General features: G+C 45.5%; 41 protein-coding genes and 3 pseudogenes (1 of these 44 running past the window's edge). 27 read left to right on the plus strand and 17 right to left on the minus strand.

Going from position 1 to position 40,738, the window contains the following annotated elements; all coding sequences use genetic code 11:
- A protein-coding gene (locus VTH8203_RS16200) for a polyprenyl-phosphate transporter (protein WP_096994602.1) crosses the window boundary here: on the minus strand, window positions 1–231 show its 5' end (the start). 690 nt of this gene lie to the left of the window's left edge; only the first 231 of its 921 coding nucleotides appear in the window; its start codon is at window positions 229–231; the stop codon falls past the left edge of the window.
- A gap of 389 nt (window positions 232–620) precedes the next feature.
- Between VTH8203_RS16200 and phnF the strand changes: the two genes are divergently transcribed.
- From phnF to VTH8203_RS16265, 13 genes are all read left to right on the plus strand, one after another.
- Entirely contained in the window at window positions 621–1,316 is a 696-nt protein-coding gene (gene phnF, locus VTH8203_RS16205) for a phosphonate metabolism transcriptional regulator PhnF (protein WP_096994603.1), read from the plus strand.
- Window positions 1,317–1,763 carry a phosphonate C-P lyase system protein PhnG gene (gene phnG, locus VTH8203_RS16210; protein WP_096994604.1) on the plus strand — a complete coding sequence of 149 codons (447 nt, stop codon included), beginning with the start codon at window positions 1,317–1,319 and terminating at the stop codon, window positions 1,761–1,763.
- A 55-nt stretch (window positions 1,764–1,818) separates the two neighbouring features.
- A complete protein-coding gene (gene phnH / locus VTH8203_RS16215; protein WP_096994605.1) occupies window positions 1,819–2,460 on the plus strand; it encodes a phosphonate C-P lyase system protein PhnH in 642 nt (213 codons plus the stop codon).
- Window positions 2,451–3,557, plus strand: a complete 1,107-nt coding sequence (locus tag VTH8203_RS16220) for a carbon-phosphorus lyase complex subunit (protein ID WP_096994606.1) — start codon at window positions 2,451–2,453, stop codon at window positions 3,555–3,557. Before phnH ends, VTH8203_RS16220 begins: the two co-directional genes overlap by 10 nt.
- A complete protein-coding gene (locus tag VTH8203_RS16225) occupies window positions 3,557–4,456 on the plus strand; it encodes an alpha-D-ribose 1-methylphosphonate 5-phosphate C-P-lyase PhnJ (protein WP_096994607.1) in 900 nt (299 codons plus the stop codon). The genes VTH8203_RS16220 and VTH8203_RS16225 overlap by 1 nt, the downstream gene beginning before the upstream one ends.
- Entirely contained in the window at window positions 4,453–5,295 is an 843-nt protein-coding gene (phnK, locus tag VTH8203_RS16230) for a phosphonate C-P lyase system protein PhnK (RefSeq protein WP_096994608.1), read from the plus strand. Before VTH8203_RS16225 ends, phnK begins: the two co-directional genes overlap by 4 nt.
- A gap of 24 nt (window positions 5,296–5,319) precedes the next feature.
- A complete protein-coding gene (phnL, locus tag VTH8203_RS16235) occupies window positions 5,320–6,075 on the plus strand; it encodes a phosphonate C-P lyase system protein PhnL (RefSeq protein ID WP_096994609.1) in 756 nt (251 codons plus the stop codon).
- Between the two features lie 14 nt (window positions 6,076–6,089).
- Entirely contained in the window at window positions 6,090–7,223 is a 1,134-nt protein-coding gene (gene phnM / locus VTH8203_RS16240) for an alpha-D-ribose 1-methylphosphonate 5-triphosphate diphosphatase (protein WP_096994610.1), read from the plus strand.
- A 3-nt stretch (window positions 7,224–7,226) separates the two neighbouring features.
- Window positions 7,227–7,865 carry a ribose 1,5-bisphosphokinase gene (phnN, locus tag VTH8203_RS16245; protein WP_096994611.1) on the plus strand — a complete coding sequence of 213 codons (639 nt, stop codon included), beginning with the start codon at window positions 7,227–7,229 and terminating at the stop codon, window positions 7,863–7,865.
- The gene (gene phnP, locus VTH8203_RS16250) at window positions 7,865–8,632 is read left to right on the plus strand and encodes a phosphonate metabolism protein PhnP (protein ID WP_096994612.1); all 768 of its coding nucleotides are present in this window, start codon (window positions 7,865–7,867) and stop codon (window positions 8,630–8,632) included. The genes phnN and phnP overlap by 1 nt, the downstream gene beginning before the upstream one ends.
- Window positions 8,629–9,273: a DapH/DapD/GlmU-related protein gene (locus tag VTH8203_RS16255; protein WP_096994613.1), complete on the plus strand. Its 645-nt coding sequence runs from the start codon at window positions 8,629–8,631 to the stop codon at window positions 9,271–9,273. The genes phnP and VTH8203_RS16255 overlap by 4 nt, the downstream gene beginning before the upstream one ends.
- A 307-nt stretch (window positions 9,274–9,580) precedes the next feature.
- Window positions 9,581–10,348, plus strand: coding sequence for a hypothetical protein (locus tag VTH8203_RS16260; RefSeq protein ID WP_096994614.1), 768 nt, complete (start codon window positions 9,581–9,583; stop codon window positions 10,346–10,348).
- A gap of 271 nt (window positions 10,349–10,619) precedes the next feature.
- Window positions 10,620–11,321 carry a DUF1214 domain-containing protein gene (locus VTH8203_RS16265; RefSeq protein WP_096994615.1) on the plus strand — a complete coding sequence of 234 codons (702 nt, stop codon included), beginning with the start codon at window positions 10,620–10,622 and terminating at the stop codon, window positions 11,319–11,321.
- Window positions 11,322–11,405: 84 nt separating this feature from the next.
- Here VTH8203_RS16265 and VTH8203_RS16270 read toward each other — a convergent pair whose 3' ends face one another.
- The 4 genes from VTH8203_RS16270 to msrP all read right to left on the minus strand — a co-directional run bounded on the left by VTH8203_RS16270 (window position 11,406) and on the right by msrP (window position 14,416).
- Window positions 11,406–11,993, minus strand: coding sequence for a LysR substrate-binding domain-containing protein (locus tag VTH8203_RS16270; RefSeq protein ID WP_158296165.1), 588 nt, complete (start codon window positions 11,991–11,993; stop codon window positions 11,406–11,408).
- Window positions 11,994–12,164: 171 nt separating this feature from the next.
- Window positions 12,165–12,734, minus strand: a complete 570-nt coding sequence (locus VTH8203_RS16275; RefSeq protein WP_096994617.1) for an HdeD family acid-resistance protein — start codon at window positions 12,732–12,734, stop codon at window positions 12,165–12,167.
- A gap of 63 nt (window positions 12,735–12,797) precedes the next feature.
- Window positions 12,798–13,415 carry a protein-methionine-sulfoxide reductase heme-binding subunit MsrQ gene (gene msrQ / locus VTH8203_RS16280; protein ID WP_096994618.1) on the minus strand — a complete coding sequence of 206 codons (618 nt, stop codon included), beginning with the start codon at window positions 13,413–13,415 and terminating at the stop codon, window positions 12,798–12,800.
- Window positions 13,412–14,416 carry a protein-methionine-sulfoxide reductase catalytic subunit MsrP gene (msrP, locus tag VTH8203_RS16285; RefSeq protein WP_096994663.1) on the minus strand — a complete coding sequence of 335 codons (1,005 nt, stop codon included), beginning with the start codon at window positions 14,414–14,416 and terminating at the stop codon, window positions 13,412–13,414. The genes msrQ and msrP overlap by 4 nt, the downstream gene beginning before the upstream one ends.
- A 183-nt stretch (window positions 14,417–14,599) precedes the next feature.
- Between msrP and VTH8203_RS16290 the strand changes: the two are divergent.
- Together VTH8203_RS16290 and VTH8203_RS25130 are read left to right on the plus strand one after the other, a co-directional pair.
- Window positions 14,600–15,582: pseudogene (locus tag VTH8203_RS16290) on the plus strand (permease).
- A 230-nt stretch (window positions 15,583–15,812) separates the two neighbouring features.
- Window positions 15,813–16,010: a hypothetical protein gene (locus tag VTH8203_RS25130; protein ID WP_167385833.1), complete on the plus strand. Its 198-nt coding sequence runs from the start codon at window positions 15,813–15,815 to the stop codon at window positions 16,008–16,010.
- A gap of 95 nt (window positions 16,011–16,105) precedes the next feature.
- Here the strand turns inward: VTH8203_RS25130 and VTH8203_RS16300 are convergent, their stop codons facing one another.
- Complete coding sequence (locus VTH8203_RS16300) at window positions 16,106–17,425, minus strand: glutathione synthase (protein ID WP_096994619.1); 1,320 nt, start codon at window positions 17,423–17,425, stop codon at window positions 16,106–16,108.
- A 399-nt stretch (window positions 17,426–17,824) separates the two neighbouring features.
- Here VTH8203_RS16300 and ahpC (VTH8203_RS16305) point away from each other — a divergent pair, with 399 nt between their 5' ends.
- Window positions 17,825–18,382, plus strand: coding sequence for an alkyl hydroperoxide reductase subunit C (gene ahpC / locus VTH8203_RS16305; protein ID WP_096994620.1), 558 nt, complete (start codon window positions 17,825–17,827; stop codon window positions 18,380–18,382).
- A gap of 234 nt (window positions 18,383–18,616) precedes the next feature.
- Here the strand turns inward: ahpC (VTH8203_RS16305) and VTH8203_RS16310 are convergent.
- Window positions 18,617–18,820: pseudogene (locus tag VTH8203_RS16310) on the minus strand (transposase); the annotation flags it as partial.
- A 177-nt stretch (window positions 18,821–18,997) separates the two neighbouring features.
- Between VTH8203_RS16310 and VTH8203_RS16315 the strand changes: the two are divergent.
- Window positions 18,998–19,561 carry a prephenate dehydratase domain-containing protein gene (locus VTH8203_RS16315; protein ID WP_244181240.1) on the plus strand — a complete coding sequence of 188 codons (564 nt, stop codon included), beginning with the start codon at window positions 18,998–19,000 and terminating at the stop codon, window positions 19,559–19,561.
- Window positions 19,562–19,602: 41 nt separating this feature from the next.
- Here the strand turns inward: VTH8203_RS16315 and VTH8203_RS16320 are convergent, their stop codons facing one another.
- From VTH8203_RS16320 to VTH8203_RS16335, 4 genes are all read right to left on the minus strand, one after another.
- A complete protein-coding gene (locus tag VTH8203_RS16320; protein WP_096994621.1) occupies window positions 19,603–21,189 on the minus strand; it encodes an acyl CoA:acetate/3-ketoacid CoA transferase in 1,587 nt (528 codons plus the stop codon).
- 100 nt (window positions 21,190–21,289) lie between these two features.
- Entirely contained in the window at window positions 21,290–22,225 is a 936-nt protein-coding gene (locus tag VTH8203_RS16325) for a LysR family transcriptional regulator (RefSeq protein ID WP_096994622.1), read from the minus strand.
- On the minus strand, window positions 22,222–22,854 hold the full coding sequence (locus VTH8203_RS16330) for a response regulator (RefSeq protein WP_096994623.1): 633 nt from the start codon (window positions 22,852–22,854) through the stop codon (window positions 22,222–22,224). Before VTH8203_RS16330 ends, VTH8203_RS16325 begins: the two co-directional genes overlap by 4 nt.
- A complete protein-coding gene (locus tag VTH8203_RS16335) occupies window positions 22,851–24,236 on the minus strand; it encodes a cache domain-containing protein (protein ID WP_096994624.1) in 1,386 nt (461 codons plus the stop codon). The genes VTH8203_RS16330 and VTH8203_RS16335 overlap by 4 nt, the downstream gene beginning before the upstream one ends.
- 213 nt (window positions 24,237–24,449) lie before the next feature.
- Here VTH8203_RS16335 and VTH8203_RS16340 point away from each other — a divergent pair, with 213 nt between their 5' ends.
- From VTH8203_RS16340 to ahpF, 5 genes are all read left to right on the plus strand, one after another.
- A complete protein-coding gene (locus VTH8203_RS16340) occupies window positions 24,450–25,523 on the plus strand; it encodes a TRAP transporter substrate-binding protein (protein WP_096994625.1) in 1,074 nt (357 codons plus the stop codon).
- A 94-nt stretch (window positions 25,524–25,617) separates the two neighbouring features.
- On the plus strand, window positions 25,618–26,175 hold the full coding sequence (locus VTH8203_RS16345) for a TRAP transporter small permease subunit (RefSeq protein WP_096994626.1): 558 nt from the start codon (window positions 25,618–25,620) through the stop codon (window positions 26,173–26,175).
- Window positions 26,162–27,547, plus strand: coding sequence for a TRAP transporter large permease (locus VTH8203_RS16350; protein ID WP_096994627.1), 1,386 nt, complete (start codon window positions 26,162–26,164; stop codon window positions 27,545–27,547). Before VTH8203_RS16345 ends, VTH8203_RS16350 begins: the two co-directional genes overlap by 14 nt.
- A 201-nt stretch (window positions 27,548–27,748) precedes the next feature.
- The gene (gene ahpC / locus VTH8203_RS16355; RefSeq protein ID WP_096994620.1) at window positions 27,749–28,306 is read left to right on the plus strand and encodes an alkyl hydroperoxide reductase subunit C; all 558 of its coding nucleotides are present in this window, start codon (window positions 27,749–27,751) and stop codon (window positions 28,304–28,306) included.
- A 222-nt stretch (window positions 28,307–28,528) separates the two neighbouring features.
- A complete protein-coding gene (gene ahpF, locus VTH8203_RS16360; RefSeq protein ID WP_096994628.1) occupies window positions 28,529–30,121 on the plus strand; it encodes an alkyl hydroperoxide reductase subunit F in 1,593 nt (530 codons plus the stop codon).
- 114 nt (window positions 30,122–30,235) lie between these two features.
- Here the strand turns inward: ahpF and VTH8203_RS16365 are convergent, their stop codons facing one another.
- Window positions 30,236–30,694, minus strand: coding sequence for a bactofilin family protein (locus tag VTH8203_RS16365; RefSeq protein WP_096994629.1), 459 nt, complete (start codon window positions 30,692–30,694; stop codon window positions 30,236–30,238).
- A complete protein-coding gene (locus VTH8203_RS16370; RefSeq protein ID WP_096994630.1) occupies window positions 30,598–31,698 on the minus strand; it encodes a M23 family metallopeptidase in 1,101 nt (366 codons plus the stop codon). Before VTH8203_RS16370 ends, VTH8203_RS16365 begins: the two co-directional genes overlap by 97 nt.
- An 817-nt stretch (window positions 31,699–32,515) precedes the next feature.
- Here VTH8203_RS16370 and VTH8203_RS16375 point away from each other — a divergent pair.
- Window positions 32,516–32,989 (plus strand): peptide-methionine (S)-S-oxide reductase, encoded by a 474-nt coding sequence (locus tag VTH8203_RS16375; RefSeq protein WP_096994665.1) that lies wholly within the window; start codon window positions 32,516–32,518, stop codon window positions 32,987–32,989.
- A gap of 13 nt (window positions 32,990–33,002) precedes the next feature.
- On the opposite strand, the gene VTH8203_RS16380 is transcribed toward VTH8203_RS16375, so the two are convergent.
- Both VTH8203_RS16380 and VTH8203_RS16385 read right to left on the minus strand, forming a co-directional pair.
- The gene (locus VTH8203_RS16380; protein ID WP_096994631.1) at window positions 33,003–33,665 is read right to left on the minus strand and encodes an NADPH-dependent FMN reductase; all 663 of its coding nucleotides are present in this window, start codon (window positions 33,663–33,665) and stop codon (window positions 33,003–33,005) included.
- A 118-nt stretch (window positions 33,666–33,783) separates the two neighbouring features.
- Window positions 33,784–34,989 carry a multidrug effflux MFS transporter gene (locus VTH8203_RS16385; protein ID WP_096994632.1) on the minus strand — a complete coding sequence of 402 codons (1,206 nt, stop codon included), beginning with the start codon at window positions 34,987–34,989 and terminating at the stop codon, window positions 33,784–33,786.
- Window positions 34,990–35,216: 227 nt separating this feature from the next.
- Here VTH8203_RS16385 and phnC point away from each other — a divergent pair, with 227 nt between their 5' ends.
- From phnC to phnE (VTH8203_RS16405), 4 genes are read left to right on the plus strand one after another with little or no spacing between them, the layout of a single operon-like run.
- Window positions 35,217–36,056 (plus strand): phosphonate ABC transporter ATP-binding protein, encoded by an 840-nt coding sequence (gene phnC / locus VTH8203_RS16390; RefSeq protein WP_096994633.1) that lies wholly within the window; start codon window positions 35,217–35,219, stop codon window positions 36,054–36,056.
- Between the two features lie 42 nt (window positions 36,057–36,098).
- Window positions 36,099–37,022, plus strand: coding sequence for a phosphonate ABC transporter substrate-binding protein (gene phnD / locus VTH8203_RS16395; RefSeq protein ID WP_096994634.1), 924 nt, complete (start codon window positions 36,099–36,101; stop codon window positions 37,020–37,022).
- A gap of 60 nt (window positions 37,023–37,082) precedes the next feature.
- Window positions 37,083–37,958, plus strand: a complete 876-nt coding sequence (gene phnE, locus VTH8203_RS16400; protein ID WP_096994635.1) for a phosphonate ABC transporter, permease protein PhnE — start codon at window positions 37,083–37,085, stop codon at window positions 37,956–37,958.
- On the plus strand, window positions 37,955–38,821 hold the full coding sequence (gene phnE / locus VTH8203_RS16405) for a phosphonate ABC transporter, permease protein PhnE (protein WP_096994636.1): 867 nt from the start codon (window positions 37,955–37,957) through the stop codon (window positions 38,819–38,821). Before phnE (VTH8203_RS16400) ends, phnE (VTH8203_RS16405) begins: the two co-directional genes overlap by 4 nt.
- A 62-nt stretch (window positions 38,822–38,883) precedes the next feature.
- On the opposite strand, the gene VTH8203_RS16410 is transcribed toward phnE (VTH8203_RS16405), so the two are convergent.
- Window positions 38,884–39,894: an arginine deiminase-related protein gene (locus tag VTH8203_RS16410; protein WP_096994637.1), complete on the minus strand. Its 1,011-nt coding sequence runs from the start codon at window positions 39,892–39,894 to the stop codon at window positions 38,884–38,886.
- A 488-nt stretch (window positions 39,895–40,382) separates the two neighbouring features.
- Window positions 40,383–40,738: pseudogene (locus VTH8203_RS25135) on the minus strand (IS3 family transposase); the annotation flags it as partial.

Below are 40,738 nucleotides of genomic sequence, written 5' to 3' on the forward strand. Positions count from 1 at the left end.
AATGCCACCAAACAAAGCAATCAAGAAAAAGCCGTTAATATAGTTGAATGCCGCTTTGAAGCCTTTACGTTTCCATATACCAAGCAGACTTGGGTTAACACGGCGAATGCTCTCCAACAGTGTGTCGTAAATACCAGTGATAAAGGCGATAGTTCCGCCTGAAACGCCAGGCACGACGTCTGCCGCACCCATCGCCATTCCTTTTAAGAATGTAGTCAGATAGTTCTTCATGATTTCTTCTTGGTTTAAAAAGTTGATGCAGAGTATACCCAAGTTGTTTCAAGATGCACTAATCAATTCGCGCAACAATGAACCAACCTATCAGGTCAAATTAATATGAATTTGGGGTTTATATATGTCAGCGGAACATAGGCAAAAGTTCCGCTGGAAATTAAATAAAATCAACGCTTCAAGCTTGTCTAGACAACTCTTCCATACCGTAAATCTGTTGCGATTTTGCAACCAAACCGACACGTAAGCGTCATATTCCACCCGCAAAGTACTTCTACCGACTGGATGTTCTCAGAAAAGCTAGACAGGGAAAGTGAGCCCAATACCTACATTTCCCTTTGCTGCAACTGAGAACTTATCTAGACAAATCATCAGGTACAGGAGCCACCATGCCCGTTTACTTAGACATTGCCATCGAACTGGAGCAGGAAGTTCGCGAGCGATATGCGCCGGGGGACTATCTGCCTTCAGAAGGGCAACTTGCTCAGCGCTTTGATGTCAACCGACATACCTTGCGTCGTGCGATCGATGAATTGGTGAGTACTGGCATGGTTCAACGCCATCAAGGTAAAGGCAATATGGTGATAAGGCAGCCCAGTGAGTATCACGTGCATTCGGGCGCGCACTTTACTAAGAATCTGATTGAACAAGGGGCAAGGCCACGCTGCGAAGTGATTCAACATCGAGTGTTTGTCGCTCCTATGGACATAGCCGCAAATCTTGGCGTCTCAGAAGGCAGCAAGATTATCCATATCCGCACACTGCGAAAAACCGAGGAGTGTCCTCGCACCATCATTGATCACTACCTAGCCAATATAGAGTGGTGGAGCATTTTGAAGAATTACCAAAGTGGTTCATTACACGAATTCATTAAACGTGGGCTTGATATAGAGCTTGAGCGCAAAGAAACCCGTGTAGGCGCAAAAACACCAACGGGTGAAGAATGCCGACTGCTGCAAATTACACCAAGCACACCAATTCTAAGAGTCAAAACCAAAAACGTTATCAAGGGGACCGACGTGGTGGCCGAGTTTTCGACCTCCAATAGCCGTTCCGACGCAACTGAAATAGTAATGGAGCATTAAATGATTGCTGTGAGCGAAAGAGCAAGCTGGATGTCAACATTGGCGCAAAGTCAGCAGAGCGAGTTAGAGCAACTGTGGCACTCAACCAAGATTGAAGCGAGTTATCAGATGGTACGTCAAACAGAGATCGGGTTGGCACAGGTTCGCGCTCGAATGGGGGGGAGCGGTCGTGAGTTCAATATGGGCGATGCCACGATCACTCGAGCTGTCGTCAAATTGGACAGTGGGGAGATGGGGTATAGCTACTTGCGCGGTCGCAATAAAGCGCAAGCAGAGCTGGCTGCCGTCATTGATGGCCTGCTACAGACCCAATCACACCATGAACAGTTGATGCGCATGGTCATTGAACCCTTAGCGGCGATGAAAAAAGAGCAGCAGCAACTCAGAGCAAAAGAAGTGGCGACCAGTAAGGTGGACTTTTTCACCATGGTACGCGGTGAAGATTGATTCAAGGAACATGAACAAAGTTGGTTTAACGAATTAACCAAGTAAGGCAGAGATAATGACCACAATTACTACTGCATTTGAAGATGCAGTCCATGACAGCCAGCAGTGCTTTAGATTACTGCTTAAGGCGATGTCTGAACCAGGTGAGGCCGTCACTCTAGATTTGAGCAAAGGCTTTGGCTCGATGCATAAAGCAGCAACACAAACCTTGTTGAGCCTAAGCGACAATGCCACGCCGATATGGCTGTCAGAGTCTCACCTAAAAGACGCCGCCATTCGTGAAAATATCCGCTTTCACTGTGGCAGCCCCGTCACCGAGCAACAAAACAGTGCCAGCTTTGCTGTGATTGCTGAGCAAGATTTGGCTGATTTTGATTGGAATAACGCAACATTTAGCCTTGGCTGTGAAGAGTACCCAGATCAGTCTACGACGGTCATTGTTGAGCTAGGCAGCTTAGCCAATGGCTCTGTGGCGAATCTATCTAAAGGTGGCATCACGCTAACGCTAACTGGACCGGGAATCGAATCACAATCGGTGTTGAATATTGGTGTGGCCTCTAAGGCATTTCAGCACTTCTTACAAGGACGCCAAGAGCATTTCGCTTTTCCGCTTGGTATTGATTTGATCTTGGTAAACGATGAGAGCATTGCCTGCTTACCACGTACCACACTTGTTGAGGTGAACTCATGTATGTAGCAGTAAAAGGTGGCGAAAAAGCCATTAACAATGCGCATCAGCTACAGGCTAAAAAGCGTCGCGGTAATCCTGAATTGGCTGAATTGACGGTGGCTCAAATCAGCGAGCAGCTCTCTGGTAGCGTTGATCGCGTGATGACGGAAGGTGGCATTTATGACCGTGAATTAGCAGCACTGGCTGTAAAGCAAGCGAACGGCGATTTAGTCGAAGCGATCTTCTTACTGCGTGCTTATCGCACCACGTTGCCGCGCCTTTCGGTTTCACAGGCTGTAAACACCAGTGACATGCGTATTGAGCGCCGCATCTCCGCCACCTATAAAGATCTGCCTGGTGGACAAGTATTGGGGCCGACATATGACTATACCCATCGTCTACTGGACTTTAGTTTGATTGCTGAAGGTGAAGCACCGCGAGTCGACACCTCAGATGTTCAAGCGATGGAAGTGTGCCCTCAAGTGATGAGCATTCTTGAAAATCTCGACTTGATGACGACCGAAGAAGATAACCAACAAACCCCAGAAGATATCACTATGCATCCGGTGAACTATCCGTGTGATCGCAGTGCGCGATTACAGAACTTGGTTCGTGGCGATGAAGGATTCTTGCTGGCACTCGGCTATTCGACGCAACGCGGCTATGGACGAAATCACCCATTTGCAGGCGAAATTCGTATCGGTTTCTGCGATTTAAGTTTGGTGCCAGAGGAGCTGGGCTTTGCTATTGATATCGGTGAAGTTGAGTTAACCGAGTGCCAAATGGTGAATGGTTTTGTTGGTAGCAAAACAGAAAAAGCCAAACTGACTCGCGGTTATGGTTTGACGTTTGGCTCCACCGAGCGCAAAGCGATGTCAATGGCGCTGGTGGATCGCTCACTGCAAGCGGCAGATTACGATGAAGCCATTGATGGGCCCGCTCAAGACGAAGAATTCGTGTTATCGCATTCAGATAATGTGGAAGCGGCAGGCTTCGTTTCTCACCTGAAACTGCCTCACTACGTGGATTTCCAAGCAGAGTTAGAACTGCTTCGTAAGATGCACAAAGAGCATGATGAATTCATTCAGTCTCAGGGTGAACAGAACCAACAGGAGAGCCAGTAATGAGCCAAGTACAAACTAACACTCATGGGCAAGGTGTGACCGGCTACAACTACGGTTACCTTGATGAACAAACCAAACGTATGATTCGTCGCGCTCTGCTCAAAGCGGTGGCGATTCCGGGTTATCAAGTGCCATTTGGTGGTCGTGAAATGCCGATGCCGTACGGTTGGGGAACCGGCGGTGTTCAGATTACCGCAGCGATCATTGGCCAAGCCGACACGCTGAAAGTGATTGACCAAGGTGCCGACGATACGACGAATGCGGTTTCCATTCGAGAGTTTTTCAAGTCAGTAGTAAGCGCAAAAACCACCGAGAAAACGGTAGACGCTTCAATCATTCAAACGCGTCACCGCATTCCGGAAATCACTCTCGATAAAGACCAGATCTTGGTGTACCAAGTTCCGATTCCAGAGCCGTTGCGCTTTATTGAACCGCGAGAGACGGAAACGCGAAAAATGCACGCGCTGGAAGAGTACGGAATCATGCACGTCAAACTGTACGAAGACATCGCACGATTTGGTCATATTGCTACCTCTTACGCGTATCCGGTTTGCGTCAACGATCGCTATATCATGGACCCTTCTCCGATCCCTAAGTTTGACAACCCGAAAATGGACAAAATGGCGGCGCTTCAGCTGTTTGGTGCAGGACGTGAAAAACGAATCTATGCCATTCCACCATTCACAAAAGTGAAGAGTTTAGATTTTGAAGATCATCCGTTTGAAATCCAACAATGGGATGAGCCGTGTGCCATTTGTGGTGCAACAGACACCTTCCTAGATGAAGTGGTGATGGATGACAAAGGCAATCATATGTTCGTTTGTTCGGACACTGATTACTGCTCTCAGCAAGTAGAAAAACACACCCTCCATGCAAAGGAAACGGAGAGTCACGTATGAGCACGTTAGCGGTGAAACAGCCAACATTTGACACTAATACCTCTGATGTAAGTGAGCAGCCACTATTGTCGGTTCGTAACCTCACCAAGCTTTACGCACCAGGAAAAGGCTTTACCAATGTCTCGTTTGATTTATACCCCGGCGAAGTGCTAGGCATCGTTGGCGAGTCGGGTTCAGGTAAAAGTACCTTACTAAAATCACTGTCGGGTCGCCAAACGCCAGACAGCGGTGAGGTGCTTTACATCCGAGGTCGCGGGGAAGATCAGGTAACTCAACTCGAAAACCTCTATTTGATGGCAGAAAGTCAACGTCGTCAATTACTGCGCACTGAGTGGGGCGTTGTGCATCAGCATCCGATGGATGGATTGCGCGGCCGTGTTTCTGCGGGCGGTAATATTGGTGAGCGTTTAATGGCCGTAGGCGAGCGTCATTATGGTGATATTCGAACGGCATCAACCAAGTGGCTCACTGATGTAGAAATTCCTCAAGACCGAATTGATGACATGCCAACCACGTTCTCTGGTGGTATGCAGCAGCGCTTGCAGATTGCTCGCAACCTAGTGACTCACCCGAAACTGATTTTTATGGATGAGCCGACAGGCGGATTGGATGTCTCGGTGCAAGCAAAACTCCTCGACCTATTGCGCCGCCTTGTCACAGAACTGGAACTGGCTGTGGTTATTGTCACTCATGATCTAGCGGTGGCGCGTTTACTGGCTCATCGACTGATGGTGATGCGTCGCAGTGAAGTGGTAGAAACTGGGCTGACGGACCAAGTACTTGATGATCCGCAGCACCCTTACACCCAATTACTGGTTTCGTCCGTGTTGCAGAACTGATGGCTGAATAAAGGAATTACTATCATGACAACTGAAACAAAAATCATCGTTTCCGATGTAAGCAAAACCTTTGTTCTGCATAACCAAAATGGCATTACTTTGGATGTGCTGAGCAACGCTAATTTTAGCGTCTCAAGCGGCGAGTGTGTGGTGCTTAATGGCCGCTCCGGTTCAGGGAAATCCACTTTGCTACGGGCACTTTACGCCAATTACCTTGTGGATACAGGCAACATCGAAGTCGAGCATCAAGGGCGCTGGGTCAATATTGCTAAGGCGCAGCCGCGCGAAATCATCAATGTTCGCAAGCATACCATCGGTTGGGTCAGCCAATTTTTGCGTGTCATTCCTCGTATTAGCGCTTTGGAAGTGGTGATGCAACCGATGTTAGAAATGGGTGGCTGTCGTCATCAAGCCGAGCAAAAAGCGAAAACACTGCTGACTCGTCTTAATGTACCAGAGCATCTTTGGAATCTAGCGCCTGCCACGTTTTCTGGTGGTGAGCAGCAACGGGTGAATATCGCCCGAGGCTTTATCGTCGACTATCCCATTTTGCTGTTGGATGAGCCTACGGCGTCGTTAGATGCCACCAACAGTGCAGTGGTGGTGAATCTGATTCAAGAAGCGAAAGATCGCGGCGCCGCCATTGTGGGAATTTTCCACGATGAAGCGACTCGAGATCAGGTGGCTGACCGTTTGTATGACGTGAAGAAACAAAACGAAGCCACTCGACAGGCCGAGCAGGGCAGTGCTCAGGCAACCTCCATCTCAGCATGCGCATAACGGGAGAAAGCAGCATGATTATCACCAATGTAAATTTGGTTCTTGAGAACGAAGTAGTAAAAGGCTCATTAGAGCTCCGTGACGGCAAAATCGTTAGTATGTCAGATTCACAAAGTCAGGTGGCAGGTGCCTATGACGGAGAAGGTGACTTTCTCATGCCTGGCTTTATTGAACTGCATACCGACAACCTAGAGCAGTACTTTACTCCGAGACCAAAAGTGGATTGGCCGCCTTTCTCTGCGATGAGTGCGCATGATACTCAATTGATTGGCTCAGGCATTACCACGGTACTAGATGCCGTGGCGCTGGGTGATTTTCGAGATGAGAAACGTCAAACTAACTTGGATCTGTTCATCAATACGGTCGTGGATAGCCAAAAACGTAACTTGACTCGTGCTGAGCACCTACTGCACCTTCGCTGCGAAGTACCACATGAAAGCACAGTCGGAATGTTTGAGAAATATGTCGATTTACCGGAAGTCCAGTTGGTGTCGTTGATGGACCATGCACCGGGTCAGCGCCAGTTTGTGGATGTAGAAAAGTATCGAACTTACTATCAAGGCAAGCACAACTTAACGGACAGTGAGATGGCGGCGTTTGAGAACAAGCAAGTAGAGCTCTCTGAGCGCTGGTCGACACGAAACCGCAATGAAATTTGTCGTCAGTGCCGAGAACATAACATCCCAATGGCGAGCCACGATGATGCGACAAAGGCGCACGTTCAAGAGTCAAAAGACTTAGGAATGGTCATTGCAGAGTTCCCTACGACAGTGGAAGCGGCGAAACGCTCTCATGAGCTTGGACTGAAAGTGTTGATGGGCGCACCCAATGTGGTTCGCGGAGGGTCTCATTCAGGCAATGTCGCTGCGCACGAACTGGCCTCTCACGGTGTATTAGACATTTTATCGTCAGACTATTACCCAATGAGCCTCCTAGAAGGTATCTACAAGTTATCGTGGGATGAGCGCAACACGTTAACGCTGCCGCAAGCTGTTCAACTGGTTACCAAGAACCCAGCACAAGCACTGAGCCTAGATGATCGCGGTGTTATTGCAGAAGGGAAGCGTGCCGACCTTGTATTAGCAAAACAAGTGGATGGGCATCCTTTGGTCGCTCGCGTTTGGCGACAAGGTAAAAAGGTGTTTTAGCCGATGACGAATAACACACTATTAGAAGCATCTTCGGATGCTTCTTTTTCATCTATGGTGGGCTACGCCGACGCCTCAACCAAGCGCAAAGGCAAGCTTTACTACGTGATAGGCCCTTCAGGTGCGGGCAAAGATACCCTAATTGATGCCATTCGCGCCGATCATCCTGAAGATATTATTGTTGCTCATCGCTATATCACGCGTCCTTTTGGTGCTGGTGGTGAAAACCATGTTGCCGTTAGTGAGCAAGAGTATTTATCAAGACAGCAAAAAGGGCTATTTGCCATGAGCTGGCAGGCCCATGGGCTGTGCTACGGTGTGGGGTTAGAGGTGAAAGCGTGGCTAGATAAAGGCTTTTCGGTTTTGCTGAATGGCTCGCGTGCGGAATTGGCTCAAGCGCAACAGTGCTTTGGGTCAGATCTGGTTCCTGTTGTGGTCAATGTAGAGTTGGACGTATTGCGGGCTCGATTGCAAAACCGAGGACGCGAATCTCGCGAAGAGATTGAACTAAGGTTACAACGCGCCACCGAATTCACCTTATCGAAACAAGAGGGTTTTTACCCAATTGATAATAGCGGTGACGTGCAATCGAGCGCAAAGCAGTTCCGCCACATTCGTTTTCAACTTGAAGGGAAATCGTGATGAAGCTTGTCATGTTGGGCACGGGGAACAGTGCTATGGTGCCTGTTTGGGGCTGTGACTGCGAAATATGTGCTGAAGCAAGGCTGGATAGAACTCTGCGACGTGAGAAAAGCTCAGCTTATGTTGAACACAATGGTCGTAAGCTGCTGTTAGATGCCAATGCTCCCGATCTTCTGGATCGTTTCCCACCTGGTTCGATCGATAAGATTCTGTTAACACATTTTCATATGGACCATGTGCACAGCTTGTTTGATCTTCGCTGGGGGAAGGGGACGCTCATTCCAGTACATGCACCTGAGGACGAGCAAGGGTGTGATGATTTGTACAAATACCCCGGCGTGTTGGATTTTTCGCAGCGTTCACTGCCGTTTCAATCCTTTATATGGCAAGACATCACAGTAACGCCACTCCCCCTCAACCACTCTAGACCTTGTGTGGGCTATGCCTTTGAGCTGAATGGCCATTGCATTGCTTACTTGACCGATACCAATGGGCTGCCAGAAGCGACGACGCAGTGGCTTAAACAGCGCACAGTGGACTGGATTGTCACTGATTGCAGCTTTCCCCCTATCGAGTGCGAACACACAAAAGTTAGCAATAACCATAACGATATCTCCCAAGTGCAGAACATCGCTGAGCAATGTCAACCTGAGCGTATTGGCCTGATTCATTTAGGTCACAACGTTTTGCTTTGGGCCAAACGACATCCACAGTGTTTTTCTGACAGCTTTCAGCTTCTTCATGACGGACAGGAGATCCCACTATGAACCAGCCGCTGTCACCAACTCTCTCTGCTGAGCCGAGCGTATCGCCGTGCAGCCAATTACATCGCACCGAATTAGGTCGTTGGACTGAGATTGCGCAGCGATGCGTGTTAAATAACGTCACCGTTGGTGATTACAGCTATATCCAAAATGATTGCAATTTGATGTTTACCGAGGAGGGAAAGTTCACGTCTATCGCCGCCGCCGTTCGCATCAATCCAAGCAATCATCCATGGTGGAGGCCAACTCTGCACCACTTCACTTATCGCCCTGGTAAATACGGCTTGGGAGATAACCCATCGGTATTGGATGACGAAGTGTTCAGTTGGCGTGAAGAAGACAAGGTAGTGATAGGTCATGATGTTTGGATTGGCCATGGCGCGATCATTTTGCCCGGAGTGATCGTAGGCAACGGCTCGATTATTGGAGCGGGGAGCGTAGTGACAAAAGATGTCCCAGCTTACTCAATTGTGGTCGGTAATCCGGCGCGAGTCCTTCGTCCCCGTTTTGATGATGACAGCTTCGGGCCCCGCCTAGAGGCTCTGGCATGGTGGAACTGGAGTGACGAGCAAATCGCGATGGCGCTGCCGCTGTTTCAAAAGGATACTCGAGAATTTTTAGCTTACTTTGAAAATATGCAGTAACCCACTTTCTTCCTACCTGATTATCTGTAGATGCTCGAATAGGCGCGACATCATTGGTGTCGCTGCACATTATTCGCCGCATCTACCTATCCATTCTACGGTTAAACCCGAGATATTACTTTAGGTAATATTTTAAGTTTAATGGGGCATTTCAGACGCCAGTTAATTCTGTTTTATTATTCATTCTGTCAGGTGAAGCTATGGTTTTCCTGAGTTTGCTTGGAATTAATTGCCTGAATTTAATAAGTAATTAAGTCCAATAATTTGTTTTTGCTAAGGAGGGCTTTTGAAATAAATCAGAGTAATTATGAATTTACAAACAGCAAAAAGTCCGCTGAGTTGGACGATCTTAACAGCATTGGTTTCTTTAACGTCAGTTTCAGTAACGGCAGACGAATATCAGGATATGTCTGACCCACTAGCCGTGTATTCGCAAGCGGGTATGGGCGTGACCAATAAAGGTATCAACTTTAAGTTTGGTCAGGCTTACGATACCAATAATGACTCAACCATGGCGATGCATGTACTAGAAGCCAAAGGGTTTGCTGCAGACAGCTTGGGGTTAAAGGGGGATGATAGGTTCGACTCTCTACGATATCGACATTTTAACGTCGACATCAATAGTGGACTGGGCTCTCAAGTTGATCTTAGCTGGGACTTTGATAACAAAGTAGGCTCAGCTTCCTATTCCTTGATTCAAGCGTTACCAAAAATGGGCGCCGTACAGTTTTATCCACTAGCGGGAATTGGCATTAATATGGCGGATGTTCATTCGTCTTTGATTCAACCGAGCCCGGATTATGACGGTTCCATCGGTTACACCATCCCCTCGAGTTTTGCTCTAGTGGGTTTCTACTCAAAAATCGAAATTACCGATGATATCTGGCTGAACTACAACCCGATGTACACCACTCAACTTGGTGGAGTGGAGTCTTTCAGCAACTTTTATGGCTGGCAGCATGAAATTGCGGCGAGCTATCAGTTGAACAACCGAAGTAACCTGCGAGCATTCTGGAACTTTGGCGAAGTGCTACAAGGCACGGACTTTAGAGTGGAATACAACAACCAATTCTAACTCTGGCTTTGTTACCACCCATCAAGACGACAATCCAATGAATTGCTAAGGCAATCACAAACGGTTTTATAGGTACGACGATGAAAAAAACAACACTCTCTTTATTAGTGGCATCTTTGTCTTTCGGCTCTCTGGTCAGCGCCGCAGATAGCACTCCTACGGATGCAGAACTTACGGGTCAACGTGTCTACCATCATATGGAAAATATGGTCGCGTTTATGGAGCAAAATGGAGTGAATACTTTTGAGTTCCCAGGGTGGGCAGACCACACATGGGATGTCATATTCATGCTGTCATTAAGTTTGCCGATGAGATTTCAGATAGTTGGGCACAAACGCACACTCATATGCAAACCATTATTTCCGATGACAGCTTTGATAAACAAAGACTTAATGAGGTTCGCAATTATGTCCACGAGTTAGGGACATCTGGCTTGGTGGTGAATAATTTATCCGGTTTTGAGCACCCAGGACATGCAGATGACCTTGCTGATGAGCGACGTCGTTCGCTGTTGACTCATTTAGGTCACTTAGGCTTCCCGGCTGAGCACGCTTATTATGAGCTAATTCCAATGACGCCTGAAGGTAAGCAGTTGAATGGTTCAGAAGATTTTGTGTTGACTATGCCTCATGACCAAGCGGTGGGTAAGTTTTGGTCGGTGACGCGTTATTCTGATGAGACGCGCTTACCGCTGGACCCTGCGACGATAGGTGGGTCAGATCGTCAAGTATGGGCTGGTGGCAATACTACGCCAGACGGTGAAGGGAATGTCACTATTACTTTCTCAAGCGACAACCCAGAAAATGGGACTTATTGGATGCCAGTAGTTGATGGGGAAGACTATTACTTTGTGGTCCGCTATTACCTGCCTCAAGCGGGTCTAGCAGGGAATACTGCGCAAAGTATTATCTACAAGGGAACCGAGCTGGAAAGTTTGATGGTTCCTAAAGCGACGTTTAACTATGGTAATTAACTAAGCGTACAGCCACGTTGATACTTTTTTCCCCACTGTCAATGAGCTAGTTACGGAAACTAGTTCGCAGTGGGGTTTGTGGTATTAAGGCTCTTGCTCAGTCTTTTCCTGCTGTTCAAATACGGTGCGAACTTCGCGATATAACCATTTCACCAATGGCGCATTGGAGAGTTTGCTTGGAATTAAGGCACCAATATCACTACCTAATTGGTGTTCTTTATGAGCTGAGAAGAACTGAGTCCCTTGCGGTAAATCAGCATCAAAAATATCGACACAAGGCAATATCGAGTCGGTTTGAGCAACGACATGTAGGCAGATACTGAGTTGGTCGGCTCTAAGCCCGACTTTCGGCGTAATTCCGACTTCTCGCAGTTTGGTTTCGATTAAGTTTTCTTTCTTATTGAAGTCAGGAAGCTGAAGCAATGCGAGAGGGTATTGTCCAATATCTTGTGTGGTTCTTTGTGTTTCAAGGACTGGATGGCCGTTTCGACAAATTAGTTTGAAATAGCAATAAGTCAGTTTTTTCTGTATCACCTGTTTGGATATATCCATAGGTAAGTAATTGATGCCAATATGAAGGCGTGCAAGCTTAAGATCGTGCTCAGTATCTTGCCCCCAATTGATGATTTTGAGCGTAGCGTTAGGCAGCGCGTTTGGTGTTGCGTTCTTCACCAAGGACTTTCAGCAGCTTCAGTGTGTTAAAGTCTAGCCTTCTTAATAGGTTATCATCCATCTGAGCTGGTATCCCGTGTCATGTGTATTCACTCAATACTACAATGTCATAAGTAACTCCACCAGCTTAACCTAGATGGTGTAAAAGCGATTCAACTCGCTATCGCTTTTTCAGTTTTCGTTGCTTAGCTGTTTTAACTTCATACCCAAAAACACGAAACTGATCCCTTCAATTAGCAGAGAAATGCCAATGAAAGTACCTAGTAATGAAGTGGAGAACGCGGGGTCTTCAAGTAAGGTAAAGAAATAGCCACCGATGATGACGGACAGAAGTCCGCTGAAAATGATGAGACCGCTACTTGGAAGGCTGCGATTGGCAAGTCCAAAGAAGATTCGTGTCAGTCCGTTTAATATCATCACCAACACCATCAGCATGGTGATGGTGACCAGCCCAGCAAGTGGTTTAAACAGGATGAATAAACCACCGATAATGTAGAGCACTGCACTTAGGACATACCACAGTTTTTGTCCCCATGCGCTCATAGAAAAGGTGTGATACGCCTGTACAAGACCACTAAATAACAGTACAGCACCGATGATGGTTGAGATGGTAACACCTGCAAAGACCGGTAACGCCATCGCACCGATACCTGCTAGGGAGACAACGATGCCGACGGTGACGAAATACTTCCATCCTTTTGAAAGGAAACTAGCTTGTGGGGATTGGTTTGAATCTACCATTGCGTGCCTCTTAGATTAATACTTTGGTTGCTTACACAGCTTAGTCTAAGAATAGTAAATCGTTCAACTGGATAGTATTTTTCGACATACTCGCTGTTTCAACGTCTTCCAACGAGCGAGAAGTAAACCAATGGCGATCACAATGTAGATAGTGGGCTCCGCCACTTCGGATTTTACCGACCAATAAAAATGAATCGGTGCCAAGATGGCAGCCAAGTAGACCCAGTTATGCAGCTTCTGCCATCTTGCGCCCATTTTACGTTGTATTGATTGAGTGGAGGTGACCGCCAGAAGCAACAAAATCACCCATACTGCCGCGCCGACGGTGAGATATGGACGTTTAACGATCTCAGAGGCTAATAAGCGCCAATCCAACCCTAAATCGAGTGTCGCGAAGGCAACCAAATGAAGCACCGCCCAAAAGAAGCTGTACAGCCCCAAAAGTCGTCGTACACGAACAAGCAAACCTTGTTTCGTCCATTTTGCAAAAGGAGAAACCAGCAAGGTGAGAAACAAGGTATTCAACGCGCTAATACCGGTGTAGTGGATGATGCCTTGTACCGGGTCGCCACCTAAGTTATCGGTGTTAATAGCAATGACAAGCAGCGCTAAAAATGCCAATGATATTGCGTGGATGACGACTTTTAGCGCGATGATCGCTTTTGGCGTTAGCTTTCTCAATAGAACTTCCTCAGATCCATATTTTTGTATAGATGCGCCACTTCTTCTTCATAACCGTTGAACATGAGGGTTGGCTGCCTGCGTGTACTGAGGACACTACCTTCTCCGATGAAACGTTCACTGGCTTGACTCCAACGTGGGTGGTCGACATTAGGGTTCACATTGGCGTAAAAGCCATACTCATTAGGAGCCAGACGATTCCACGTTGTTGGTGGCTCTTGGTCGGTGAGACGAATACGAACAATCGATTTGATGCTCTTAAATCCATATTTCCATGGCACAACCAGTCGAAGTGGAGCGCCATTTTGTGGGGCGAGTGTTTTGCCGTATAAACCAACCGAAATCAGAGTTAGAGGGTTCATGGCTTCATCAAGGCGAAGTCCTTCGACATAAGGGTATTCAATGCTACTAAATGAACCTTGAGCCGAGAATTGCTTAGGATCGTAGAGGGTTTCAAAAGCAACATATTTGGCACTGCTTTTTGGGTCGGCCATTTTAATGATGTCCGCAAGTGGGAAACCAATCCAAGGAATGTTCATAGACCATGCTTCGACGCAGCGAAGGCGATAGATGCGCTCTTCTAACGTGAATTTACTAAATATGTCGTCATAGTCGAGTTTCATTGGGTTGTTGACCAGCCCGTCGATTTGCACAGTCCATGGGTCTGCCACAAACTCCGACGAGTTCTTCGCAGGGTCGGATTTATCAGTACCAAACTCATAGAAGTTATTGTACTTCAGAACCTTACTTTCTGGCGTTAACGAAAGGTCGGCTTGGTATTGTTGTGGTTTAGTGGCTTTGAGATCAATTCGACTATCAGTGACGGGTTTCTCATCGGAAGAAAAGATATCCAGTATGCCCGCTTGGGCATTAGCCGCGATAGGCATGCCGACGACAGCAATACCGAGCTTCTTTAGTATGTCTCGACGCTCTTTGTAGACAGACTCTGGCGTTGCTTCGTTTTCAGACAGAGCCCAGCGATGATTCTTTTTGATCCACATAATCTTCCCCGAATGTGATTCACGTTTTAGTAAACAGCAAATTGGTGATACGTTGATGAGAGCAGACCGTAGCAATATCAATTCTATTTCATCAAAATCAAAAAGATACGCATTCATAAAAAATGCATCCTTTTTGTACGCCCAAACGTGTTGTAAATAGAAACACATTTCAAGGGCACATCAATGTTGGATGCATTCACTTATTTTGCCGATTGGTTGAGCTACTCGATCATGGGGTTCAAACCTGACACTCCTGTAGGGACAGGCGTTCATTTCTTTATTGAAGATGCCAGCAAGATTCTCGTTCTATTGATGGTTGTTATTTACGTTATTTCGTATCTAAGGGCGAGTTTGAGTGTTGAGAAAGTTCGAGACTACTTGAGCGGCAAGAACCGCGGTATGGGTTACGTTTTAGGTTCTTTGTTTGGAGCGATAACGCCGTTTTGCTCTTGCAGTTCTATTCCTTTGTTCATGGAGTTTGTTTCTGCACGGATTCCCATTGGGATTACGATTGCTTTCTTAATTACCTCTCCCCTTATTAATGAAGTCGTGGTGATTATGCTCGGGAGCATTTTAGGGCTCAAATTTACGGTGATGTACGTCGCGATTGGGATGTTATTAGGTATTTTGGCTGGCATGATCGTCGATTTCTTCAAGGCTTACCGCTGGCTACAACCGTTTCTTGCCAGTGCTTATCTTGACGACCAGCACAATCACAAACAGAACACAGTTGTCGCGCCCTCGACCTTGAATCATCGACAGCGACATACCTTTGCAATGAACGAAACAAGGACGATTGTTAAGCGTATTTGGAAATGGGTGATTATCGGTGTTGGTATTGGGGCGTTTATTCATGGTTTTGTTCCCGCGCAATGGTTTGAACAACACTTATCAAATGGTCAATGGTGGACAGTTCCATTAGCGACACTCACGGCTATTCCGATCTACACCAACGCTTCAGGTGTGGTGCCAATAATGGCTTCCTTGATTCAAAAAGGAATGCCTTTAGGAACGACGTTGGCTTTTTGTATGGGGCGGTAGCCGTGAGCTTGCCGGAATTTATGATGTTGAAGCAAGTGATGCAATATCGCTTTCTAGGGTTGCTTGCAGGATATCTACTGCTTGCTATCTCCGTTTTGGGGTGGCTGTTTAATGCGTATTACTGATTTTATTGATTGGAGATGATGATGAAAATAATTCAAGTATATGGCTCAGGGTGTAACAATTGTGCGGTTACTGCGGAACGTTTTACGCAGCTCGCGAGAGAGCTCGGGCAAGAGGTGTTTCTTAAGGTGATGAGTAACAGCCAGAAGTTTTGCTCTCTAACCGATGGTAAAGCATGGCTGTTTAAGGTCACCAAAAATCATTTCATTGGTAGGCTACGAAAAAAATTGAATTGGAGGATATTGGCGACCATTACACCTCTGATACTTCATTGCCTGTTATGACTCAATTGCAAACCTGTTTGCCGCGTATTTTGCCCAAACTATCGGATGACGACCGACACATTATCGAAATGTGCGATTTGAATGGTTTACCTCAACTTGACTACGCCCAAAAATACGGTCTAACGTTAGCGGCGACCAAAGCGTGACTGCGCCGCGCTCGTATCGAGTTGAAACAGAAACTAGTCAAAGAGTGTCAGGTAGAACAGGACACCTCTGGCGTGTGTAACTTTAAACGCGCTCACTAGTCGTTATAGGCGAGTGAATCAAGGACACCAAGTCCACTGTGCACTCCGCCTTCGGTGGTCGTTGCAGCTTTACTACGAACCAAGTAACCAGCGTAGCCATTGTCAGCAGTGGCGGGGGATCCTGACATATGTACGGTAAATAGGCCGATTTCGTTAATCAGGTCATGAACAACATGTGGTTCACCATCCCGGACAACCAGCGCGGGTATGGCTCGTGGTGTGGGATGGATTCTTCGCATTAACGCCCAAGTAGGGTATTGCTCGGGTGTGAGAGTCTTTAACTTATATGGAATTTCCTTATCAAAAATACAGTGCCCACCCCCTTCTCCTTGGTTTTTTAATACCCAATTGCTAACGTCGTCAGCTTGAATGAAATCATAGCTTTTTGCGTCGATAGGTCGCATATCTCCGAGCAATGGTTGAATCATCTTTGCTTCTTGCTCGGTCAATCCAAAAGTGAGTAATTGTTCGGCTGTCATTGAGGTCAATAGGGTTTGAACTCGCTTGCTGGTGGCTAATTGTTGACTCACCGTCGCGTTGACTGCGACACGATGTTGCTCAATAAAGATGCGCGTTTTCATTAAAGTGTCGCAGCATTTTTGTTGATCAATATCCTCCGCAAGGTAATCACAGTATTGATAGCCCGCTCTTAAATACACCGTATCGATGCCACCGACGCCTTCCAACACTAATCGGTCGTTGTCTCCAGTGGAAAGTGCTCGGTGAAGTTGTTTGAAAGTACGTCGGTACGTTTCAATGCCTAAGAGATGCAGTTGTTTCTCCAGTAAATGCTGGTCAAAGATATTGTCTTCATTTTCTTGGACAACCATCAAAAATTTCGTTGGTCCTGGTTCGTTACTGTGTTTTTTGATGGTGTTTGCAGCGAAAACGATGCCTTGAGCCAGTCTCGCAATCGCAGGGTTAGGAATTAACTCAAGTGAAGACGTCTGGCTCCATTTCGCAAAGGTCTGGTCCTGCTGAGTTTGCAGGTATCGATGAAGCTCATGGGCTCGTTGTCCAAATGGACCCATACCCGCAGCGATACCGTTAAATTCGATAAGTTGAGGCCCAAGTCGAGCATCGTCCATAAAATCGGTACGCATAATTAACAGTGGTGTTCTCAGTGCCTTACCAGACTCGTGGATAGCTTGATGCATATTGAGTAATTCGTGAAAAAAGGCATCGTCGGCCGCGACAGGTTCAATGGCCTTACGCAAAAAGTGAGCATCACTTGCGACGGCGCTGAGTAACTTACCAAAGATCGGAGCCGCCTTGATTAACTGGTCAAACCGAGCCTTATTGTTACCTTTAATCAGTGCTCACAAATCACATGACATATATTTCTGTAATTGTCGAAATATTAGCTATAACACTTCTGATGTCAACAAAAATTGAAGCCATCTCTCGTAGAGGTTTGCAAAGAAAACTGACGAACAACAATAATGGAAATACTCAAAGTTACTGACCCTCGCTTTCTCTATTTGGATTGAGAGGTGGACGGATGACGTTGGGTGTTGTGTACAGACCCTACGTTCTATCCCTGATACCCATATTGTTTTAAGCGGCGTTGACCATCAAAGCTGTTTGATAGATTTTACCAATCGAATAGATAGGGAAGGACGAATTTTCAAAATTGTGGCCGTATAGCAATATAGTCCCATCAGCGCAGAACAGCGCCACACTAATTAATACGACTACATTGAGAGAGTAAAGCTATGATCAACACGACTATTAAGCCATTTTCAGCAACTGCATTCAAACAAGGCGAATTCGTAGACATCACAGAGCAAGATGTGAAAGGTAAGTGGGCAGTATTCTTCTTCTACCCAGCAGACTTTACTTTCGTTTGCCCAACAGAGCTCGGTGATTTAGCTGACCACTATGCAGAGCTACAAGAGCGCGGTGTAGAAGTTTACTCAGTATCAACAGACACACACTTCACACACAAAGCGTGGCATGACAGCTCAGACACAATTGGCAAAATCAACTACTACATGGTTGGTGACCAAACAGGCACAATCACTAACAATTTCGGTGTAATGCGTGAAGGTCAAGGTCTTGCAGACCGCGCGACTTTCCTAGTTGACCCAGAAGGTGTTATCCAAGCAATGGAAATCACAGCAGAAGGTATTGGCCGTAACGCAGAAGACCTAATGCGTAAAGTAAAAGCAGCACAATACGTTGCCGCTCACCCAGGTGAAGTTTGCCCAGCTAAATGGAAAGAAGGTGAAGAAACACTAGCGCCGTCTTTAGACCTAGTAGGCAAAATCTAAGTTAGCTCTAGCGGCAAACTTGTTTTAGCCATAAAAGAAATATGAGTCCGTGTAACAGGTTCCAATATTGCATCTCGATATTGGGACCTGTTTTTATTGGAACTGAATGAACATTGCTCGAGGCTGTCAGTATTGAGTTGAATAGCCGCAAAACACTACAGGCATCACAGCGGATAGGCAATTATTTAGTAAAATAACTGCTAAGGTAGATGGCCAGGGTGACCGCATGATTGTCTAGTTTTTCATCACCTGACTAAAACCAGCCCTTAATACAGCCTCTAGCATCGATGTATTTATCATGCAGCGCTTTTGCTTACCAACAATGCTTAGCTTGGTTGGCTCTTCTCGGAGCATGTTCAAACTCATATGACGTAAGCATGATAGATTCTCTGCACCGTGATCTTTGTGTATCTAGCACGCATCTTCATTCATGGTGACCGCTTGAAAATGTACTTTGAAGTGGTCAATGTGCATAATACTCTCCCTAAAAAGGGAGTATATGATCACAGCTAAATATGATCGTCAAATCGATCGTAATTTTGTTTAAAAACCTTCGCGATCTCACCCTGTGCTATTACCCAACTCTTCTCTAAACAACCGAATTTGGTAGCGCCTGTGGATTTTTCAGGCACCCCTAGTAACACGCTTAAAATGGCCTTTGAACATGGAGGGTTGGCTTTTAGTACTGTAGAGAACTCAACCATTGATGGACGATTGGTACAGGCGACGGTCGAAGCATTCCAGAACTATAAAGTCGTTGATGTAAAAGGCTTTATCACAACACCAATAGAAATGTGTGTTTTGATGAATAGTGACGACGTGAAAACCAAACAGCCAGTTACGTTAATTGCCTCTCACCCTGCGGCCTTAAAACAAATTAAGACTTGGAAACGTCAAGTAGGTGCCAAAGAACTTGCTGTTCCTGAAGGGACGGCAGCGGCGGCAAAGCAAGTTGCTGAACGTCAGCTTCCTTTGGGTATTGCCGCCATAGGGGCTTGTGTACTTGAATCAACGTATCCTAACTTAACGGTTGTGGAAAAAGGCGTACAAGACAACAAAGATAACAAGACATCATTCCTATTGATGGACGTAACAAAGCGCACCACACCAATATCCGAAGAAGAGGCTAGAATGGCATTAACTGCGGCTATTGAAAGAGGGAAAGAGCTAAATAACTAGCTCTGGTGAATAACCAGTGAAAGGGGCGAGCACGCTAACTTTCACTGGCCTGCATCGCCTAGCTTGGTTATTTTGACCTGGAAGTCAGGCTTAAATATGGCTGAATCCATCGTAGTGAGGGATGGACTAACAACAGGGTCGAAGTCCATATATCGAAGTATATCTCGTTCTAACTCGATGCCTGGAGCGATTTCTATTAGTTCCAGTCCTCCCTCTATTAAGCGAAATACGGCTCTTTCAGTGATGTACATTGCTGGCTTGTGGCTTAACATAGCTTGTTTGGCGCTAAAGGTAATCTGTTCTACTTGGTTGATGAACTTTCTTTGTCGTCCTTCTTTAACAATAGTTAACCTTTGGTCATCGACGGAAAGTTGCAGCCCTTGAGCGGTAAAGGTGCCGCAGAAATAGACGTTCTTTGCATTCTGAGTGATATTAATAAAACCACCGCATCCGGCGATTTTGTTACCAAATCGAGAGACATTGATATCGCCATGTTGATCGCATTGGGCTAAGCCTAAAAATGCTTGGTCGACACCACCACCATCATAGAAATCAAACATCTGATCTTGTGAGATGATGGCTTGGGGATACTTTGAGGCACCAAAATCTAGCCCACTTTGCGGCATTCCTCCCACAGCTCCGGGTTCCACGGTAAGAGTAAATTGGTCGAGTATGCCAGCTTGCGTGGCCACTTTTGCGATATATTCTGGTGCTCCAATACCCAAATTAAGGATGGAATCAGCCTCCAGCTCTAACGCCGCTCGTCGCGCAATGATGGTTTTTGCATCAAGCAGATTATCGTGTTGAGGAGAGGGTGATGACGCGCACTTTTCTGGTGTATTACGGCCTACGAACTCTGAATTCATAATCGTCGCGAAGGTTTGCATGTGTTCACTTAGATCGTGGCAAACGACAATGGCATCTACAAAGATTCCAGGAATTTTAACGGCATGAGGATCAAGTTTACCTGATTCAACCACCTGTTTTACTTGCACAATGACCTTGCCACCACCGTTCTTAGCGGCCTGTGCCGCTGCCAAGCTTTCAACGATTAGGCATTCATCTTCCATAGTGATGTTGCCGTTTTCATCAGCCGTAGTGCCTCGCAGGATTGCGACATCGAGAGGAAGCTTTTGGTAAAAAAGATATTCTTCGCCGAGTAATTCAACGACTTGCACCCAGTCTTTTTGAGTGGCTGAGTTGACCTTTCCACCTTCTACTCTTGGATCGACAAATGTGCCGAGCCCAACTTTGCTCAAGGTTCCTGGTTTTCCGGCTGCGGTATCTCTTAATAGATGTGAAATGACACCTTGTGGAAGGTTGTAAGCCTCGATGAGATTATCGACGGCAAGCCTTTGTAGTTTAGGAACTAGCCCCCAGTGTCCACCTATGGCTCGCTTAACCAGACCTTGCTGAGCCAAGTGATTCACGGCTCGATCTTTGCCATCGCCTTGTCCGGCGGCAAAGACCAAGGTCAAATCTTTAGGGTGTTGGCAGTGAGCAAATCGTTCACCAATGGCGCGTTCGATCGCTTCCGGGACGACACTGCCGATAAATCCGCCAAGGAGCACCGCGTCTCCATCATGAACCCAAGTTGCAGCTTGTTCGGGAGTTAATTGCTCGACCACATCAACCTTCCTTATTGACTGTTTGACTCAAACGATGGCTTCAGATTAGATCGAGAGCTCATTGTTGTTAACTGCAAATAAAGAGATTGTGTATTCCAATTTAGGAACAATGGAGTTCTTTGACGCGTTTGTAGAGGTACTGTTTGAAACCGGCACAACGCTCTGGCATTGGTGAGCGTGGCCGGAAAAACAGGTCAATATCAAAACTGGCACATTGATAATCTTGCATGATGTGTTGCAGCTCTCCCTTTGCAATCTTATCGCTGACAAGAGAATGGGGCAGGTAAGCGATTCCAGCGTTCTCTAGCGCAAGGTCGAGCAACATTTCACTGTTATCACACTCAAGAGTATCTTTTATGGTGACCATTTCAGTGGTCCCATTTCGTTGAAAGCACCACTTGTTTTCACCCACTAAGGTTTGTGCATATAGGCAGCGATGTTGGCTCAGTTCATCAGGAGTTTTTGGGATCCCATGGGTGATTAGGTAATGCGGTGAGGCGCACAAATACAGAGGTTCACGCAGTAACTTTCGACGTATCAACAGTGAATCTTCCTCATGTTCTCCTTGGTAACTGGCACTGGCGCGAAACGTAAAGTCGATATTTAACGGGTCAAAACTCCCTGCCTCGATAAAAATCTTAAAGTTCACTTGAGGATGCATCTCAATATATTCCGCGACTATTTTGGTCAGATATTGCCGAGCGAACAGCGGTGTGGATGAAAGTTTTATTTCACCGCGCTGTTCCTCTGCAAAGTTTTGTACTTCTTCACATAAACTGCGCAGTTCTGGTAAGAGCGGAGAAAAGCGTTCAAAGAGCATCTGGCCTGCTTGAGTGGCGGCTATTTGACGCGTACTTCGCTTAACCAGTTCAACCGACATCGCTTCCTCTAGTTCTTTAACCCAGCGGCTCCCTGCTGCTGTAGAAATCCCTTGTTGCAAACAAGCTTCTTTGAAAGACCCGCAACGAATAACGGCACAGAAGAACACTATTTTATCTAAGATAGGCTGTCGACTTGAAAGCAAATCATAGCTCATTCGTTAACCAATCCTTTTTGCAGTGCTAGTTTGACTAATGCCGCGGTCGACGTTGCGCCAAGTTTTTTCTTAATGCGTAATCTGTGGGTTTCCACTGTACGTACGCTAATGTGCAGTGTCTGCGCGATATCTTTATTACCTTGCCCGTTGACGATGGCTTTTAGAACATCGGATTCTCGGTTGGTTAAGGTGTCATCTTTGGGCTTAGGTTTGTCATTAATCTGCTCAAGTAATCGATCTGATGCTTGTGGGCAAAGGTATGATCGGCCATTGGCGACTTGATTTATGGCCATAACGAGTTCTTCCGAGCCTACGTCTTTAAGGACATAACCCTTTGCTCCCGCTTTCACTGAGCGAATAACATAGTCTCTGCTGTCATGCATGGAGAGCATAATCACAGCGGTACTTGATTGTTTTTTTTCTAGTTTTTCAAGCACTTCTATACCATTAAGACCAGGCATATTGATATCAAGCAATAACACATTTGGCTTGAGTGCCATGGTGCTCTCCAACGCTTCATGTCCGGTGCCGACACACGCAAGAATATCGAAGTTGTCTTCACGCTCTAGGCGTGACCTTAGGCCATCTTGCATTAATCGATGATCATCAGCCAATACCAGTTTAATCATATTACCTCCATATTTAGGGTCGCTCGTACTTCTGTACCTTGCCCTTGCTCACTGGTGACAGTAAATGAGCCACCGATTGCTTGAATCCGTTCTTTCATGTTTTGTAGTCCCATATGTTCAAATATTGGTTGTGCTCGCTTGTTTGATTTAAGCTTTTTGGCCGGAATACCAATCCCATCGTCACTGACAGTTAATATCAATAAACGGCCTTCCCTTTGCATGATGACATCGACACCTTGTGCTTTGGCGTGCTTTTCAACGTTGTGCAACGCCTCTTGGACGACTCGATACAGGGTTGTTTCGACCTCTGGTAACAAATCCTCTCCCTCAATATCATGTTCAAACACTAACTCTAGCTGGGTTCGCTGGCGCAGTTCGTTGATGTAGGCTTCGATGCCGGCCACCAATCCTAAGTCGTCTAGCTGTGGGGGGCGAAGATCACGAGAAATCCGTCTTAGCTCGACGATCGCTTGTTCCATCGCATTTTTGCTTGCGCTTAATTCGGCCTCTTTTTCAACGTTATCGTTTTCTTTGGTGACATTTTCTAGACGGTATTTAGCCGCGACCAACAGTTGGTTGACGCCATCATGCAGCTCTCGTGATACTCGGCTTCGTTCGTTTTCCTGAGAATCGATAATTTGCTGATTTAAGACACTGAGTTGCTGATTCGCTAAGCGGCGTACATTAAGGTTCAGGGAGGCTCCGAGCATGGCAATCACCGAAACGGCAATAAAAACCAAACCAAATAGGGCTGTGCTGGTTTTCCCGACACTTTGGTCAAAACCATTTTGCATGTGAGTCACTTGTGTTTCGATATCATCAAGATATACCCCTGTGCCTATCATCCATTGCCATTTGTCGAGAGACACCGCATAACTCAGTTTGGGCAACGGCTCTTTCTTTGATGGTTTGTGCCATAAATAGTCAACAAACCCGCCGCCGCTCTTGCCTACTCTTATTAATTCTTGAAGTAGCTTCTTACCCTGTACATCCTCGACATTCCACCAGTTCTTGCCGATTCGATTTGGTTGATAAGGCAGTACCAACGCATCGCCATCCCAAGTGTAAGCAAAGAAGTAACCATCGTTGCCATATGTGAGGCTGCTCAACTTTTCAGCAACAATTTGCTTCGCCAACTCTTCGGTCAATGATGGATTACGATAGTAAGGTTCGATGCTTTTGAGTGCCATTTCTACGTACTGTTTGAGTTCTTGCTTTTTAACGGCAAGAACATTGCTTCTCGTCAGGGCTACCTGTTCTTCCACTAACTGTTTTGCCTGAGAGAACATGATACTAGCAACAATTCCTACCACGATTATCAATGGCATTATCGAGAGGAGAATGATGTTGAACGTGAGCCTTCGGTTACCGACAAGTCTCATTTAGCCTTCCATTTGTGTACGTAGTTTTACTGAAACTTTATTTGGGAAACTGCATTAACTACCGACTAAATTTGCGCAATTTCGCCAATAGAGAGTAATAAATATCACCACTAGACTGAGCTCTAAATGTAACATCGTATTAACAACTTTCGCAATGCGATGTTCACATTTCTCACTATTAACAAGGAACTCAGACTAACAAGGAACTCTGTTATGAATCTTAAGAATGTTGCCATCGCTACCTCATTGACGTTGTCTGCAACTGCGCTTTCCGTGGGTGCTCAGGCAGCAGACAAAAAAGTCTTGCTAAAAACACCGATTGCGTTTGGTAGCCACTTACCGGCTTTGGGGACGCCCATTCAATGGTATGCCGACCACATTACTAAAACCTCTGGTGGCACTATCAAAATGAAGATTTACGAGCCGGGTAAGTTAGTTAACCCAGCAGAGATTTTGGATGCGGTTTCTACAGGTAAAGTGAACTCAGGTTATTCAACAGCTGGTTACTGGCAGGGGAAGTTACCCGCGTCGGCACTCTTTTCAGCGGTCCCGTTTGGTCCAGAAGCTGGGGAATATATGGCTTGGTTATACTTCGGCAACGGATTAAAGCTGTATCAAGAGATGTACGATCAAGGTGGTTATAACGTGAAAGTCATGCCGTGTGCGATCATCTCGCCAGAAACATCGGGATGGTTTCGTAAACCTATTGAAAAACCTGAAGATCTTAAAGGTTTAAACATGCGCTTCTTTGGTCTTGGCGCATCAGTAATGGAGAAGCTCGGTGTCGGTACGGTACAGCTGCCAGGGGGAGAAATCTTTGGAGCGTTAGAGAAAGGGGCGATTGATGCATCAGAGTTCTCTCAGCCAGCTATTGATCAGCGCTTAGGGTTCCACAAAGTCGCCAAATACAACTATTTCCCGGGCTGGCACCAACAATCAACGGTGTTTGAGCTTCTCATTAATAAAGATACATGGAACAGCATGAGTGACACTCAGCAGTCTGCGGTGGAAACCACCTGTATGGCGACCATGACCTACTCGATTGCTGAGGGGGAAGCACTGCAATTTGCCGCGATGGAAAAAGCCAAAGAAAACGGTGTAGAGATCCGTTATTGGAATGAAGAAATGCTGGGTCTATTCGAAAACACATGGCTTGAAGTGGTTGAAGAGAAAAAGGCGGCAGACCCGTTCTTTGAAAAGGTATGGAGTGACTTAAGCACTTTCCGAGAAGGCTACGCTTTATGGTCGGCAAATGGCTTTTTACCGCGTGAAACACAAGGTCAGTAATCGTTCGTGATGGGCGACCATGCCCAGTGATGTTTATCTCACTGGGTCTATTGGTCGACGCACTATGGTCGGCTTATGTTGTAAGGAGCAACCCATGAACAAAGAGTTATGTTCTACCCCAACCATCCCTATGTACTCTCATATTGAACGTTTTATTACCTTAATAAGCAAAGCGCTTGCTTGGGCCAACCTTGTTTTGGTGGCGGTGATCATCACTCAGGTGATTCTTCGCAAAGTGTTTTCCAATGGTCAAATTGCCCTAGAAGAATTGCAATGGCACCTGTACGCGACAGCCGTTATGTTTGGCGTTGCCTATGCGCAGATTTCCAATCTTCATGTTCGAGTGGATTTGTTTTACCACAAATTTTCTGAGCGCACTAAAGCTTGGGTCGACTTATTCGGCTTACTCTTTTTGGCTATACCATTTGTGCTGATCGTTATTCTACACGCTTACGATTTCGCTTATGAATCTTGGCGGGTTAATGAAAGCTCGGCCTCCCCATCCGGTCTGCCTTATCGCTGGTTGATCAAAAGTGTGATTCCATTGAGCTTTAGCTTATTGCTCCTGTCGATGGTGGCACGAATTCTTCGCAGTCTAGAGACCATATTTACTGGAGAATCCTCGAAAGGAGCGAATTATGGAAGCAAATGAATGGATGGTCATCGCCATGTTTGGCTCGTTTATCCTGCTGCTGTTTACCGGCATACCTGTGGCTTATGTGCTTGGTGGGATAGGTGTAATTTTTGCGGCCGTTGGATATTTTGCCGATTTATATTTGGACACTTTTACAGGGCTTGATTACACCAGTTTAGGGTTAGTGGTCAACCGTATCTATAAGGTCATGGACAACTGGATCTTGGTCGCCTTGCCCATGTTTATATTTATGGGAAATATGCTCGATAAATCGGGTATCGCGGAAAAGCTGATGACTTCGATGCAAGCCCTGTTCGGTAAAGTGCACGGTGGATTAGCTATTACAGTCATGGCTATTGGTATCATACTGGCAGCTTCCACCGGCATTATAGGGGCCTCTGTGGTACTGCTGACGGTGATGTCGTTGCCTAGCATGATGCGTCAGGGTTATCACTTGCCGTTGGCGTTGGGCACGGTTGCCTCTGCAGGCACCTTGGGAATATTACTACCCCCTTCAATCATGTTAGTGATCATGGCAGATCAGCTCGGTTTGTCCGTCGGTGATCTCTTCATGGGAGCCATTATGCCGGGACTGCTTCTTGGCAGTTTGTATATCTTATACATACTGGTGGTAGGAAAAATGAATCCTCATAAAGCGCCGCTGCCGGAAGATATCGAGCCTGTCGATTGGCGTTTGATTCTTCAAGTATTTAAAGATATTACCCCTACCGTCATGCTGATTTTTTGCGTGCTCGGCTCTATTTTTGCGGGTATTGCAACACCAACAGAAGCCTCTGGTGTTGGTGGCTTGGGGGCAACGCTGTTAGCAGCGTACAACAAGAAGCTCAATCTAAAGGTACTCAAAGAAGTGTTATTGGCGTCGTATGGTACAACGGCGTACATTTTCATGATTTTCTTGGGTGCGTCCTGTTTTGCTCTAGTGTTGCGTGAGCTCGGCGGTGATGAGTTAATTGAGTCGTTTTTAAGCGGTTTACCATTTGGTCCATATGGCATCATTGCGTTTATTTTATTCATCGTGTTTTTGTTAGGGTTTTTCCTTGATTGGATTGAGATCACTTTGATTGCACTGCCACTATTGGCGCCTGTCATCGCCAGCTTAGGGATTGAGTTAGATGGACACGGTGTGGTGGATAACCCTAGCTTAGTATGGTTTGTGATGTTAGTGGCTTTGGCGTTGCAAACAAGCTTCTTGACCCCGCCAGTTGGTTTCGCACTCTTTTACTTGAAAGGCGTTTGTCCAAACGAGGTGGCACTTAAAGATATTTATCGTGGAGTGGTGCCCTTTATCGCTATCCAGCTAATCGCCCTAATCTGTTTAGTCGTTTGGCCACAACTGGTACTTTGGTTCCCAAGTGTAGCCTATGGCTAGTGCTGTTTGTGATGCTTTAATAAGCCAGCTCGATAGAGTTGGCTTATTATTTTTACCCTGCGGCATACTTTGATAGGAAATCCCTATCAAATAGATAGGAAAGGACGAATTTTAAAAAATACGCTCTCATTGCAATATACACACATCGGCGCAGGACAGTGCTAAAACAAACAACACGAACACTTTGAGAGAGTAACCACTATGATCAACACAACTATCAAGCCATTTTCAGCAACTGCATTCAAACAAGGCGAATTCGTAGACATCACAGAGCAAGATGTGAAAGGTAAGTGGGCAGTATTCTTCTTCTACCCAGCAGACTTTACTTTCGTTTGCCCAACAGAGCTCGGTGATTTAGCTGACCACTATGCAGAGCTACAAGAGCGCGGTGTAGAAGTTTACTCAGTATCAACAGACACACACTTCACACACAAAGCGTGGCATGACAGCTCAGACACAATTGGCAAAATCAACTACTACATGGTTGGTGACCAAACAGGCACAATCACTAACAATTTCGGTGTAATGCGTGAAGGTCAAGGTCTTGCAGACCGCGCGACGTTCCTAGTTGATCCAGAAGGTGTTATCCAAGCAATGGAAATAACAGCAGAAGGTATTGGTCGTAACGCAGAAGACCTAATGCGTAAAGTGAAAGCAGCACAATACGTTGCCGCTCACCCAGGTGAAGTTTGCCCAGCTAAATGGAAAGAAGGTGAAGAAACACTAGCACCATCTCTAGACCTAGTAGGCAAAATCTAAGCTAACGTTTAAGCCCAAATAAACACTAGCTTAAGCGGAATATCGAGTCCGTGTTGCACGCCCCGCAGTCACTTTAATGGCTTCTACCATTAGCCGTTAACAGTGGGGGCGTACATCCTTAAACCATCATGTTAATAATCAAGCATCAAAAGGGTCCCCTTTTTATTTCTCCCTTTTTTAATTCCTTCTGATGTTAAGCAGTCTTATAGAATAGGTATCAGTATGTTAGATCAAGCAATGAAGCAGCAGTTAAAAGCGTATTTAGAAAACGTAAAAACCCAAGTTCAATTAGTTCTCAGCCTTGACGATAGTGATACTGCGAGCAAAATCGAGTCTCTTGCTAATGATATCGCATCATTAAGCAGCAAGATCGACCTAGTTCGAGATGATTCTGCAAGCACACGTAAGCCAGTGATGCGCGTAGTTAACCCAGAGAAAGGCACAGCAATTGGTTTTGCAGGTTTGCCAATGGGCCATGAATTTACCTCACTTGTGCTTGCTTTGTTGCATACAGGTGGTCACCCAATCAAACTAGAAGCAGAAACGATTGAGCAAATCGCAGCGCTAAACGCGCCACTTGATGTTGAGATTTTCATCTCATTATCATGCCAAAACTGTCCAGAAGTCGTGCAAGCGTTCAACATGATGGCAGCGATCAACCCATTGATTAACGTGACGATGATAGACGGTGCAGCGTTCCAAGACGAAGTGAAGCAGCGTGATATTATGGCAGTACCAAGTGTTTTCATTAATGGTGAGCTGTTTGGTCAAGGTCGCATGTCACTCAATGAAATCCTAAATAAAGTCGATACAGGTGCTGCTGAGAAAAAAGCTAGCCAACTTAATGATACCGCACCATTTGACGTTCTTGTCGTAGGTGGTGGTCCTGCGGGTTCTTCTGCGGCAATTTATGCAGCTCGTAAAGGTATTCGTACTGGTGTTGTTGCTGATCGCTTTGGTGGTCAGGTAATGGATACGATGGCAATCGAAAACTTTATCTCAGTAAAAGCAACCACTGGCCCGAAATTGGTGGCAAGCCTTGAAGAGCATGTCAAAGAGTACGGTGTTGAAGTGATTACTGAGCAGCGTGCGGCAACGATCATTGACGCTCAAGATACCGAAGATCGTTACACACATGTCTTGTTAGAAAGTGGCGCAGTATTGAAGGCTCGTTCCGTGATTACTAGTACTGGTGCACGCTGGCGTGAAATGAACGTACCAGGTGAGCAAGAATATCGTAACAAAGGTGTGGCTTACTGCCCTCACTGTGATGGCCCACTATTTAAAGGCAAACGTACCGCGGTTATCGGTGGTGGTAACTCTGGTATTGAAGCGGCCATCGACCTTGCGGGTATTGTGGAACACGTAACGGTTCTAGAGTTTGCTGATACACTTCGCGCTGACCAAGTACTTATCGACAAAGCAAACAGCATGGCGAATATCGATATCATCACAATGGCACAAACGACAGAAGTTTTGGGTGATGGTACATGTGTTACAGGTCTTGAATATAAAGATCGTAACACGGATGAAATTAAACGTATTGAACTCGCTGGTATCTTTGTACAAATCGGCCTCGTCCCTAACAGCGAATGGTTGAAAGGCACAAAAGTGGAGTTATCACCTCGTGGAGAAATTCAAGTAGATGCTCACGGCGCGACAAGCATGAAAGGTGTGTTTGCAGCAGGTGACGTGACAACCGTTCCATACAAGCAGATCATCATTGCAATGGGTGAAGGCGCAAAAGCAAGTTTGGGCGCATTTGATTTCTTGATTCGCAATCCGGCTCCTGTGAAACAAGCTGAAACGGCTTAGGGTCAAATAAGTTATCTTCGTAGCGCTGTTCTCAACCGAGAGCTGCGCTTTATTTTCGTTACTGAGCAAAACACTCTGCAAAAACCATTGACCTGATCTTTATTATGTTAATCACTAAGCTGTTTTCTTTACATCGCCCGAGTTACTTTGGTCATCAAGCTTTTCAATTGCGTTTTCGTCAAAGGGAGGCTCAGCTAGCAAAGTCTCGTCATTAGCCCTATTTGGCAATTCTATCGTTTCTCCAAAGAATTGCCCACCTTGTTCAATGGTGAGGTTGTTACTATAAATTTTGCCTCGAACTCTGCCCATTGAGAGGATTTGAATTTGATCAACATAGCAATCGCCCTCAACAGTGCCGTTTACCACCAAAGTTTCGGCAGTAATGTTACCGCTCATATACCCAGATTTTGCTACCGTTAATGTACCTTCAACCGTGATAGTTCCTTCAACGCTGCCGTCAATCTGAATGTTACCTTCTATTTTGAGTTGTCCGTTAACATTACACCCTCTGGCGATGAGTGTTGCAGCCTTTGCGCGACTCTTTGTTCGACTACTGTTATTAAAGATTCCCATTTTATTACACGTACCTCTGTTAAGATATGTTCAAATTTATTCATATTCCATTCGACGAATGGCTTCGGGTCAAGTGCTCGACCAAGAAAACGAACCTCATAATGAAGGTGTGGTCCCGACGAGAGGCCAGTGTTTCCTGAAATGGCGATCAAATCGCCCTTTTGAACAAACTGACCTACCTTCACATTGAAACTATTTAGATGTGAATAGGAGCTTGAAAAACCGAATGAATGCTGAACCCTCAGAAAGTTTCCCAAACCTTTATTGCTCTTCTTTGTTGCTTCAACTACTCCATCTGCTGTCGCATAAATCGATGTTCCAACGTTTACTGCGAAGTCCAATCCTCGATGCATCTTGAGCTTTTTTGTCACAGGATGGACCCGCTCACCAAATTGTGACGATATTCGACGTTCCCCAACTGGTGAACCACTAGGAATCTGAGTAAATAATTCCTTTCTGACATTATAGTAGATGGCTGCGGTGTCCAAGCGAGACTCCAGCGCCTGTCCCTCGTTTGGTTGAGAAACTCCTAAAACCAATTCCAAATCAGACAGGCGATCAGAAACCAACGCAATGTGTTCTTCTCTTTGGGCTAGATCGTTTTCCAATTCCCGCTTTAAGCTGTTTAAGTCAGCTAACTGGTCTTCCTTGCTTTTGGATTCGATTAACAATGCTCTCTGCTTATCTTGAGCATTATCAACGACTTCAATCAGCTGCTGAATTTCCGATTCTTTGATGTATAAATTATCTTCGAGAGTATTGTTTAGCTCTCGCAAGGCCTCGACTTGTCCAGCAAGCGATCTTGATTCAGTGACTGCGTGTTTTTGTCTCGTCTGTTCTTGTTCTAAAGCTTGGACCAAAAGGTGGATAAGTGCGCCACCTCCCAGAACGGCGACGATGTTAATGCTGATCAACCCTTTTAAACTTCTGCAAATCCATTTGCTTAGTTGCCAATGCTTTGAACCGCTGACGGTTGAAATGGAGATTGTTAATTTGTCTTTCATCTCTGCAATTATTCATTTGTTAAATGTTTCGATGACGATAGTTTCATCCCCCTGATGTCAAACGCATCCTAATTCAATGACCACAGCGTCAAGGCATTAATTACGCTCCGTATCTGCTCTCTATAGCTGTGGTCTTTCAGAGCTAGGATTATTATCTTCTTTTGGTTAGGCGCATTTTTGTACAGACGCCGCAACTCCATGACGATGATAGCTATAACAGCTGACAAAGATACTGAGTCCACTATGAAACAGCTCCTCACCGATTGAATGAATAAGTACTACTTTACAGACATCATATGGTTGTAAGCTTTACGTCCCAAAAGTAATTAATTACGATGATCACAACGGCTTATGTTAATTATCTATTCCGTAAATCATTTGTTGATATTTATATCAATAAAAATCATTTATTACAAAGGAATTCACTATTTGTTAACACATGTCAGACCTTTTTTGAACATAACCAATTTGGTGATAGGAACGACGTCTTAATAAAAGCTTGCTACGGTTGTTATCTTAATTGACTCGAATAACATAAAGTATTCTCGCGCTTGTCATCAGGGTGAGTGGTTACAGTATGAACAATCGAATTCTCGGTAAAAACTCAGATATCTAACCAGTAATTTGATGCCAATATAGCTTTATTCAATAATCAGTTGCAGGATGTTTTCATGACTATCTCAGGTTGGCCCGATATTAAAAATATCTGGGTTGAAGAGTGGTGGGTCTGCATTGCTTTAACAACAAGTTGGAGCTGATAGCGGTAGAAATCTGCTAGAGTAACCAACGATTCGGAATGCGGATGATTGAGTTTACGATGCAAGAGATAGTTTTCGCTGGTGGCTGCCTTTGGGGTGTTCAAGAGTTTATGCGGCATTTGCCCGGAGTCATACATACTGAGGCGGGCAGAGCCAATGGCAGTGAAGATACTACGCAGTGTGATTACGATGGATACGCTGAGTGCGTGCGAACTCAATTTGATGCGAGCCAAGTGTCAATTGAGCAGCTTATGGATTTCTTTTTTGAAATCATCGACCCCTATAGTTTAAACAAACAAGGGATTGATGTGGGAGAGAAGTACCGCACTGGAGTTTACAGTGTAAACCCAGAGCATCTTCAGCGAGTGAGAAACCATATTGATAAGCGCTCTGATGCATATAAAATCGTGGTCGAGGTGTTGCCGCTTAGTAATTACGTCAAGAGTGATGATGAACATCAAGATCGGCTCACGCTTCACCCCAATGATTATTGCCATATACCCAAGGCGATTTTGCATAAGTACAAAAAATAGCCTCAAGTGCTGACTATTTTGGCGCGTTCCTCTGTGAAGGATCGCGTTGAAATGCCTGAATAAGTTCGGCTGGATCGCTGGCGCTGCGCTGAACTTTGGCACCTTCCGCCCACCAAATAAGCTGAGCTAGCGTTCGATTCATATAGCTATCCCACTCTTGTTGAGATGCTTCGTTTAGCACCTCACCTTTTTCATTGAATACGCTAGCAGCATTGGGAATATGAATCATGGCAGAGACGGGTAAACAGCCTAGTTCAGAGAGAAACGTTCGCATTGAAATGGCTGCTCTAGCACCGCCCCATTGTCCTGCAGAGTAGGTCACAATCGCACTGGGTTTATAAGAAAATAGCGAGCTGCCAAAATGGTTAAGCAAGTGTGCAAGTGCTGGACTCATAGAGTGATTGTACTCGGGTGAAACCATCACATAGCCATCAGCTTGCTCAATCTTCGCTGCCAGTTGCTTTAGGTCTTCTGGCACTTTACTTCGGCTGTAAGCAAATTCAGGTTTAAAAACCGCATCGAAACTCAAAGTAAGAGGGTCGATGATTTCCACATCAACCTCGGGATAAAAGCGCATTAGCAGAGACTGACACGCGTCACTGACTCTTGCGCCCAGTCGTGCCGGGCGAGGTGGGGTACTTTCTCTTACAGAGCCAAGAAAAATCAATAATTTCATTATCTAGTAGTTTCCGAATTTGTCTGAGGCTGTGCGTTTTAGCTTAAAGGGTCTGGATTTTGTTGCAATGAGAAGTCACAAAAAAGGGGCGTTTGCCCCTTTCTGATTCGGATGATTACTAGTGACTTTTCACCAGTTTGTCTGTGACAAATGCTCGATTGCGAACCACAAACCATAATAGACCACCCACAATGCCGATTGAGAGCTGAATCATACCTAAATTGGCGATGAGTGCGTCGGGACGCATGGAAACCAGCAACATGCCAGCAGAGCCACAAATCATGGCAAAAAATTGAATCAATGCCACAGCAGAGCCGGTGTCTTTGTCTTGCTGATCAAGCATCAAGTTGGTACCAGGCACTCGCATCATAATCACCATTAGCGTCGCTGGAGCGGCTATCAATGCGAAGACCCAAGGTGCGGTTGAACCAATGGTGAGCGTTAACACCCCTATCATTGCTAAAATGCAAAAGCACAAAGTAATCACTTTTTGCACTGAAATATGACGAGATAACTTCATGTAAATAGCAGGGCCTAAAGAGGCGCACATGGCATTGAAAGCAAAGTAATAACTGAACTCTTGCTCAGTTAGGCCAAAACCGTTGATGTAAATGTACGAACCTGCCGCTAAGAAGGCCATAAGCGCCATGGGTGCAATAGAGAAAATACACAGCAGCATCACGAATCTTGGATTCGTCATTACCACGCCAAGTCGAGTCCAAGAGCGAGCCAAAGAGCCGGTATACTGACTTTGCAGTGTTTCGCGGTAACACAGGGCTAAGATGGAGGCAAACGCGCCAAATACTGCCAAGGTCACGAACATCATTCTCCATGAAGCGACTTTGAGAAGAAACGCACCGAGTACGGGAGCAACCATTGGCGCAATAATCACAAGCGACATGATAGTGGCCATAATTTTCTCGCGCTCACGTCCTTCGAACATATCTTTGACGATGGCGGTAGAGACGACAGTAATGGCACTGCCAGCAAACGCTTGTAGCACTCTTGAGCCAATAAGGTGCTCAATGCTTCCAGCCAACGCACAGGCGATACTGGCAAGCATGTAAGCTCCAATGCCTATCAATAAAATTGGTTTGCGGCCAAATTTTTCACTCAGCGGCTCCCAGAATAAAAGACCAATCGCGTAGGTAATGAAATAGCTACTTAACGTGAGGTTGACCATTGATTCTGTGGTGCTAAATATATCGACCATAGTAGGCAAAGCTGGCAGATAAAGGTCAATCGTCAATGGTGGAAATGCACTAATAATAACGAGAAAAAATAGAGTGCCTTTTTGCCCAAGGATGGGTTGTGTTGATGTCAAATGATTCTCCTGTGGGTAAAATTAGTAACTTAAGTTGTCATTAACGCGCTCTAATAGCTGCTAGGTTTTATGCATCTAATATATTGATTAGCAAGAATTTATTGACGTATTTTTATGTAATGTTGCACTTTGCTTGTTCATAAATTAGTCACAAAACTATCCTGAATTCGTCAAAAACCCACGCTCTAATATTCAATCAATAACTACTATTGATTGGAATAAAACTTATGGCTATGACCATGCCTGAACTGACAGTTGTCTCGGATGCGGAAGTAGTAGCATCGCCACAGCTGGGTAGAAAAGTTCTTGAAACTCGTACTCTGACTAAGTCGTATCAGCAAGGAAAAGTGGTTCTCGATGGAATCAGTTTTGAACTTCACGCCGGTGAGTTTGTTGCTGTGGTAGGTCGCTCTGGGGCAGGGAAGTCCACATTGTTGCATACGCTCAATGGCACCATCCCCGCGACCAGTGGTGAAATCCTTAATGTGCATAAAGACCTATCAACAGACAACGTATTGTCGATGTCGCGAAAAGAACTTCGCGAATGGCGTACCCACTGCGGCATGATTTTCCAAGACTTTTGTCTGGTGCCTCGTTTGGACGTGATTTCTAATGTACTGCTTGGACGTTTGAGTCATACCTCAACGCTCAAATCTTTGCTCAAAATCTTTAGCGACCAAGATAAAGCCCACGCTATCCAACTGCTCAAATGGCTCAACATGTTGCCGTATGCACTGCAACGCGCAGAAAACCTCTCTGGTGGACAGCAACAACGTGTGGCGATTTGTCGTGCGATGATGCAAAAACCAAAGATCCTACTTGCCGATGAGCCTGTGGCTTCGTTGGACCCCAAAAATACCGTTCGCATTATGGAAGCGCTGCAAAAAGTCAGCCGAGATGGCGTGGCGGTAATGGTAAATCTTCACTCAATTGAACTGGTTCAGGAGTATTGCTCCCGAGTAATTGGTCTTGCTAAAGGCAAGGTCATTTATGACGGACACCCTTCTGGCCTCAATGACGATGTTTTACATCGCCTTTATGGCGATGAGATCGACCAAATCAACTGATCCAATCGGAAAACTGGACACAATAATTTTTAAGGACAAGTGATGAAAAAGCTTCTATCTATTGGTATCGCTGTGGCTTCTGCTATGACTTTTAACGCGAATGCAGCTGCACCAAGTGAAATTAATCTAGGCATTTTAGGTGGCCAAAATGCAGCTGACCAAATTGGTGATAATCAATGTGTCGCTGATTTTCTCAATGCCGAGCTGGGTGTGAAAACCAATATCCGCAACTCAAGTGATTACAATGCGGTGATTCAAGGCTTGTTAGGTGAAAAGATTGATCTGGTTATCAATATGTCACCTAAGTCGTATGCAGAAGTGTACCTTAATGATCCGAACGCGGTGGACTTGGTTGGTATCACGGTGGATAACACCGACAACTCTCGCGGTTATCATTCCGTTATTTTGGTGAAAGAAGATAGCCCATACCAATCCATTGAAGACTTAAAGGGTAAAGTGTTTTCTTTCGCTGATCCAAACTCGACCTCAGGCTTTCTTATTCCAAATAACCAGCTTGAAAACGCATTGGGCGGAAACATGGATAACCAATTTGATGGCTTCTTCAAATCAGTCAATTTTTCCGGTGGACATGAGCAAGACATCGTTGGCGTTCTTAACGGTCAATTTGATGCAGCCGTGACTTGGTCTTCGATGGTGGGCGATGCTGATAAAGGCTATAGCGCTGGAGCGTTGCTCCGTTATATGGATCACGATGCTGACCTCATGAAAAAAATCCGCATCATTTGGGAATCGCCTCTTATTGCTAATGGCCCAACGATTGTTAGTAATCGCCTAGACCTTGCTTTCAAAGATAAGCTTGTTGCTGCTGTGAAGAAGCTGGACCGTGAAGACAACGCTTGCTTTAGCAAAGCGGCGGGTGGGTCACTTCATCTAGAAGACACCAGTGTTGCTGAATACCAGTCAATTATCGACTTAGTTAAAGCGACCAAATTCGCTCAGCGTTAATCCCCCTTAAATTAAACGCTGGCAGGTTGCTGCCAGCTTCTTACTTCTACGGTCAATTTCATGCAGTTTGAACAATATTACCAACAGGTTCGTCGTAAGCAGAAGATGGATGCATTTATGTGGTCATCGATGTTTATGCTGCTTTATTTGCTTTCTGGGCACTATGCAGAGTTTAGCCTTTCAACCATTTTACATAACGCGCCTGCACTTTTTGATTATATCTTCGACACACTTCCTCAGTTGTCATGGGATGTCTTATTCGCCAGTCGTGATGAGAGTGGTCGTGCGGTGCCGGGCTCGCTTATTTACTGGGGCTATCGTTTACCTATTCAAATCCCTCTGTTGTGGGAAACCATTAATGTTGCGATTGCCGCGACTTTAGTGTCATCAGTCATTGCGATCATCCTGGCATTCTTAGCCGCTAGTAATGGTTATGCGCCTGCACCTGTTAGAGTGGCTGTACGATCCTTTGTTGCTTTCTTGCGCACTATGCCTGAGCTGGCGTGGGCGGTGATGTTTGTGATGGCTTATGGTGTCGGAACCTTTCCTGGTTTCGTGGCGTTAACGCTGCATACCATTGGCAGTCTGACCAAGCTGTTTTATGAATCCATCGAAACTATTTCAGATAAACCTGTGCGAGGTTTAACAGCGTGTGGCTCAACACCAGTGCAGAGACTTCGTTTTGCATTCTGGCCGCAAATTAAGCCGACAGTGCTGTCGTATATGTTCTTACGATTTGAAATTAACTTTCGCTCGTCGACCATTCTAGGTCTAGTAGGAGCGGGTGGTATTGGTCAAGAACTGATGACTAACATCAGCTTGGGTCGACATGATCAGGTCAGTATTACGCTGTTGCTGATCATCATTGTCGTCGCACTAATAGATATGGCGTCGGGCGTGCTGCGCAAAAAAGTCATTAGTGGAGATGTAAAATGACAGAGCTAACCTTAGAGCAAATCAAGCAAGAAAATAAAGCGATTTTCTCGCAGCAAAAACGCTATCTGACCGTCGTTGCAGTGCTCGCGAGCAGCGTTGTGGTGTATTACTTCCTATTCTTTGCTTTCTTTGGTGTGTCTTCAAAGCAGTTTGAAATGGGCAATAGCAAAATCATGAGTTATTTCCTACATATGTTTGTATGGCGAGATTTCTGGGATTGGCCGTTTGCCTATTACTTTAAGCAGATAGCGATTACTCTGGCGATTGTTTTCGGCGGCACGTTAACGGCATCCCTTGTGGCATTGCCTTTATCTTTTATGGCCGCTCGCAACGTGATGTCCGGACCGTTTCGTATTATCGCAACTTTTATGCGTCGTGTGTTTGATGTTTTGCGCGGAATTGATATGGCGATTTGGGGCATGATCTTTGTTCGTGCAGTGGGCTTAGGGCCACTTGCGGGGGTAATGGCGGTGTTTGTTCAAGATTTGGGACTATTCGGCAAACTGTATGCCGAGAGTCACGAAGCGGCAGATAAAAAGCCATCACGTGGCCTAACCGCATTGGGGGCAAACAATTTACAGAAACATCGTTTTGCTATCTTTACTCAGTCGTTTCCGACCTTCCTTGCATTGACCTTGTATCAATTAGAGTCGAATACTCGCTCTGCTGCGGTACTAGGTTTTGTCGGCGCGGGTGGTATCGGCCTGGTTTATGCGGAAAACATGCGCTTGTGGAACTGGGATGTGGTGACGTTTATTACGCTCGCTCTTGTCGCCATCATCATGGGACTGGATAAGGTTTCGAGTGTTCTGAGACAGAAATACATTGTGGGCGAGAATGTCCCCTTGTATGAAAAGCGTTAGTCAACTTCGGGTTAGCCCTAAAGCGGGCTAACCCTAGGTGCTTGTTCATGCGTGTTAAAGGGTTAGTCTTCACGTACCAATGCGGCATGACTGCAACGCATCCCTCCGCCAGTGGCGTGATTGGTCTCGGTCATATCGGTATAGAGGACTTCGATTCCTTTGGCTTCAAGTTTGTCACCAATATGTTTGAACTCTGTCGACATGGCATAAACCCCTTCTCCTAACGGAAGACCATTGCAGGCGTCAATTCGAGCTTCTTCCAATGTGCAATTGACAATATCCCAGTCTTTAATCAGATCTGGCAAGCCGTGGGGGAAGGCATCTAGACAGACTAGTGCTAAGCCTTCTCGAGGTAAGGACAAGCAACAGTCAAGGTGCATGACCTCTGGGCTATATTCGACAAAGTGAACGGTCCAACCTTGTGAATGCAGGAGATCTGCCGCCCATTGTAACCCTTTGATGTTGGAGTCAATACCGTTGTAGCCCAGCAACACGTTATTATTGCCCATAACGAATATGTCACCACCGGTTAAAAATGGACCTTGCCCGCCCTCCGAACACCCCACATCTGTTTCTGGCATTGGTATATTGACCCATTTAGCATCAGTCCCTGCGACACGTTCATTAAGAATGTGGCGATATGTAAACACATCTTTATGGCGCATTGGGAAGCGATTAGCACCTTCGATGACAATGTTACCAACTACTGAGAGTGGATCTTTCACAAACAATGAACCTATACCGGATTCTTTGTAAAGTAGTTCTTGTTCGGTTAGTAATCTTGGACGATGTACTTTAATACCTCTAGCCTCAAGCAGTTTGACCCAATCTTCGACTTCTTGATTAATTTTCTTAAAGCGAACTGGATCGGCGTCAGCAAAGGACTGACCGCTATTAACCATAATTTTGTCTCGATCTTCTTTATTAAAGATGCCCATGCGACTGGCTAAGGTCTTGCCGATAACCGGGTAGGCGAGTTGGTCGGCGCGTCCAATGATTACCTCTTTCAGAGTTCCCCATTCGGATCCGACCCAAATATCAGATTTTCTAGTTTTACTTAACATGTTTTGCATTTATCCACCTCGCATAGTTGTTGTAAGGTGAGTATGCCATTGTCTCGTCTCTGTCCATAATCAGATACCGATGGGAGAAAGCAACAGTTTAAAAAATTTTAAAAACAATGATATATGATTTTCTCCGCTATTAATTTTATCTTGAGCGTTCGTTCAAAATGATTTGGAACGAGCGTTCAGTTAAAGCAATTGAAGTATTTCGTGAACTCATGTGTACGGAACGATCATAAAGAACTCCTAATCGCTGATAAGAGTCACTAAACTTTTTTCGAGTACAGAGCATCCGATGAGAAAGTTTTAATAAGCTTAGGAGCGTTTCTAGGGGCCTTAAATTGGCGATTTATAGGTGTGGTAATGTACTGTATTTTAAAGGTTTATTTTTCTAGGAACTGTGCGTTATGAGTGTTAGTCTCGCAGCATAATGAGGAGCAACACTATGAATCTGAAAGATAAAGTATTGATCTGCTCCAGCCAGACTGGACACTTCATTAAGCGACATTTTGATTTTCAAAGTTAACTGGGCTTAGATACCCAAGAGCACTGTGCCTTCTTGTCCGATTATAATCAACCTCTATGTATTCAAAGAGCGTTTGGCGCATCTCGTCTCGCGTCATGATCGGCTCGTACTGGATCGCTTCAACTTTCATTGAATGGAAGAAGCTCTCAACGTAAGCATTGACGCTCCTATGTCAAGACAGACTCGCTAGATCTTTCAGTATTAGCGGGAATAGCTCTCAGCAATTTCCCTTCCTACTCATACTTTGCTTTAGATTATAAGCAGTTATAATGTCACGATAATCTTTTGAGCAGTACTGGCTGCCTCTGTCACTATGAACGATAACCT

This window comes from Vibrio thalassae, assembly GCF_900089835.1.
Lineage (GTDB): Bacteria > Pseudomonadota > Gammaproteobacteria > Enterobacterales > Vibrionaceae > Vibrio > Vibrio thalassae.

Bases quoted from the DNA above. Each gene is read 5' to 3' on its own strand.
- ahpC (WP_096994620.1), top strand. From the start codon at position 27,749: ATGATCAACACAACTATCAAGCCATTTTCAGCAACTGCATTCAAACAA.
- VTH8203_RS16330 (WP_096994623.1), bottom strand. From the start codon at position 22,854: ATGATTAAACTGGTATTGGCTGATGATCATCGATTAATGCAAGATGGC.
- VTH8203_RS16260 (WP_096994614.1), top strand. From the start codon at position 9,581: ATGAATTTACAAACAGCAAAAAGTCCGCTGAGTTGGACGATCTTAACA.
- ahpC (WP_096994620.1), top strand. From the start codon at position 17,825: ATGATCAACACGACTATTAAGCCATTTTCAGCAACTGCATTCAAACAA.
- VTH8203_RS16255 (WP_096994613.1), top strand. From the start codon at position 8,629: ATGAACCAGCCGCTGTCACCAACTCTCTCTGCTGAGCCGAGCGTATCG.
- phnN (WP_096994611.1), top strand. From the start codon at position 7,227: ATGACGAATAACACACTATTAGAAGCATCTTCGGATGCTTCTTTTTCA.
- phnM (WP_096994610.1), top strand. From the start codon at position 6,090: ATGATTATCACCAATGTAAATTTGGTTCTTGAGAACGAAGTAGTAAAA.
- phnD (WP_096994634.1), top strand. From the start codon at position 36,099: ATGAAAAAGCTTCTATCTATTGGTATCGCTGTGGCTTCTGCTATGACT.
- VTH8203_RS16380 (WP_096994631.1), bottom strand. From the start codon at position 33,665: ATGAAATTATTGATTTTTCTTGGCTCTGTAAGAGAAAGTACCCCACCT.
- VTH8203_RS16335 (WP_096994624.1), bottom strand. From the start codon at position 24,236: ATGAGACTTGTCGGTAACCGAAGGCTCACGTTCAACATCATTCTCCTC.
- VTH8203_RS16410 (WP_096994637.1), bottom strand. From the start codon at position 39,894: ATGCAAAACATGTTAAGTAAAACTAGAAAATCTGATATTTGGGTCGGA.
- phnH (WP_096994605.1), top strand. From the start codon at position 1,819: ATGACCACAATTACTACTGCATTTGAAGATGCAGTCCATGACAGCCAG.
- phnC (WP_096994633.1), top strand. From the start codon at position 35,217: ATGGCTATGACCATGCCTGAACTGACAGTTGTCTCGGATGCGGAAGTA.
- phnE (WP_096994635.1), top strand. From the start codon at position 37,083: ATGCAGTTTGAACAATATTACCAACAGGTTCGTCGTAAGCAGAAGATG.
- VTH8203_RS16365 (WP_096994629.1), bottom strand. From the start codon at position 30,694: ATGGGAATCTTTAATAACAGTAGTCGAACAAAGAGTCGCGCAAAGGCT.
- phnE (WP_096994636.1), top strand. From the start codon at position 37,955: ATGACAGAGCTAACCTTAGAGCAAATCAAGCAAGAAAATAAAGCGATT.
- VTH8203_RS16325 (WP_096994622.1), bottom strand. From the start codon at position 22,225: ATGAGCTATGATTTGCTTTCAAGTCGACAGCCTATCTTAGATAAAATA.
- VTH8203_RS16265 (WP_096994615.1), top strand. From the start codon at position 10,620: ATGGGATGTCATATTCATGCTGTCATTAAGTTTGCCGATGAGATTTCA.
- phnL (WP_096994609.1), top strand. From the start codon at position 5,320: ATGACAACTGAAACAAAAATCATCGTTTCCGATGTAAGCAAAACCTTT.
- VTH8203_RS16370 (WP_096994630.1), bottom strand. From the start codon at position 31,698: ATGAAAGACAAATTAACAATCTCCATTTCAACCGTCAGCGGTTCAAAG.
- phnG (WP_096994604.1), top strand. From the start codon at position 1,317: ATGATTGCTGTGAGCGAAAGAGCAAGCTGGATGTCAACATTGGCGCAA.
- ahpF (WP_096994628.1), top strand. From the start codon at position 28,529: ATGTTAGATCAAGCAATGAAGCAGCAGTTAAAAGCGTATTTAGAAAAC.
- VTH8203_RS16375 (WP_096994665.1), top strand. From the start codon at position 32,516: ATGCAAGAGATAGTTTTCGCTGGTGGCTGCCTTTGGGGTGTTCAAGAG.
- VTH8203_RS16220 (WP_096994606.1), top strand. From the start codon at position 2,451: ATGTATGTAGCAGTAAAAGGTGGCGAAAAAGCCATTAACAATGCGCAT.
- phnF (WP_096994603.1), top strand. From the start codon at position 621: ATGCCCGTTTACTTAGACATTGCCATCGAACTGGAGCAGGAAGTTCGC.
- msrP (WP_096994663.1), bottom strand. From the start codon at position 14,416: ATGTGGATCAAAAAGAATCATCGCTGGGCTCTGTCTGAAAACGAAGCA.
- phnP (WP_096994612.1), top strand. From the start codon at position 7,865: ATGAAGCTTGTCATGTTGGGCACGGGGAACAGTGCTATGGTGCCTGTT.
- phnK (WP_096994608.1), top strand. From the start codon at position 4,453: ATGAGCACGTTAGCGGTGAAACAGCCAACATTTGACACTAATACCTCT.
- VTH8203_RS16225 (WP_096994607.1), top strand. From the start codon at position 3,557: ATGAGCCAAGTACAAACTAACACTCATGGGCAAGGTGTGACCGGCTAC.
- VTH8203_RS16350 (WP_096994627.1), top strand. From the start codon at position 26,162: ATGGAAGCAAATGAATGGATGGTCATCGCCATGTTTGGCTCGTTTATC.
- VTH8203_RS16340 (WP_096994625.1), top strand. From the start codon at position 24,450: ATGAATCTTAAGAATGTTGCCATCGCTACCTCATTGACGTTGTCTGCA.
- VTH8203_RS16275 (WP_096994617.1), bottom strand. From the start codon at position 12,734: ATGGTAGATTCAAACCAATCCCCACAAGCTAGTTTCCTTTCAAAAGGA.
- VTH8203_RS16345 (WP_096994626.1), top strand. From the start codon at position 25,618: ATGAACAAAGAGTTATGTTCTACCCCAACCATCCCTATGTACTCTCAT.